The sequence below is a fragment of the Odoribacter sp. genome (assembly GCF_985060555.1).
The window spans coordinates 57672-115342 of record NZ_CFKYFN010000037.1 but is presented as its reverse complement, the minus strand read 5'-3'; the positions used below and the strand labels follow the sequence as shown (position 1 = coordinate 115342).

The window sequence follows — 57671 nt, the reverse complement described above, 5'->3', positions numbered from 1 at the left end:
AGTTGGGGGAATTGATGCCGTTGCTGGGACGGTGGTATGCTGTAGGAGTGGATTTTGAAGAACCGGAATTGAAACGGTTAAAGTTCAGTGGGCGCTTGCAGCGCTATGAGACGGTGGCGGATTTGGTGAAGATGTTGGAATACACGGGGGATGTCGTGTTTGAGGTGAAGAATGACCGGATTTTGGTCCGGAAGAGATAAAAGAAAAAGCAGGCAGTGGATCTGATCAATCCTCTGCCTGCCGGAGTTCAAGATACCTCCGGAAATCCTTGCAAGAAACGGAGGTATTCAATTTTAATTTAAACACAGCAAATTTATGAAAAAAATGCAGGACACAGCATCGCCAGGGCATTTTGTGTGCAGGCGGATGTTAATCTTAAAAACTTTTCTGGTAATCCTGTTGTGGAGTACCTGTCTCGTTTCTGGTTACAGGGGACATGCTCAGGAGAGAGCGATGGTTACGGTGAACATGACGGATGTCACGCTGAATGAGGTGATAACCGAGTTGAAAAAGCAAACGAAGTATGATTTTTTTTACAACAGCGAGCTGGTGAAATCGAAGGGTAGAGTGAGTGTGCGGGCACGTAATTTAGATCTGCGGGAGGTGTTGGAACAGGTATTGACGCCGGTAGGGCTGGAATATGCTATTCAGCAGGATTTGATTACGATTCGTGAGAGACGGGTACAGCAGGAGGTGGCGAAGATAGAGATGATTACGGTGAGTGGCAAGGTGACGGATAAGGATGGTAATCCAGTGGTTGGGGCTACAGTTGTGATTCATGGAACGACACAAGGTGTGGCGACGGATGTCGACGGTAAATATTCTTTGATGACTCGTCCGGACGATGTATTGACGATATCTTTTATCGGTTATAAAACAGAAGTGGTGCCGGTGAAGGAGAATAAACATTTGAACGTGATTTTGAGTCCGGCGTCGGAGGATTTGGAAGAGGTGACGGTGGTGGCTTTCGGACAACAGAAAAAAGAGAGTGTCGTGTCGGCAATTACGACAGTACGTCCGATGGACCTGAAGTCGTCAAACAGTGACTTGACAAGCAGCTTTGCCGGTAAGATCGCCGGTATGGTAGGCTGGCAGACAGGGGGATTGCCGGCGGCTTTAACGGAAGATGAAATGAATACGAAATTTTATATCCGTGGTATTACGTCGTTTCAGACAGGGGCGAATGTGGACCCCTTGATTTTGTTGGATGGCGTAGAATCGTCGAAGCTGGATTTGGCACGTATAGCTCCGGAAGATATCGAAACATTCAGTGTGATGAAGGATGCTTCGGCTACGGCGATGTACGGTGCACGTGGTGCGAACGGAGTGATTTTGGTGACGACGAAAAAAGGACAGGAGGGGAGTGTGTATGCGACAGCACGTTACGAGACGGTGTTTTCAATGCCGACAAAGCGTATCGATGTGGTGGATCCGGTGGATTATATGAAAATGTATAACCGGGCGCTTTTGACCCGGGATCCGTTGGCAACGCCGAAATATAGTGTGGAACGTATCAACCGGACCCGCTCGGGAAAGTATCCGTCTTGGGTTTATCCGGCGAATGACTGGTATAAGATTTTATTCAAAAACTATAATGTGAACCACCATGCGGGTTTGAATATCCGGGGAGGTTCGAAGGTAATTCAGTACTATGCTTCGGTGAATTACAACCGTGATCAGGGGATGTTGAAGACAGATAAGTTGAATGACTTCGATTGTAATATTACGAATAATCAAACGGCTTTTCGTGTGAATTTGACGATTGATTTGAAAGCCGGTATTAAATTATTGATTAATTCGTCGACAACTATAGATAAATACCATGGTCCTTTGACTAGTGTCAATCAGGCGTATGAGTTAGCGTTTAATGCTTCGCCGGTAGATTTTGCCCCTTTATATCCGGGAGATGAGAATTATGGGTGGCCGCATTTGCGTTTCGGTACGACAGAGGCAAATCAGGAGAATCCTTATATGATGATTCAGAAAGGATATCTGGAACGGACTCGCTATTCTACGACCAATCGGGCGGAGTATATCCATAACTTATCGAGCCTGGTAAAGGGGTTGGAGTTGCGGGGGAGTGTGGCAGTGTCACAGGCCGGATATTATACAACTGGTTTTACAACCAATCCTTTCAAATATTCTTTGTTGAATTATGATTTTGAAACAGGCAAACACCGGTTGCAGGATTTGTCTCCTTTTGGTGCCAGTTATGCCTTGTCCATAGACCCCACAGCCAAGGCTTCGACGACAGAGACGCGTGTTACGTATGAGGCACGTGCTTTGCATACGGCAGCATGGAAAGAGCATCAGACCTCACTGACAGGAGTGTTCCAGGCACAAGATTATACGTTTACGCCGGTGTCTAATGTCTTGACAGGTATGCCGCAACGGAACATGATGTTTTCAATGCGTGGAACGTATGGGTTTAAAGACCGTTATTTTGTAGAGGCAAGTTTTGGTTATAACGCATCGGAACGTTTTGCAAAGAGTAACCGTTGGGGGTTATTCCCGGCAGGTGGCCTGGCGTATGTGATATCGAGCGAACCCTTTATGAACGGGACAGCCCATTGGCTGAACTTTTTGAAGCTGCGGGTTTCGTATGGCAAGGTAGGCAACGACGGAGTGATTAAGGTTCCCCGCTTTTTGTTTTTGCAGACGATGGGTACCTTGACGAATGTATTGAATCCGGAACCGGGAGGCAGACCAACGATTTACAGGATTGTACAGGGATATGCGAATCCGAATTTGAAGTGGGAAGTGGCGGAGCAGGTGAATTTCGGTTTGGAGACCAAGTTGTTCAAAGGGGTTGTTGAGTTTAATCTGGATGCTTACCAGGAGATCCGTCACAATATCATTGGCTACCGTGCCTCTGTTCCGGCACATGCGGGTATTGCTCTTCCACAATTGGATAATATGGGTAAGGCCCGGTCGAGGGGTATAGACTTTTCGGGTAAGATCCAGCATGCTTTTAACAAAGATTTGTGGGTGATTCTGAACGGTACTTTGACTTATAATAAGGTTGTGTATAAAGAAATCGAGGAAGCGATGAATAAGCCGGCATGGCAAAGAATGGTGGGGAAAGAGATTTCGCAGAAAATCGGTTATATTTCGGACGGACTCTTCCAGGATCAGGCGGAAATCGAAAATGCTCCGGTACAGGCAGGATCGCCCCAGCCAGGAGATATCCGTTACCGGGATTTGAATAACGACGGAAAGATTGATGTGAATGATGTGACTTATATCGGTTTTCCGGAGACTCCGCGTGTGACCTATGGCTTTTCAGGTTTTGTCAATTACAGTAATTTTGAGTTCAGTTTTGCTTTTCAGGGGTCGGGGAAACGTTCTTTCTTTATGGACCCGAGCGAATTGTCTCCTTTTGTGGATGACCATGCGATGTTGACAGCTATTTATAAGGATCACTGGTCGGAAGATAATATGATCCGGAAACCTTTCTGGCCTCGTTTATCGACCCAAAATTTGATTGAACATTCGCCGGAGGAGGATTGGTATAATAAAAATGCAACAGAGGTTCGCAAGAGTACTTATTTCATGCGGGAATGCCGTTTCCTGAGATGTACTTCGTTGGAGTTGGCGTACAATATGCCAAAGAAATTGATGGAACGTTGGGGACTGCAAAATATGAAGTTTTTTGTGCGGGCGAACAATCCTTTCCTGATTTCCAATTTCAAGCTTTGGGATGTCGAGTTGGGTGAGGATGCGTTTAACTATCCGATACAAAAGACTTATACCGTTGGGTTAAACTTTAGTTTCTAATATAAATATAAGGTGGTTATCTATGAAATATGTAAATATATTATTGATTGGTTTGGTCTTGTTATTTCCGGGGTGTACATTTTTGGATGTTGTACCGGAGGGAAATATTGAAAGTATCGAGAGTAACTTTGAGAAACGGGACCAAACGGAGAATTGGTTCAAGTATTGTCATTTCTGGGTCAGTCCGTTTACCACTTCCGTAATTTCGAATCCGGCTTATATGGGGACGGATGAAGTGGTTGCGGGAACTTATTTGCGGGAGAGCGGTTTTAACTGGAGTGGTTTGTATATCGCGGATGGTCTGCAGCGTACGTTCGATCCATACTGTAATATGTGGCGTCGGGATGCTGTGTATAACAGTATCCGTTATTGTAATACTTTTCTTGAAAAAGTGTGGGGAGTTTATAATATGACGGATGCTGAAAAGAAGTTGTGGGTAGCTGAAATCAAGGCTTTGAAAGCCTATTATTATTTTGAGCTTTTGCGTCATTACGGACCTTTTGTTGTGATGGACGAGAATATCGATCCGGGTGTTCCGGTCGAGGATATGAAAAAGGAAAGAAGTCCGGTAGATGTTTGTGTTGAAGAGATTGTAAGCCTTTTGGATGAAGCGATGAAAGATTTGCCTTTGATGAAAGATAAAGAGAGAAGCCGGTGGGCTTACCATAGCCTGGAGTCGGCTGCAGCCTTGAAGGCGATGACCTTGTTTTATGCAGCTTCGCCTTTGTTCAACGGTAACCCGGCTTATAGCGGTTTTGTGAATAGTAAGGGCGAGAAGTTGTTCAGCCAGCAGAAAGATCCGGAAAAGTGGAGATATGCAGCGGAGGCTGTCGATTCGGCCTTACTTATTTGTAACCGGGGAGGAAAATATCTGATTTCGAGTGAGAGCGACAAGATTACAGACCGGATAAAAGATATTGAAGCATCGGCTATAGCCTTGAATTTTGAAAATGCAGAGGCGATTTATATGTTCCGCTATGAGTCTTTTGTAAATGGAGGCTGGCCGAAATGGACCCGTCCTTATTTCAATAGTACGGATGAGGATTATAATATGGAAATGAAAGGATGTGTGGCTCCGAGTCTGAAAATGGTGGAAATGTATTATACGGAACACGGTTTGCCGATAGAAGAGGATAAGGCGTGGTGGAAGTATGAAGAGCGTTATACGATGGGAACGGAAGACGACAAGAGGTATAAGGATGTGGTGGCTATGGACGAGAAAGTACTGAAATTGCATTTAAAAAGAGAACCGCGGTTTTATGCGCATATTGCTGCCGACCGTTGTTATTACCAGCTCGGTAAAAAGAATGTACTGGTAGAGGCTTACCGTGGTGAGCGTTTTGGTACGCGGGAGGCTTCCATTACAAATTCTGTTCCGCAAAATTTGACCGGCTATTGGATGAAGAAGGGTTCGGATTCCGAAGTTTCTAATGTAGGTTATAATAATGCTTTTACGAATGATTATCCTTGTGTATTGATTCGCTTGGCAGATCTTTATTTGATGAAAGCGGAGGCATGGAATGAATATCTGGCGGTTCCGGATGAAGAACATGTATATGCGCCTTTGAACGAAGTGCGTCGGCGTGCCGGTATTCCGGATGTGAAAGAAGCTTGGGAAACTTATGCCAAGAACCCTGGAAAAGTGGCGACGAAGGAAGGAATGCGTAAGATTATCCACCGGGAGTGGGATATTGAGTTTGCTTTTGAAGGAAGACGTTTTTGGAATCTGCGTCGCTGGTTGACCGCAGTGGATGAATTGAATGAGGAACAATACGGATGGAATATTGTCGGGCAGAATGCCAGAGAGTTTTATAATAACTTTAGAGAACCTGTCAGGGTTTGGGCAAAACGGAAGTTTATCTCGCCACGCGATTATCTGTTTCCGCTTCAGAGCGAAGAGGTGATGATATCCGGTTGTGTACAGAATCCGGGATGGTAATATTAATGATTTAATAGGAATAATTATGAAAAGATTGGTTTATATATGGCTTGTTGCCTGGGTCTTGTGGGGTTGTCAGAAAGAAGAAGCATATTTCGATGTTTTGGTTCCGGCAGATGGCTTGACGTTTTCTCCGGTGGAGGGCGGTGCAGTGATGCACTATCGTTTACCGGCGGATGAGAAGGTGTACAGTATCCGGGTACGCTACCAGGACGGGTTTGGGAAGGATATGATCCGGACCGGTAGTTATGCCTGCGATTCATTGCTTATCACAGGTTTTAATGAGGCGCGGAAAGGGGTGAAGGCTTATGTGACTTTGTGCGATAGGAACGATGTGGAGTCGGAGGCGTTAGAAGTCACCTTTGATACCCGGGATTCCGGACCGGTTGCTTTTATCAACAACTTAGAGGTCGTTCCGGGTTGGGGTAATGGTTTTGTTTTGTCTTATGACTTGGAAGAGGATTTGAAAGGTATGGCTCACCTGTTTTATGTGGGGGAAGATCCGAATACCAAACTGCCGGACACCCTTTTATTTAAAAGTTTTGTGCCGAAAAAAGGTAATACGGTGATACGGGATACTTTCAAACAGCAACGGGACAGTTATGATTTTGTGGTACGCGTAGAGGATTTCCGGGGGAATATGGTAAAAGAAAGGGTATGGAAAGACATTGTGCCTTTGGCGATAGAACAGTTGCCTGTCAGTCTGAATAATCTTTCTGATCCGGAGGAACTTTCCCAGGAAGATCCCACTGCGAAGTTAGGCAAGCAATATTTGTTGGACGGGGATAAAAAAGGAGATCAAAGCTTTGGTATTGAATCGTGGACGAGTTTTTATACCTACTTGGCCGGTCCGATGGCGGTATCTACACCGGAGAAACCCGGGAAAGCCCTGTTTATTATTGATATGATGGAAGAAAAGTTACCGGCAGAGGTCCGCCTGTACGGAATGTTGGCAGTCCGGACCAGTTGGCCCTATGGCCCCGGCCAATATGAAACTTTTCCGAAATGGGGAGATGTGTGGACGTTGTGTTATGCGAGCAAGTTACCGAGCAGTGTGACTCTTTACGCATCCCAAACGAAAGATGACGATGCCTCGTGGGTAGAGATTTCACATTTCGAACAAGACCGGAGAATTGATAATAAGGAACGTTGGTGTGAACGTTGTAACGAGAATGGGGATTATCTCATTGTTTCTCGGGATGCCTTGGATTTGGCTTCACCTTGTTTTATTACCTTGACTTGCCCGGCAGAAGGAGAGAAATACCGCTATCTGAAAGTGGTGGTGAACGAGGTCTTTTTTGCGCCTATAGGTTTTGAGAATGCTTTTATGGGTGGAAATGACCAGAAATATGTGACGGTGCATGAATTGGAAGTTTATACAGCAAAAGATTGATATTATGAAGAAAATATATTTATGGCTCTTGCTCCCTTTGTTGATTTTCGGGGGCTGTGAAAGTTTGGAAGATACGTATAAAGATTATGCAGGTGATGGCCCGATTCGCTATTTGGTGAAATGTGACGACCTGGATGTCAAAGCCGGTTGGAATCGTTTGGTAGTTTCGTGGAAATCTGTGGATGACCCGATTATCGATAAAGTAAAAGTTTCTTGGACGGTAGATGGGATCGGACGGGATACTTTGTTGGAAAGAGGTACGTTTGCGTGCAGCCTGCCTTGTGACGGAAATCTTACTTACCAGGTGTCGGTAGCCAATATGGATAAAAACGGTAATACTTCTTTAGCTGTAACCCAGGTAGGAAGACCTTATTCGCCTGAACATGAGCAAGTATTGATTTTCCCGACTATGGTGAACAAACATTTTTATGTACAAGATCGTTTGGCGCTGGTCCTGGATGAGTGGGGAAATCAGATAGATAGCATTGCCTTCGTATATACTTCTGCCGGACAGGGCAAGAGAACGGTTATGAAAAGCGCACCGGAGAGTCTTTATTATTTACTGAAAGATAAAATTGATGCAGAGACAACATTAACAGTACACAGTTACGGCCACCTGGAAGGATGTGTAGATGCGATTGTAGTATCGACTGAATTGGAACGTGCTAAAGTGTATACAGATGGCTTTAAAGCGCTGATGTTAACAAGATACGGTATTGCTGAGCTGACGGAAGAAGCTGTTGCCGGTTTGGAAACCCTTGAAATTGATTACGACATCGATAGCTTTGAGGATATTATGAATATGCCGGGATTGAAGAAGTTGGTATTGGGCAAGAACCGCTATTTGAGTGAGGAAGTATTGGGAGAGGAGGTTAGTGCCAGTAAAATCACTGACCTTGAAATAAGTAAATTTGCGATGGAAGTGATGGCGGAACTTGTTTCTGACTTTAAGGTAGAACGCTACAATAAGCATTATTTCCCGGAAACTTATGATTTTGTTGAAGAAAAAGGAAATCCGGTACTGCCTGATTTGACTTATCTGAATAACGAGACATGGACTTATGAGTGTGTTGTAACTCCGAAAGAAGGGGATTATTATTCCAAAGGCTATGAGAAATTGTTTGACTTAAATGCGACAGCCTGGGCAACATTTAATCATTATGATTTTTTAAAATATGAAATAACAGTTGATATGCAAGAGACAAAGCGGGTAAATGGTTTTGCAATAGAACAAGTTGCCTCTGATATTGCAACTTCTCCAAGAAAACGGGCTTTTATGGCACGAAAAGTACAGGTCCAGTTTTCTGTCGATGGAAGTGTCTGGACTGAGGCAATAGATTATACGTTGGGTACAACCCTTGGAGAAATCGACCTTTTGTCAATAGCTGCTCCTACAAATGCACGGTATTTGAAATTCGTGTTGACCGACCAAAATTACAGAAACGTATATTCAATTTCACTACAAAAAATCAGAATTTTCTAACTGGGATACCCTAAAAAGGGATTGTTTGATAAGTTCTATTCAGTTTTTTGTTATTGGAGATAAGGCTTTCTTTCTGATTATCAGATTGAAAGCCTTTGTTTTATCCGGCTTGCTTTCGTACGGTCAATGATTTTCGTGGCATGCATTTTATAACTATTTGCGTGTCTAAGAAATGTTTCTATCTGCATTTACTATTAACATTTCGCGTTTTTCAAATTATCATCAAAAAAATCTGTTACGAATGGAATCATTCCAAATAATAGAATACAGAAAAAAATCTGTATAAAATATGTCATATTTGATTTTAAATTCTATAAATTTGACATGCTAGATCGAATTAGTTTAATTTTAAACAAAACCATATACTTATGAAGAAGCTTATTTCAGTGGAAGAGGCAGTAGCAAAGGTAAAAGATGGGATGACGGTTATGATTGGCGGGTTTCTTTCTAACGGGACACCTAACGCAATCGTTAACGCTTTGGCTCAATCGGAAGTGAAAAATCTGATTCTCATCGTGAACGACACCGCCTATCCGGATAAAGGATGCGGACAGTTGATCGCTAACAAGCAGGTGAAGAAAGTGATCGTGTCGCATATCGGTACGAATCCATGTACGAGTGAACAAATGAACAGTGGTGAACTGGAGATCGAATTCAGTCCGCAGGGTACTTTAGCCGAACGGATCCGTTCCGGTGGTGCCGGTTTGGGGGGAGTATTGACTCCGACAGGTATCGGAACCCTGGTAGCAGAAGGTAAACAAGTACTGAATATCGACGGTAAAGATTATTTGCTGGAAAAACCGTTGCGGGCGGATGTGGCTTTGATCGGTGCTAGTGTAGGGGATGAGTCCGGAAATTTAGTCTATAAAGGTACGACTCAGAATTTCAATCCACTGATGGCGACGGCTGCCGATTTGGTTATTGCGGAAGTGCAGGAGTTGGTAGAAACCGGAGATTTGTATCCCGAGCTGATAAAGACTCCCGGAATATTCGTGGATTTTTTAGTGAAAGGGTAGGGGGATAAGCTAAAGGCGAAGAGGCAAAAAGCGGGGAAGGTAAAAGGTAAAAAGGAGGTGTAATCGAAAGGGATGGGTGTAGATCTGTTCCGGTTAATTTAAAAATATGGAAAAATCAATGATAAGACTTCGGATGAGCGCTAAAGATGCTCATTATGGCGGAAATTTGGTGGATGGAGCTCATATGGTGCATTTATTCGGCGATGTTGCGACCGAACTGCTGATTATGCATGACGGAGATGAAGGTCTTTTTGTGGCCTATGACAATGTGGAGTTTTTGGCTCCGGTATATGCCGGCGACTATATCGAAGCTGTCGGTGAAATCGTGAAAGTAGGAAATACTTCCCGCAAAATGGTTTTCGAAGCCCGTAAGGTGGTCGCTGCCCGTCCGGATATTTCAGCTTCGGCTGCGGATGTCCTGGCTGAACCGATTGTGGTTTGCCGGGCCAGTGGAACCTGTGTGGTGAAAAAAGAGGATCAGCGGAAAGGATAATGTAAGTTAATAGTCTTGATAATTATGGAAAAATTGATTATAACAGCTGCGATCTGCGGGGCAGAGGTAACGAAAGAACAAAATCCCGCCGTTCCTTATACTGTAGAAGAAATCGTCAGAGAAGCAAAATCTGCTGTAGATGCAGGTGCTGCTATCGTTCATCTTCACGTACGTGAAGACGACGGTACGCCGACTCAGAGCAAAGCACGTTTCAAAACGTGTATAGACGCTATATATGAAGTATGCCCGGATGTGATTCTGATCCCTTCGACCGGAGGGGCTGTAGGAATGACAGCGGAAGAACGTCTGCAGCCGACCGAACTTTTCCCGGAAATGGCTACCCTGGATTGTGGCACCTGTAATTTCGGAGATGAGGTATTTGAAAATACCATGCCTATGATGAGGGATTTCGGTAAAAGAATGCTGGAAAACCGGATCAAACCGGAATACGAATGTTTCGAGATGGGACATCTCGAAACCGTATTGAATATGGCAAAGAAAGGTCAGGTACCGGGAGCTCCCATGCAGTTTAATTTTGTACTCGGTGTCCCCGGGTGTACGCCTGCAACAGTTCCTAATCTTTGCTGGCTTGTAAATGCTATTCCGGCAGGTTCTACCTGGACTGCAACCGGTATCGGACGCCATGCCTTTACTTTGGCTGCTCCTGCTATCGCTATGGGAGGAAATGTCAGAGTGGGGTTCGAAGATAATCTGTATCTCGAAAAAGGGGTGTTGGCAAAATCCAATGGCGAGTTGGTAGCTAAGGTCGTTCGTATCGCTAAGGAATTGGGACGCGAAATCGCTACCTCGGCCGAAGCACGGAAGATATTGAATTTGAAAGCTAAAGGCTGAAAAGCTATAGGCTATAAGTCGAAAGGTATAAAGTGAAAAAATTAAAGTAAATATTAAAAAATAAAACGTTATGAAAAAAGGAAATAAATACGGAACGCATAGAGTAATTTCACCGAAAGGAGTATTACCACAACCGGCTGACAAACTGGATAACAATATGGACGAAATCTATGATAACGAGATTTTGATCGATGTGCAAACTCTGAATATCGATTCGGCTAGTTTTACTCAGATTGAAGAACAAGCCGGAGGGGATAAAGCTAAAATTGCCGGGATCATGCTGGGAATTGTAGAGAAACAAGGAAAACACCGTAATCCGGTGACCGGTTCCGGTGGTATGTTACTGGGAACGGTGGAAAAAATCGGAGATGCTTTAGTTGGAAAGACCGATCTGAAAGTGGGAGATAAAATCGCAACTTTGGTGTCTTTGTCGCTGACTCCGCTTCGTATCGATAAAATTAAAGAAATCCGGGCAGATGTCGACCAGGTAGATATCGATGGTAAAGCTATTTTGTTTGAAAGTGGTATTTATGCGAAAATTCCGTCAGATCTGCCGGAAAAGTTGGCTTTGTCGGCTCTCGATGTAGCCGGAGCTCCGGCTCAGACTGCTAAATTGGTGAAACCGGGAGATACGGTATTGATTATCGGTGCCGGTGGTAAATCGGGTATGTTGTGTTGCTATGAAGCAAAGAAACGTGCTGGTGTTACCGGTAAAGTAATCGGTTTGTGCCATAGCCAGAGAAGTACCGAACGGCTTCAGAAATTAGGCTTCTGTGATTATGTATTCTCGGCCGATGCAACTCAGCCGGTTCCGGTTATGGAGAAAATTGCCGAACTGACGAATGGTGAAATGTGTGATATTACGATCAATAATGTGAATATTACGGATACTGAGATGACCAGCATCTTGTGTACTAAAAATGACGGATTGGTCTATTTCTTCTCTATGGCGACCAGTTTTACGAAGGCTGCTTTGGGAGCGGAAGGTGTCGGCAGCGATGTGACTATGATCGTTGGAAATGGGTATACCAAAGGACATGCTGAGATTACACTGCAGGAACTTCGTGAAAGCGAGGCATTACGGAAGATATTTACAGAGTTGTATGCCTGAATGGTCGGGATTTTATAATCCCGACGAATTAAAAATATGTTTTTATGGCTAGCAGAAGAAAAGAGTTTTTCCCTGAAGTGACCGATGAACAATGGAACGATTGGCATTGGCAGGTGAAGAACAGGATTGAAACTTTGGATCAGCTGAAGAAATACATCCGGCTGACACCAGATGAGGAAGAGGGTATCCGTGAGTCGCTGAAGACATTACGGATGGCGATCACACCTTATTATCTGAGTCTGATCGATCCCGATAATCCTTATTGTCCGATCCGTAAACAATCGGTGCCGACCATTGAAGAATTACACCGGTCACCGGCTGATCTGGAAGATCCCTTGCATGAAGACGGTGATTCACCCGTACCGGGACTGACCCACCGTTATCCTGACCGGGTGTTGTTCCTGATCACCGATATGTGTTCGATGTATTGCCGGCATTGTACCCGGCGCCGCTTTGCCGGACATCACGATTGTGCCACTCCATTGGAAAGAATCGATAAATGTATCGAATATATCGCTAATACCCCCCAGGTGAGAGATGTCCTCCTATCGGGAGGGGATGCCTTATTGGTCAGTGACGAACGATTGGAATATATCATCAAACGGCTGCGTGGAATCCCTCATGTCGAGATTATCCGTATCGGGTCGAGAACACCGGTGGTGTTACCCCAGCGCATTACGCCGGAATTGGTAAATATGCTTCGGAAATATCATCCGATTTGGCTGAATACTCATTTCAACCATCCGAACGAAATTACCGAAGAGTCGGCGGCTGCTTGTGCCCGGCTGGCCGATGCGGGTATACCTCTGGGAAATCAGTCTGTCCTGCTCCGCGGGATCAACGATTGTACACATGTCATGAAAAAATTGGTGCACGAGTTGGTCAAGATCCGGGTACGTCCCTATTACATCTATATCTGTGATCTTTCTGTGGGTATCGGTCATTTCCGTACCCCTGTATCGAAGGGAATCGAGATTATCGAGAACCTGCGGGGACATACTTCCGGTTATGCCGTGCCTACTTTCGTCGTGGATGCTCCCGGTGGAGGCGGAAAAATTCCGGTGATGCCGACCTATCTGATTTCTCAGGGCCCCAATCGGGTGGTGTTGCGTAATTTTGAAGGCGTGGTGACTACGTATACCGAACCGACGGATTACAGAGACGAATGCCACTGTGAAGAGTGTGAGAAGCGCCGTAAAACAGAAGGAGTGGCTGAGTTGCTGAGCGGAGAACGCTTGTCTCTCGAACCGGCGAATCTGGATCGTAAGACACGTAATCTATTGGCGAAAGGATAAATTATTTGTGATTTTGGATTTACCGTTTCATTCGATTGAAAGGATAAATCCGGAATCATAAATGAAAATGCTGAACAGATGGGTTTTGTTGATGACATATCCGATTACAGGAGTCTGGCAATTGTCGGATTGGAGAAAAATACAGGGAAAACAGAATGCCTGAATTACATCCTTCGCAGGATAAAAGATTCGGCAGATCGGTTCGCTCTGACTTCGATCGGAATTGACGGAGAAAACCGGGATCAGGTATGTCAAACCCCGAAACCCGAGATTATCGTGCCGGAAGGAATGATATTCGTTACTTCGGAGAAACATTACCGGGAGAGGAGGTTGGTGGCTGAAATCATGGAAATCGATGATCATCGGACTGCTTTGGGACGGTTGGTTATCGCCAGGGCTAAAACTTCGGGAAAAGTATTGCTTTCAGGGCCTGCGGATACTGCCGGGTTGAAAAGTCTGATCCGGCATATGAAAGATTTCGGGGTACGAACGACCTTGGTCGACGGGGCTTTGTCCCGTTTAAGCCTGGCGTCTCCCATCGTTACGGAGGCGATGGTCTTAGCGACGGGGGCTGCTGTTTCCGGGAATATTCGGGAATTGGTGAGACGTACCCGTTATGTTTGTGATTTGATCGATCTGGAAGAGGTGGACGAAGTTTTACAAGAGAGGTTGGATGCCATTCAACAAGGTGTATGGGCGGTCGGGCCGGAGGGAGAATGTATCGATCTGAAATTGCCTTCTGTGTTTATGCTGGAGAAAAGTGGAACCGATCTGCTGCAATATGGGCATCGGATCTTTATTGCCGGTGCTGTGAGTGATAAAGTATTTCAGTTTTTACGCGTACAGAAACAGACCGTAGAATTGATCGTCCGTGATTTTACCCGTGTTTTTGCCGCACCTGAGTCTTTTTATGCCTTTTTACGTAAGGGCGGAAGAGTACAGGTGCTTCATCGTAGCCGGCTTTTGGCCGTTACGATCAATCCTCAGTCTCCGGGAGGATTATTTTTGGATTCGTTGCGTTTGCAGCAAGCATTGGAAGAAAGCTTGCAAATTCCGGTGTATGATGTGAAAAAAATAGAAAAAGTCGGTAAAAACCGTTGAGGATATGATTTTAAGGGAAGCGATAAGACAAGTCAGGGGATTCCGTTATATGATCGAACAATTGGATATCTGTTCGGCTGTAGGCCGGAGGGTATTGTATGATCTGCCCTGGCTCGATTCGAAATCTCGGTTGGAGGCCGAATTTGAACGTATTCAAAAGATCATGGTACTTTTTGAACAACCTGAAAATGAATCCCGGCTGGAACGTTTGACTGGTAAGCTGATGCAGGTGAGAGATATCCGGGGGACGATCGGGCGGATGGCGATGGAGCAAGTGTTGGATGATCTTGAATTGTTCGAATTGAAAACTTTTGCTTTGTGCTCGGAAGAAATCAGGGGACTTGTCGAAGAATGGCGGATTGTTTTACTCCCGGAACTGGAGCCGGTTGTACGTTTGTTGGATCCGGAAGGGAATCGGATTCCTCATTTTTATATTTATGATACTTATTCGGCTGAGCTGGCCGGGCTGAGAGCTGAAATAAAACAAAAGAGCCTTCAAGGGGCAGAAGAACGGGAATTAGAAGCGTTGTATGTACAAAGTGTGGTTTTGGAAGACAAGGTACGCGAAGAGTTGTCTGTGCAGTTGAGACCTTATCACGACGATTTGAAACAGGCTTTGGAAGCGGTCGGATTGCTGGATGTCGTATTGGCAAAAGCCAGACAAGCAATAAGAGGACAATTGACTTTGCCGCAAATTCCGGAAGAGGGGGAAATGGTGTTCGAAGGTCTTTTCCATCCTCAGATCCGGGAGATTTTAGAACAGGAAGGAAGAGCGTTTCAGGCTGTAGATTTGAAATTGGAAAAGGGAACGACGGTGATTACCGGAGCCAATATGGCCGGAAAGACAGTGTTGTTGAAAAGTGTGCAATTGGCGCAATACCTGATGCAGTTCGGTTTTTATGTACCTGCCCGGCGGGCGGGTATGCCGCTCGTGGAACAAGTCTTGACCAGTATCGGGGATGATCAGGATGAATTGAACGGTCTCTCTTCTTATGCGGCTGAGATGTTGCGGGTGGATGAAATGATCCGGCAAGTCAGGCAGCGAAGTAAAATTTTGGTGCTGATAGACGAATTGGCCCGGACGACCAATCCCGTCGAGGGACGGGCAATTGTGAATGGGGTAGTGGATTTTTTGACTACTCACCGGGTGATGGCTATGGTTACTACCCATTATAGCGGAATAACGGCCGAATGCCGTAAATTGAGAGTGCGGGGATTTGTAGAGAATCGGGTTGAAGGGAATATGACCCTGAAAAATATCAATGAGTTTATCGATTATTCACTCGAAGAAGACAGCGGAGAAGAAGTTCCCCAGGAGGCGATGCGTATTGCCTGGATGCTGGGGATCGACCGTGGAGTGTTGGAACGGGTGGAAAATTATTTGCAGGAAGAAAATCCTGATTGGAAAAAGACAGTACAGTAGAAAGAAAATATATATGAAAAGTAAATTAGGAATAGATTTTGATAAAGTCGGACATGCCCGTGAAATGGCCCGTAAGATTGCTGACCAGGTGCAGGATTTTGTGGATGGCTATACGACAGTGGCTGTCGAAAGGACATTGTGTCGTTTGCTGGGTATCGACGGAGTGGATGTTCATGCTGTCCCTCTGCCGAACATTTTGGTAGACGAGCTGAAAGAAAAGAACGTGTTGGGAGAAGGAATTTTATTCTTTCTGGGTAATGTAATGGTGGAAACCGGAATGACTCCGCAGGAAATAGCCGAACAAGTGGCTGCCGGGAAAGTAGATGTCACCCGGGTACCGGTATGTACTCCCGGCCAGCGGGAAAAAGCGTTGCAACCCTATATCGAGGCCAGTATCCGTCGGATTTCCGACAACCGGAAACGGCGTGAGAATTATATCGCAACGATCGGAGAGGGAGCAAAGCCTTATCTTTATGTCATTGTCGCTACCGGTAATATTTACGAAGACGTGGTACAGGCACAGGCGGCTGCCCGGCAAGGGGCGGATGTCATTGCTGTGATCCGTACAACGGGGCAAAGTTTGTTGGACTATGTACCCTATGGGGCTACGACAGAAGGATTCGGCGGAACTTTTGCCACCCAGGAAAATTTTCGGATTATGCGGAAAGCTTTGGATGAGGTAGGAGAAGAAGTCGGTCGTTATATTCGGCTGTGTAATTATTGTTCCGGTTTATGTATGCCGGAGATTGCTGTGATGGGAGCTTTGGAAGGGCTGGATGTGATGTTGAACGATGCGTTGTATGGGATTTTATTCCGGGATATCAATATGCAGCGGACGTTGGTCGACCAGTTTATGTCGCGGGTGATCAACGGCTTTGCCGGAGTGATAATCAACACAGGCGAAGATAACTACCTGACTACTGCCGACGCTGTCGAAGAAGCACATACTGTTTTGGCTTCCGATCTGATCAATGAACAATTGGCTTTATTGGCCGGGCTGCCGGAAGAACAAATGGGCCTGGGACATGCTTTTGAAATGGATCCCATGCTGGAAAACGGCTTTTTGTACGAATTGGCTCAGGCCCAGATGACCCGGGAAATTTTTCCGAAGGCTACTTTGAAATATATGCCTCCGACGAAATTTATGACCGGAAATATTTTCCGCGGACATATTCAGGATGCTCTTTTCAATATGATCGGAATCTGGACTTCACAAGGTATTCAACTGTTGGGAATGCCGACCGAAGCCATACATACTCCATTTATGTCGGATCGTTATCTGTCGATCGAGAATGCCCGTTATATTTTTAATAATATGAAAAATATCGGAGATGAAGTGGTCTTTAAAGAAAACGGGATTATACAAAACAGGGCGAAAGAAGTGTTGGATAAAGCTACCGTTCTCTTGGAAAAGATTGAACGGGAAGGACTTTTTACAGCCTTGGAAAAAGGAATTTTTGCCGATATCAAGCGTCCCAAAAACGGAGGAAAAGGCTTGGACGGCGTTTGTGCCAAGGGAAAGAACTATAGCAATCCTTTTGTAGAGATTATGATGAACAGATAACAAAAATCGTAAATCAAATAAAGATTATGAGCGGAGGTTTATATTCAACAGAAGGGAGAGATTTCGATCAAACCCTCGATCTGAAAAAGATAAAACCCTACGGGGATACGATGAACGACGGAAAGACACAGCTGAGTTTCACTTTACCTGTACCTGCCGGAGATGAAGCGATAGAGGCTGCTAAACAGTTGATGAAAAAAATGGGATTTGAAAATCCTCAGGTGGTGTTTCATCAGGAACTGACGAAAGGATATACTTTTTTTAATTGTTATGGAAATTGTGTACACACGGTAGATTATAGCCATATCTATGTGCCGAAAGTGGAATCGACCAAGTGGGATATGGGAGAGACCGATCAGTTTGTCCGGGAACATATCGGTCGGAAAATTGTGGTGATCGGAGCTAGTACCGGAACAGATGCCCATACGGTGGGAATCGACGCTATTATGAATATGAAAGGTTTTGCCGGACATTATGGTTTGGAGCGGTATGAAATGTTCGAAGCCTTGAATATGGGTAGCCAGGTGACCAACGAGGAATTTATCGCTAAGGCTATCGAGTTGAAAGCCGATGCTTTATTGGTTTCGCAGACCGTGACTCAGAAAGATATTCATATTAAAAATCTGACGGAACTCGTGGAGATGTTAGAAGCCGAAGGATTACGGGACAAAGTGATCCTGGCTTGTGGTGGTCCCCGGATTTCACATGAGTTGGCGAAAGAATTGGGGTACGATGCCGGCTTCGGGATGAATACCTATGCCGACGATGTCGCCTCGTTTATTGCGCAGGAATTGGATCGAAGAATGAATCATTGAAAATATACAAGCTATGGAAAAAGAACAAATCAGGGAAGTGATTGCCAGGAGAGTGGCAATGGAACTCCACGATGGAGACGTGGTGAATCTGGGTATCGGTTTGCCGACTTTAGTGCCGAATTATCTGCCTGAAGGTGTCGAGGTCATTTTACAAACGGAGAATGGATTGATCGGTATGGGGCCGACTCCTGCTCCGGGAGAAGAAGATCCGGACTTGATCAATGCCGGCGGTGGAGCGATAACGGCTCTGCCCGGAGCGGCCAGCTTCGATAGTGCTACTTCGTTCGGTATTATCCGGGGCGGACACGTAGATGTCAGTATCCTGGGGGCCTTGCAAGTAGATGAGAAAGGAGATTTAGCCAACTGGATGATACCGGGGAAAAAAACACCGGGAATGGGTGGAGCGATGGACCTGCTGATGGGAGCCGGTAAGGTGATCCTGGCCATGGAACATACGGCAAAAGGAAATCCGAAAATCCTGAAAAAATGTACTTTACCTTTGACAGCCAAGGGGCAGGTGAATATGATCGTTACAGAAATGGGAGTTATGGAGATCACACCCGGGGGAATTGTACTGAAAGAGATACATCCTGAGTTTACGGTAGAACAGGTGCAGGCAGCTACAGAAGCAACTCTGATCGTTGCCCCGGATTTAAAAAAGATGTGCTGAACGACGAAAGCGTATTGAAGGAAATCACGATGGAGGATGGATGGTGGATACCTCTAGCCCGAATCGTAAACTATAAATTAAAAAAGGTATGGATTTTTCATTATCAAAAAAAGAGATATTGTTTCAGCAGATGATCAGAGCATTTGCTGAGAAAGAAGTAAAACCGCTGGCGGCAGAAGTGGACGAAGAAGAGAGATTCCCTGTCGAAACGGTAGAAAAAATGGCGAAACTGGGGATTATGGGTATCCCTTTCCCGGTGGAATATGGCGGAGCCGGTGGTGATAACGTATTGTATTCTATGGCTGTAGAGGAATTGTCCCGGGTATGTGCAACGACCGGGGTTATTGTTTCTGCCCATACCTCTTTGTGTGCTTCTCCGATCTATGAATTCGGAAATGAAGAACAACGGAAAAAATATTTACCCAAATTATGTTCGGGAGAATGGATCGGAGCTTTTGGTCTGACCGAACCGAATGCAGGTACCGATGCCTCTGCCCAGCAGACGATGGCTGTTGCTGAAGAGGATCATTATGTGCTCAACGGGTCCAAAATATTTATTACGAATGCAGCTTATGCACACGTTTACATTGTTATGGCGATGACCGATAAGTCGCAGGGTACACGAGGAATCTCTGCTTTTATCGTTGAACGGGATTTTCCGGGATTTTCCATCGGTAAAAAAGAGAAAAAGATGGGGATCCGGGGATCCGCAACCTGTGAGTTGATTTTTGAAAATTGTATTGTGCCTAAAGGAAATATGCTGGGTAAACCGGGTGAAGGATTTAAAATTGCGATGAAGACGCTCGATGGCGGACGTATGGGAATTGCTTCACAGGCCTTGGGAATTGCTCAGGGAGCCATGGATGAGACAATAAAATATGTGAAAGAACGGAAACAGTTCGGACGCTCTATCGGACAATTTCAGAATACCCAATTTCAGTTGGCCGATTTAAATGCCAAGATCGAAGCTGCCCGTTTGTTGGTGCGGACGGCTGCCTGGAAGAAAGACAGGAAAATCCCTTACTCTGTCGATTCGGCACGGGCTAAGTTATTTGCTGCTGAAACAGCGATGGAAGTGACGACAAAAGCCGTACAGTTCCACGGAGGGTATGGATATACCCGTGAGTATCCGGTCGAACGGATGATGAGAGATGCCAAGATTACGGAGATTTATGAGGGAACCTCTGAAGTACAGCGGATGGTGATTGCTGCTGCTCTATTGAAATAATAATGTTTTCCGCATTGAACTTATAAAAAGAGAATACATGAAAATAGTAGTTTGTATAAAACAAGTACCTGATACGACAGAGATCAAACTCGATCCGGTAACAGGAACAATGATACGGGATGGTGTACCTAGCATTATGAATCCCGACGATAAAGGAGGATTGGAAATGGCTTTGGCCTTGAAAGATAAATATGGTGCGCAGGTAACCGTTATTACGATGGGACCGCCTCAGGCCGACGATATTTTGCGTGAAGCTTTTGCCATGGGAGCCGACCGGGCGATTCATTTGAGCGACCGTAAGTTTGCCGGTGCAGATACATTGGCTACGTCGAATGCTATTGCCGGTGCTTTACGGATGCTGGATTTCGACCTGGTCATTACCGGCCGGCAGGCGATCGATGGAGATACGGCGCAGGTAGGACCTCAGATTGCCGAGCATCTCGATTTGCCACAAGTGACGTATGTCGAGAATTTGGAATTCGATGGTGACAAGTTGTTTACGATCCGTAAATCTACCGAAGAAGGATATCAAACCGTACAGGTGGAATCTCCCTGTGTCGTTACTGTTCTGGCTACGGCAAACAAAGCGCGCTATATGTCTGTGCGGGGAATCGTAGAGGCATACGATCGGGAAGTGGAAATCTGGAATTTTAATAATATCAGTGTGGATGAAGCTAAATTGGGATTGAACGGTTCGCCGACGCGGGTATGGAAGTCTTTTACCAAAGGAGCTAAAGCAGCCGGAAAAGTTTTCGAAGTGGAACCGGCCGAAGCTGTAGATGTTATTATTGAAAAATTGAAAGAGAAATTTATTATTTAATACATGATTTTAGAGGAAAACCGGGAATAATCCGGTGAAATCTAAAGTTTAAAATCTGATGAAGATGGATAAATCTCAATATAAAGACGTTTATGTATTCGTAGAGCAACGGGAAGGAGTTATTCAGAAAGTTGCCATCGAATTATTGGGGAAAGCCCGGGAGTTGGCCGATAGCCTGAATGAAAAAGTGGTAGCGATGTTGTTGGGTTATGAAGTGGAGGGTCAGGCACAGGAATTGATCGCTTATGGGGCCGATGTCGTATTGTGTGCTGACGAACGGGAGTTGGTACAATATAATACCGAGCCTTATGCTCAGGCGATTACACAGATTGTACGTGAGCGTAAACCCAGTATCGTACTGATTGGAGCGACGACGATCGGCCGGGATTTGGGCCCTCGTTTATCCGCCCGTTTAGAGACCGGGTTGACAGCCGATTGTACGGGCCTCGCTATCTCGGATGAACGGGATTTGCTGATGACCCGTCCTGCATTCGGAGGAAATCTGATGGCGACGATTATTTGTAAAGAACACCGGCCGCAAATGTCGACCGTACGTCCGGGAGTGATGCGCACGAAACCGAAAGATGAACAACGTGCCGGAACGGTAGAGAAGGTGAATATTCATTTCGATAAGTCGAAATTTAAAGTGCGGATTCTCGAGACGGTGAAAGAACAAAAGAACCGTATCGATATAACAGAAGCGAAGATTCTCGTATCCGGAGGCCGTGGTGTAGGTAATACGGAGGGATTTGAGATGCTCGGAAAATTAGCGGAAACGCTGAATGCCGAGGTTTCTTCTTCACGTGCCATGGTGGATGCCGGGGTTATGCCTCATGACCGTCAGGTTGGCCAAACCGGGAAAACCGTTCGTCCCGATCTGTATTTCGCTATGGGTATTTCCGGAGCTATTCAGCATTTGGCCGGAATGGAGGAATCGGAATTTATCGTTGCCGTGAACAAGGATAAATATGCTCCGATTTTTAACGTTGCCGACCTGGGAATTGTCGGGGATGTGAAACAGATCGTTCCGTTGCTGACCGAGAGGTTGGCAAACATCCGGAAAACTGACAAATAAAAGCCCGGACATGGAGTATCAAAAATTAATGCTGGAAAAACAAGATCGTGTTTGTCTGGTAAAGATCAATCATCCGGAGGCATTGAATGCCTTGAATACGGTGATTTTACAGGAATTGGACCGGGCATTCGATGAAATTGCAGCCGATCCGGAAACCGATGTGGTTATTCTGACAGGCGAAGGACGTTCGTTTGTTGCGGGAGCCGATATTGCTGAAATGAGTGTGATGAAGGCCGAAGAAGGCCGGCGTTTCGGTGAGTTAGGGGCTGCTGTTTTCCGGAAAATCGAACTGATGGCTAAGCCGGTTATTGCTGCCGTGAATGGATTTGCTTTAGGGGGAGGATGTGAACTGGCGATGGCTTGTGATATCCGTATCGCCTCGGCTAAGGCGAAGTTCGGTCAGCCGGAAGTGGGACTTGGGATCACGCCGGGATTTTCCGGTACCCAGCGTTTACCGCGTTTAGTCGGATTAGGTAAAGCCAAAGAGTTGATTTATACGGCTGCGGTTATCCATGCCGAGGAAGCTTGCCGGATCGGACTGGTGAACAAAGTGGTGGAACCGGAAGAATTGATGAATGAGTGTATGGCTATGGCAAAGACTATTGCTGCTAAAGCGCCATTGGCGGTCCGTTATGCCAAAGAAGCCATCAACCGGGGAGTGGAAACGGATATGGATACCGGTATCGTCATCGAAAACGGTTTGTTCGGGTTGTGTTTCGCAACGACCGACCAGAAGGAAGGCATGGAAGCTTTTTTATGGAAACGTAAACCCGAATTTAAAGGGAATTAAAATCTTTGTAATTTAAATTTATCGATTATGAAAATATGCATTGTTGGAACAGGGACTATGGGACATGGTATTGCCCAGGTATTTGCCCAGGCCGGACATGAGGTATTGTTAAAAGGCCGTTCTGAAGCTTCTTTGGCAAAAGCCCACAAAGCTATGGATAAAAATCTTTCCAGAATGGTGGAAAAAGGTAAATTGGAAGCCGGGGTTAAAGATCAGGTATTGGCCAGGATTAAAGATACGATGAAATATGAGGATTGTGCCGATGCTGATTTGGTGATCGAGGCGATAGCTGAAGATATGGCTACCAAGCATGAGATATTCAAATTGTTGGACGGAATTTGTAAACCGGAAGCGATATTGGCAACCAATACTTCTTCGCTTTCTATAACGGAAGTGGCCGCTGTGACTAACCGTCCGGAAAAGGTGATCGGTATGCATTTCTTCAATCCTGTTCCGGCTATGAAACTGGTGGAAGTGATCAAAGGCCGGCTGACTTCGGCAGAGGTGCATGATCAGGTATTTGCTTTATCGCAGGAAATCGGGAAAGTGCCCGTCAGTGTCGAGGAAGCTCCTGGATTTATAGTCAACCGGATTCTGATCCCTCTGGTGAACGAAGGCATCGGTATATTAGCTGACGGAGTGGCGAAAAAAGAGGAAATCGATGCCGCGATGAAATTAGGGGCTAACCATCCTATGGGACCATTGGAACTGGGTGATTTGATCGGATTGGATGTTTGTCTGGCTATTATGGAAGTGTTGTACCGGGAATTCGGTGACTCTAAATACCGGCCTCATCCTTTGTTGCGGAAAATGGTTCGCGCTAACTTATTGGGACGGAAGACCGGAGTCGGGTTTTATGACTATCGGAAATAATGAGGAGAGTCTTCTTTACCGGGATACGATGCTGGGGAATATTTCCCCAGCATTTTTACTTTTTCCCCACTTTCTACAAGCTGCGATTCTTAATCTGTTGTATGTAATATATTGATAATTAGTATATTTTGTTGATTTTGTGCTTGTGGCATCGGATTTGTCCTGTTTAAGGACAGAATCTAACTCTAAAAAATAATAGTATGAAAAAGATCGTCATTTTAGGAATCGGAGCTTCTATGTTCTTCTTGGGTAGTTGCGTAGAGAGTTCTCAGAAATATAAGTCTTTACAAGCCCGTCTGGATTCTTTGAGTACAGTACATATTATGCAGAATTCCGAAATGGAGAGTATGCTGGCCGATTTGAACGATATTTCTGCCGGAATGCAATCGTTGCGGGATGCCGAACGTTTATTGACTTTGGAAACAATTAATGAAAATAAAGCCAATAGTAAATCCAAACAGCAATTGAATCAGCTGAAAAAAGACGTACAGGCTATTACCGAGGCGATCGCTTCTTATAAAGAACAGATTTCCAAACTCGAAGGTAAGAATAAAAGCCAGTCGGCCGAGTTTAAAAGATTGATTGCCGGCTTAAATGCGGAATTGGATCAACGTACACAGAAACTGAATGAAATTACTAAACAATTGGCTGAGAAGAATCAGCAATTGGCAGTGAAGACCGAGGAAGTCGCTAATCTGACCGAGAATGTGGAAGCTTTGGATAAAGCCAATAAAAGTCAGCAAATGACGATCAATGAACAGGATATGGCGATTCATCAGGGACACTATTTGATTGGAAACCGCAAAGAGCTGAAAGAAGCTGAGGTAATTTCCAGACAAGGGATTTTCTGTCCGCCGATCGTATCGTCACAAGCACAAAAAGCCAACTTTACCGATTTGGATATCCGTGAGATGAAGGTGATCCCGTTGAATAGTAAAAAAGCGAAATTACTTTCTGTCCATCCGGCTGATTCCTATACTTTGGAGACCGGTGAAGATGGTAATATGACCCTGAAAATCAATGACGAAAATAATTTCTGGAAACAAACAAAATACTTGGTTGTGATGATTGGATAAAAGCGGGAATAATTTTAACTGAGAGAGGCATACCCAAAAAGTATGTCTCTTTTCTTTTTTCACAACGATTATTCTTGTCGAGAGAGAAAATAAAGAAGTTTTTTTTGATTTAAAGACAGTTCGTTTAGAAAACTAGCCGAAGATCATCAGGATTTTTAAAAGTGTATCCGATGAGAAAATCGCTTTCAATTTGTCGATGCTTTTGTATTTCAGTGTTTTAACACTGTTTACTGAGATGTTCATTTCCTGTGCTATTTGCTGATTGTCGAGGCCTTGAAAAGCGAGCTGCATGACTTGTTTACTACGGGGAGGTAATTTTTCGATTTCCTTGATGATCTGTAAAGCGACATCTGTTTCGACTATAACATTGAAAATGTTCACTTCTTTGAGCGAACGGCTATTCACGAATTTTTCCTGTAATTTCAGTTTTCTTAACCATTCGAGAGAGAGGTTATGTACCAACATATACATATAATTATCGATGCTTTCGATTTCCTTCTCTTTGGACACTAATTCCCAAAGCCGTGCAAAAGCTTCCTGGACAATGTCCTCTGATGCCGATTTATCGTTCAGAAACCGGTTGGCTGCAAAACATAAAGGAGCATACAACCGATTCATTGTACTGGCAAATTCATTTGGAGAAGAATTTTTAATCCCTTGTTTTGCTGTTGATTTCATCTTTATTTAACCTGAAAGTCGAAAACAAAGGTAAAAAATTGTAAGAATCATTCATCTTTTTGGAAGACTTATTAGTCTTTAATATAAAGTGTAATTCGATATAAAACAAATTATGTGTCTTGTACAAGATCGTCAAAAATTGATTTTGTTGTTGCAAAAAGCTTATTTCGGGCAACTCTCTGAAGAAGAAGCCGGGCTGTTGGCTGAGTGGCGTAGTCGGTCTTCGGAACATGAGGCATTGTATCGGCGGATCATGAGCGGAGAAAGCCTGGCCGAACTGCTTGAGTGGCAAAATCATTTCGATCCGGAACAAGCGAATCGGTCGATTTTGCATCGGGTTGAAAAACGTAGATCTATTCGGATGAGGAAAATAGGTTTGCGGGTAGCTGCTATAGTTCTCCTGTTGCTGGGAATAGGAACGATATGGATTATAAATCGTCAGGGCGATTATAGACGGCAACAGGAATTGGCTTTTACATTGATTCACCCAGGAACTCCCCAAGCTATTCTTACTTTGGCGGATGGAAGGCAAGTGGTATTGGATAAGAAACCGGTAACCTTGAAATTAAATGAAAAACAATTTTTGACCGGAGATAGTGCTATATTGAATTATGCGGTTAATCTACCGAATGGTTTGGAAAATAATGAACAGCAAACATTAATGCATAAGGTGGAAGTTCCGGTTGGTGGTGAATATCGGTTAGTGCTTGCCGATGGTACTAAAGTCTGGATCAATGCTGAAAGTTCTTTGCAATATCCGGTAGAGTTTACTGCTGAACAGCGAACAGTAATTTTACAAGGTGAAGCCTATTTCGAAGTCGTTTCGGATACGCTGAAACCTTTTACGGTGAAAACGCCTGCCGGTTTGGAAGTGAAAGTTACCGGTACGCATTTCAATGTAGAGGCATATGCCGATCGTAGAACATGGAAAACCACTTTAGTAGAAGGAGGGGTGGAAGTCCGGCTTGGAAAATATCAAACCTATCTGCGACCGAATGAACAATTTAGTTTTGATCAGGAAACCAATCAGGGAAGCTTGAAAAAAGTAAATGTCAGGGAGGTCATCGCCTGGAAAAATGGCTGGTTCGTTTTTGATAATACTCCTTTGGAAGAAATCATGGAGACAATACGACGATGGTATAATATCGAAGTAGAATATCGGGATGCTGAGACGAAACAATTGTGTTTTACGGGTGACCTTAGTAAATATGATTCTTTTGAATCTGTGATTCGTATGTTCGAAGATACACAGAAAGTTAAGTTAAAAGTTCGGGCCAATCGGCTGATCGTAGAAAGACATTAATTCATAGAAATAGATGATAGAATATACCTAAAAATGGGGATTTCTCTTAAATAGAGCTCCCATTATCTTTGGACCTGCTAAAATGGTCGATTCATTTTGCGGATTTCCGCGAAAACAATGGACAGGTGGTGATTGAAAATAGGTAATTATTAATTAAAACAGTAAACATGAAAGTAATGTGTTATTTCAAACAAGGAACAATATCCCGGATGTTATTCAGAGGGATGTTGTTTGCATTGTTGGCTGTATGTTACCCGGAATATTCCCGGGCTGTTATTGCTGAGGATTATCAGGCGAATCGGTTGATTACGCTTTCTATGAAGAATATCTCTGTGGCTGACATTATCGGGCAAATCCGGAAAACGACAGATTATCGTTTCTTATTTCAGGTCGATGACCTGAAGGGAGTCCGGAAAGAGGTTTTCGAGGTTTCTGAAGCGACTATCCGGGAAGCGATGGATAAATTGGTGGCAGGAACATCACTGACTTATACTTTGCGGCAGGACGGAGTAGTCGTTTTATCTCAAACACAACCTCAATCCAGGGAATTTACCGTTTCAGGGTTTGTACTCGAGGCTGAAACCCGGAAACCGATACCCTATGCCACTGTTTTTATACCGGATTTACTGATCGGTACTTCTGCCCGGGAAGACGGGGCATTCACACTTAATCATGTACGTCCCGGAAAATTGAAACTTGAAGTTCGTTTTATGGGACGGATCAGTCTGGATACGGTTATTCAGGTGAATGCGAATGTGACGAATCTCCGTTTTTATTTGCAGGAAGAAAATTTCAGGTTGAATGAAGTACATATTACGGCCGAGAACAGCAAAGCCGGACAAGCTACTTCCTCCAAGATTTCCCGTTTGGCCATGGATCATATGCAGGCAACCAGCCTGGGAGATGTGATGCAGTTATTGCCGGGTGGGTTAGCAACCAATCCGAATCTGGGATACGCCTCCCAATTGAATCTCCGTATGATTTCCGAGAATGCTTCCGGCATACCGGGGGTGACGGATGGAGAAGAGGAAGCTGCCAATATGAATAGTTTAGGGACTCTGATTATCCGGGATGGGGCTCCCGTTTCCAATAATGCCAATCTGCAGACTGTAAGTCCTGCTATCACAGGTGCCGGGACTGCTTTGGGCGGAACATCTTCACCGGCCGGAGGTGTCGATGTCCGGGCTATCTCGACAGACAATATCGAGTCCATCGAAGTGATTCGGGGAATACCTTCTGTCGAATACGGAGATTTGACTTCAGGGGCTGTCATTATCAATTCGAAAGCAGGCCGGGAACCGTTCCGCTTACGTTTTAAAACCAACGAAAACATTTATCAGGTATCGGCTGGTAAAGGATTTAATCTGGGAGGGAAGAAAGGAAGCCTGAATATCAGTGGGGATTACGCTTATAATGTGACGGATCCTATGCAATCTTATGTATACTATCAACGGGCTGCTGCAAAAGTGATGTATTCGAATATATTCTTACATGATGTTCTCCGTTCCAATACTTCGGTAGAGGTGATATATGGGGATAATAAACGGAAACAAAATCCGGATGATGAACGGCTCCAACTGAAGAGCAACGGACGGGATCTCGGTATTGCGTTTAATACGAACGGAATTTTTGACCTGGATTACGGCTGGCTGAAAAATCTCCGTTATACGTTGGCAGTAAATTATATGAATAAGAAGAGTTATGAACAAAGATTATTGACAAATGCAACATATCAATATTCGATGACGACGACCGACGGTGCAATTCTGAGTAATCGGCCCGGTGTCGATTTGTATGACGATCAGGGAAATAAGCTGACCAATATTCCTGCCGGCGAAGAGACACTTTATGCCAATATGTTACCCAACGATTATCTTACCCGTTATGATATCGAAGGAAAAGAGCTGAATGTGTTTGCTAAAGTGATGGCTAATTTTGTCAAGCAAGGCAACCGGATCAATAACCGGATTTTAGTCGGGGCGGATTTTAAAAGCGATGGAAACAATGGAGATGGAAAGACTTTCGATCCGGCGACGCCTCCATACCGGGTAAATACCAGTCTGTATTCTTCTTTCCGCCCGCGGAAATACAGTGATATTCCGTTTGTAAACCAACTGGGAGTATATGCGGAGGAAAATTTCAGCCTGAATTTTGCCAGACGGAACCTGAATTTACAGCTCGGTATACGGTATGATAAATTGTTCGGACACCAGGATATCTGGACGCCCCGTTTGAATGCTTCTTTAGATGTATTGCCAAAAACATTTACGTTGAGAGGGGGATACGGGGAAACGGCTAAAATGCCCACAGTCCTTTATTTGCATCCGGAGAAGGCTTATTTCGAGATGGTCAACTTTGTGAGTCTGACAGATGATAAGATTCCCGAAGCTCAACGGTTGATGATGACGACGACCCGGGTTTTCGATACGGAAAACAAAGACCTGGAAATTGCTAAAAACCGGAAAGCAGAAGTCGGGTTCGATTTGAATATCAAAGGAGTGAGGCTGGCAGTCACCGCTTTTCAGGAACGCATGAATAACGGTTATTCGATGGCTTACTTGCCGACTACTTTTAAATCCGTCGAAAACAAACAATACAAAAGCGGGGAATTACCTGCCGATGGAGTGACTGCTCCTGCGCTGACCGAAAAGGGGACTTACCGGGTATTGATGAAATATATGACTCCTCAGAATAACATTACAATCAATACGCGGGGACTGGAATTCGATCTGAATCTCGGACGGTTCGATGCGATTCGTACCGCTTTTTCGGTCAATGGCGCCTGGTTACGGACAGAACGGTTCAATAACGGTTATACCTATTATGAAAAAGGCTCCGAAGATCCGGCCAAAGCTCCTCATGTGGGGATTTATGAAGCCGCTATGCGGAAAAATTATTCAGAAAGAATGGCGACGACTTTCCGGGTGACCCACAATATTCCCGATATCGGGTTTGTGGTGACATTGTCTGCTCAGGTGTTGTGGAAAGAGGCCAACTGGAGCCGTTTCGGAAATGATTCGATCCCAGTTAGTTATATCTCGAAAGAAGACGGGCAGGTATATCCTTTCGATCCGGCTAAAAAAGAGGATGCTGAGTTTACCGCTATCATGCGGACAGTCAACCAGAAAGACCGAATCCGGGAATCCATGCCTCCGACACTCTGTATGAATTTGTATCTGACGAAGGAAATTAAAGACTACCTAAGGGTATCGTTTTTTGCGAACAACATGTTCAGCAGTCGTCCGCTATACAAACAAAAACGGACTATCGGTTCCTATGAAAGAAGAAATATTCCGTTATTCTTCGGGTTGGAACTGTCGGCCATTATCAATTAGTTTGTTAGAATGAATCATGTTATATCAGTAAGCATATGAAATACAAAAATACATATACAATAGCTTTTTTCTTATGGATGGCAGCGGTTACGGGATCGTGTACCGATCAATTCGACAATGCCGATCAGGCCGATAAGATAGAAAAAATGACGATCATTGTGCAGGCCGACGTGAATGTGTCCGGTTTGCCTGCTCCCGAATATTTAAAGGTACAATTGAATAATTATTCGGAAAATCTGACGTTGGATGCTGAAATGGATGCCAGTGGAAAAGCTGAAATTTCCGGCGTTATCCCCGGGTTATATAGCATCAGTATCGATGGAAAAACTTCTTCGGAGGATGGTTCGGACTATTATCTGAACGGGAATGCCGTGAATTATCCGATCGTTAGCAGCGATAAACCGCTGGATATTTCAGTGCGTGCTCTCGTGGCTGGAAAGTTGATTTTTAAGGAAATCTACTATTCCGGTTCACGCCCTGCGACAGGAGGGGTTTACTTCAGGGATCAGTTTTATGAGATTTACAACAATACGGAGAATGTGATTTATCTGGATAAGTTATATATGGGACACTTACATCCGACGACAGCGACCACCAAATTACCGGTTTGGCCCGAGGAAGACGGAGATGACTATGTCTATGCCCAAACCCTTTGGCAATTTCCGGGGAATGGAACGGATTATCCTTTAAAACCGGGCGAATCCTGTATATTGGCCCAGGCTGCCCTGAACCATCAGCAGGAGTTGTTCAATCCCAATAGCCCTGTAGATTGTTCCAGTGCGGAATTCGAGTTTTACAATGGCTTTGCCCTGACTCCCGATCAGTCTGCCGTCAATATGAATATTGTTTACAATGACGGGACAAATGAGTTGTCTATTCCTTTTTATCTGACTTCTGTGTTTGGGGGCGCTTATGTACTTTTTCAGGTGCCGGAAGATGTCGATTATCGCCCTTGGATAGGGAATAAATGGCAGACCGTGGATTTATCCAGCTCGAGCAATACGTTATATGCCAGAGTACCTGTTGATTATATTCTCGATGTGGTAGAGTGCGGTACAAAACAAAGTGATCTGTCCGGGAAACGTGTCCCGGGATTTCTGGATGCCGGGATGACCTGGGTCGGAGGTTCTTATGTCGGGAAGAGCGTGGCTCGTAAGATGATCGGCACCCGACCCGACGGTTCGCCTATATTCCAGGATACGAATAACAGTACACAGGATTTCGAAATTCAGGATACTCCCCAGCTGAGGCGTTATGGGGTAAAGATGCCTGCCTGGAATCATCTGTTAGTGACCGGAGAATAGATCGTTAATGTTTAAAATTAGAATATTATGGTAAAGAATATATACTGCACGATAAAATATACCTGCTGTTCTTTGATGATGAGTATGGCGGTGACGGTCGGGGTCGCTCAGGAAAAAATCGCTGATCGCTTGAATACACCCGCTGCATTGGAAAATATGAAAATGCGGGGATTGTGGTCTCAGAGTAAGAATGCGGCCGGAGCTTTATTGGATTATTCATTCCGTTATGCCAGCGCAGACCTGGAATATCGGTTTTATGACGGAAATTTTCGTCGTCCTCAGCAGGGAGAAAGTGGGAATAATGTGGTTTTCGACACCGAAGGAGGAGGAAAGGTAAAGGATTTCTTTGCTTGGGGAAGTTTCAATTATTCGCGGGACAAGGTGAAAGAGGCGAATTTTAATTCTTCGATCATCGATCCGTATCGGGGAATGCCTTATTATACGGCCGATACCAACGTCAGTAACTGGAATAACCAGCATTATAGATTGAAAATGCGGGTAGCTACTCCTCAATTCTGGAACTTCCTTTCTTTCGGTCTGGATGGATACTATCAGAATTCCGTCGGGGCGAAACAACGCGATATGCGTACTAAATCGGTTTTCTATACGATTATTGTCCGGCCGGGAGTCGTTTTGTCTGCCGGGAAAAATCATCGTTTCGGTTTGGATTTTGAGTACGCCAGTGTACGGGAAGATTTGGAGATGAAAGCCGTCAATAGTTATGTCGAGCAGACTTATTACCTGCTTTCCGGTTTGGGAATGGCTACGGAAACTTCGGGTATACAACGCTTTTTGACCTACAACGGGAATCAGGTAGGCGGAGGTTTGCAATACAATTATGCCGGACGGATGAATATTTTACTGGATCTGGGTTATTCCAAGAAAGTAGAGGATGCGATTACCACTCCGACTTCTCCGCGTTATCTCGGGACGACGAAAGATGGATTATGGAGCGGTAAGTTGATGGCTTATATTCCCGATGCGAAGAAGAACACCCATTTTGTGGAGATGAACTGGCAGGAGCGGAAAATCGATGGGATCGAATATTTGCAAAAATGGGAAACGGATGGAGAAGAAGGAGAATATAAAGTGTATTACAAAAGTATCCGCTCTACCTACAAAACTCAAACGATGAGTTTGGACTATCGCTATGTGATCAACCGTGGAATGGAATATTCCTGGAAATTAGGTGCCGGTGTGAAATACTGGAAACAGGAGGAACGCTATCTGATCCCTGTTTCGACCCGGGATATAGAGAATACCAGGTTCGAAGTGAATGTGAAAAAGAATTTCTTTCTTTCAGACAATAATTTAAGACGATTATTGGTCGGTGTGAATTTGGGATACAATAAGAATAACAAAGCAGACTATGTATATGGGGGAAACTATCCGGACTATCGGGTGGTGACCGATTTGATGGGTGGAGATACCCGCTATTTGGGGGCTGATTATGGGGATCTTCATCTTTCGGCTGTTTATTCTCAGCTGGTGAATACCCGGACGACAGCTAATTTGTTTGCTAAAGTAGATTGGCAGTATTTGAAGACTCATAGTTATGACTTCGATCATCGGATGGTGATGAGTGTGAGCGTGGGGTGTCATTTTTAAATAGAGCGGTATGAATTATTTAAGCTCATTCAGTCTGGTTTGGATAGGTATGTTACTGATCGTTGCTTGTCAGGGAGAGAAAGATTTTTCTCTTCCTTATGAGAAATTTGTTTTGGATAACGGACTACAGGTCGTATTGCATGAGGATAAATCCGATCCTATCGTGTCCGTGGCGATTCAGTATCATGTGGGATCGGCGCGGGAGAAGCCTGGAAAAACCGGATTCGCTCATCTTTTTGAGCACATGTTGTTTCAGCGCTCCGAACATTTGGGCCGAAACGAATTCTTTAAAAAAATCGGCGAACTGGGGGGAAGTTTTAATGGGGCGACCGGACCCGACGGGACGGTTTATTATGAGACTGTACCTCGTGATGCGCTGGAGAAAGTGCTGTGGATGGAGTCCGACCGGATGGGATTTTTCATTAATACGGTGACCCGGAAAGGTTTAGAGAGGGAGATCGATGTCGTTTCGAACGAAAAACGGCAAAATGAAAACCGCCCCTTTGGGCAGAGTAACGGGATGATGTTAAAGCAATTTTATCCCGAAGGACATCCTTACCGTTGGCCGGTGATCGGTTCTATCGCCGATCTGCACGGAGCTACGGTAGACGATATAAAACAGTTCTATCGGAAATATTATGCTCCTAACAATGCGACCTTAGTGGTGGCAGGGGATTTTGACCGGAGGGAGGTGGAGGCGATGATCCGGAAATATTTCGGAGAAATTCCCGCCCGGGAGGAAGTAGAACCTGTCCGGCCGATACCTGTACAATTGGAAAAAACGTCGAAGTATGTCCTGGAAGATCGTTTTGCCAATGCACCCGGACTGGAAATGAATTTTTCCGGAGCAGAACAATTCCATCCGGATGCTTATCCTCTGCGCATACTGGCTTTATTGCTTTCTTACGGTAAGAATGCCCCTTTTTATAAAGTGTTGGTGGAAGATAATAAGTTGGCATCTTATGTGAATGTGGCGAGTAGTTCCCTGGAATTGAGCGGACAGGTATCGGTTTCTGTAAAAGCATATAAAGAAACCGATCTGAACACGGTATATCGGGGGATTCAGGAGGCTTTCGAAAGATTTGAGCAAGAGGGGATCCGGGATAACGATCTGGAACGTATGAAGATTATGCAGGAAACGATGCTGTATAATGTGATGATGTCTCTTGAAAGCAAAACACAGGCCTTAGCCCGGAACAACGTTTTTGCGGGGCGTCCCGATCAGATGGTGATCGATTTGGCACATTATCAGGCTGTGACGAAGGAAGAGGTGATGAGGGTGTATCGGAAATATGTAAGGGGAAAACATTTTGTGGCTTTGAGTACTGTCCCTCAGGGGCAAACGAGCTTAGCTCTGACTGGTTCTGTTGTTGTCCGACCCGATGAAGATAGTCCGGTCGGACAGAAATTAGTGGCAGATGAAGGGGCGGTTACGGATGACGATCCCTATGAGTATACGCCGTCCGTTTTCGACCGTTCGGTGGAACCTCCTTTGTTGGCAAATACGCCGGAATCGGCGATGCCACCCGTATGGACCGGTGAAATGAGTAATGGTATGAAGGTAAAAGGAATGGCCTATACCGAATTACCTGTTGTACAGTTTGCTGTCTACCTGAATTCGGGCATGCTTTGCGAGCCGAAAGGGAAATCAGGCCTGGCACGTTTGACGGCGGCGGTATTGAATTGTGGGACCCGGACCAAAACACCGGAAGAGCTCGAGGTTGCTTTGGGATTATTGGGTGCAAGGGTATCCTTCGGTGTTTCGACAGAACGAATGCAACTGTCCGGTAGTTGTTTGAAAAAGAATTTTCCTCAGGTCCTCCGTTTGGTAGAAGAGATGTTGTTGGAGCCTCGTTGGGATGAAACGGCTTTGGAATTAGCCCGTAAGCGCATGATCGGGAATATCCGGCAAAGTTCTACCGAACCCAAGGTTTTGGCCCGGCATGTCTTCCGGCAAATGATGTACGGGCCGGAGAACGTTTTGTCGAATTCGGCTTTAGCTTCCGAGAAAGAGGTTGCCGCCATTACCATGGAGGATATTAAAACTTTTTATAAAACCCATATCGTTCCCGGACAGGCGACGTTTGATTTTGTCGGGGGGTATGAGAAAAAAGAGGTGATGAAATTTTTACAGCCTTTAGCTCGGACCTGGACTACCGGAGGTGCTTCGCAGGAGAGATTGAACCTGAATTTTATGGCTCCTCAGGCAAAAGTATATTTTGTAGATTATCCGGGAGCTAAGCAGTCGTATATTCTTCTCGGATGTCCGGCTATGCCTAAAGCCTCGAATGATTATTATCCGGCAAAAATGGTGAATCAGCTGTTGGGGGCTTCTTCCAATGCTTTATTGTTCGATGTGTTGCGTTTGCAACACGGTTATACTTACGGGGCGTATTCATTTTTCGATTGCGGGAAATATGCGAATGAGTTCCGGGCTACTTCGAGTGTACAGGCGGCTTATACGCTCGAAGCAATGCAACTGTTTAAAAGTTGTATTTCGACCTATGGAGAGCAGTTTACAGAACAAAGTCTGGTCAAAACCAAAGATGCGATGTTCAAGGAAAATGCTGCCGCTTTCGAAATGCCCGATGCCCGGTTGGACCTGTTGTCGGAAATGACGGTCGATGGTTTGCCTGTGGATGATTTGAAACGGCAGGAACAGCTTCTGAAACGGATGACGCTCCCGGAGGCGAAAGCGTGTATCCGTAACTGGTTGGATTATGACCGGATGTTTTTTGTTGTCGTGGGAGATGCGGCATCCCAGTTAGACCGGATTCGAAAAAGTGGATTGGGTGAAGTGAAGGTCGTTGACCTTCAGGAATTACGTTAAGGTTTTGCAATTATTAATCGAGACCTGAAAAGCCGGGATAGTATGGTTTTATACTTCCTGCTGGAAGGTCGATAAAAGGTGAAGTATGAATTTAATGAAGTGTATGTTTGCAGGGATAGCTTTGCTGGCTGTTTCTTTTGCCTGGGGGCAAACGATCGTTGCTCCTCAGCAACGGCCGGAAAAGACTTCTTTTGCTATCGTAACCGATCAGGTGACCTGGGAAAAGTGCAGGCCTGAGATCGAAAATTACCGGGCGGTGCTTGAACAGGAACAATTGCCTGCTTATATACTGGCCGGTCAATGGAAAAATCCGGAACAAATAAAGGAGTTGTTGATGCGTCTCTACCGGGAGAGCCGTTTGGAAGGTGCTGTATTTATCGGTGATATACCGATTCCGATGATCCGGAAGGCACAGCATATGACTTCTGCTTTTAAGATGGATGAGGAGAAGTCGCCGAGGCTGGATTCTTCCGTACCTTCCGACCGGTTTTATGATGATTTTGACTTGAAGTTCGATTATTTAGGTCAGGATACGACTTCTGCTTTGTTTTTTTATTATAATCTGGCTGCCGATTCGCCCCAGGCTTTGTGCTGTGACATATATACCGGAAGGATCAAACCGCTGGAAGATGGGACTGACCGCTACCAGCAGATCAGGGATTACCTGAACAAAGCAGTGGCTGCTCATCAGGAAAATAATATCCTGGATCAATTTGTTTCTTATACCGGAGAGGGTTCTTATTCCAATTCCCTGACAGCCTGGCGGATGGAACAGATGATCTTGCGGGAACAACTGCCAGGAGTCTTCGACCGGGAAAATAATGCCCGTTTTATGCGGTATAGCATGTGGGACTACCCAAAAGAAGAAGTCATCGCTGCCTTACAACGGGAGGACTTGGATATGCTGATTTTTCATGAGCATGGAATGCCCTACCGTCAATATATTTCGGCTACTCCCAGGACTCATGATCCGGAAGAATATACCGAATTTCTGAAACGGGAATTCCGTTCGAAATTACGAACTGTTGCGGATAGGCAGGGAGATGTCGCCGGTCAGATGAAGAAGTGGTGCGGAGAATATCACCTGGATACTTCCTGGTTTAGCGGTGCTTTCGACCCCGAATGGATTCGTAAAGATTCTATAGCGGATGCGCAGTTGGGTATTGTATTGGAAGATATACCGTCGATTGCTCCCAATGCCCGTTTCGTTATTTTCGATGCCTGTTATAACGGGGATTTCCGTGAGAAGGATTATATTGCCGGACGTTATATCTTTTCGAAAGGGAAATGTGTCGTGGCATTTGCTAATTCGGTCAATGTCCTGCAGGATAAGTCGGCGAATGATTTGTTCGGCTGGTTGGGTTTCGGAACCCGGATCGGATTGTGGGCCCGTTATACCAATATTCTCGAATCGCATATTATCGGAGATCCGACTTTTTGTTTCTCTTCCGGACGGGAAGGGATGGATTGTAATACCTGGCTGACGACTTCCGAATCGCCTGCCTTCTGGTTGGAAATGCTGAGAGATTCTCCTTATGCCGATTTGCAAAATATGGCTTTGTTGAAATTATTTCAGCAAGAATATCCCGGGATATCGGACACGCTGCGTATGCGTTTTGAAACTTCGCCCTATGCAGTTGTCCGCTATACCTGTATGTCGCTGTTGGAAGAATTGAATGATCAGAATTTCCGGGAAGTGTTGAAACTGGCCGTGACTGACCCGTATGAATTTATCCGCCGGATAGCGATCCACCGGATGGGACGGATCGGTGCTCCGGAGTTCTTGCCTTTTATTATCGATACTTATCTGAACGATTATTTGTCGGAACGGGTGAATTTCAATGTCCTGACTGCTTTGGAAGCTTATCGGTGGCAGGAAGTCGATGCTGTACTTGAAAAAGAACTGGCGCAATCGACTTTACGGAATAAAGACGACTTTCGGACAAAATTACAAAGCAGATTGAGTAATGAGCGGATGTGGAAAGTAACTGACGATATGCCCGATCCGGAAAAACCTGAAAAAGATAAAATCTTTTATATCCGTTATCTGAAAAATCTGAACTATCATCCCGGAGTGCCTGTTTATCTCGAGCTGGTGAAAGATACATCGGCCTCTCCCGCGCTTCGGAAGTCGTTGATAGAATCTTTGGCTTGGTTCAACTTGTCCGAATATAAGAAAGATATCATCACCACTTGCGAAGGACTCTTGCAAGATCAGACAAATACACCTGATTTCCGGCAAGAAGTGTTGAGGACTTACCATCGTCTGAAAGGTGATCTGAAAAACGGGAAATAAAAAAATACGACCTATGAAAAATTGGATTTTTATCTTCATGATATCGATGATCACTCTACCGGGATATGGTAAAGTGAAGGTGCAGAAACCGAAAATGAAACACCCGACTGCTTTTGCCATCCTGGTAGATGAGGTGACTTATGAGAAAATTCCGGGGGCGATAGAAGCTTATCGGGATGCGATCGAAAAAGACGGTTTGTCGGCTTATATTGTCAGCGGAAACTGGGAATCTCCGGATCAGGTAAGAAAGGAGATTGTCGCCCTGTCGCGGCGTAAACCCGTTTTGGAAGGGATCGTTCTGGTCGGGGATATTCCGGTGGCGATGATCCGGAATGCACAACATCTGACGACAGCCTTTAAAATGGATGAAGAAGCCTTCCCTTTTATCGAATCGTCGGTCCCTTCCGACCGGTTTTATGACGACCTGCATCTGACTTTTGATTTTATTCGCAGGGATTCGGTACACCCGGATTATTTCTATTACAAATTACGGGAAGACAGTCCCCAGCAATTACAGCCGGCTCTCTATTCCGGGCGGATCAAATATCCGGAGGCGAAGGGGGAAGATAAATATAAAGCGATAGCTGAGTACCTCTATAAGGTCGTACGTGAAAAACAGGAAACGAACGAATTGGACTGTTTTACTTCTTTTACGGGAAATGCTTACAATTCCGAATGTTTGTTGGCATGGATGGATGAGCGGCTGGCATTGGAAGAAAATTTTCCTTTAGCATGGAAAAATAGCCGGACCGCCAAGTTCCTGAATTTCCGGATGGCCGATTATATGAAGTTTCATTTATTCGATGAATTGCAGCGGGATGAATTGGATGTGATGTTGTTTCATGAACATGGGGCTCCGGATCAGCAGTATATTTGTGAAGGGCCTGCCCCGGTGGGAATGAACGGTTATGTGAAGGGGATTAAAGCGGCTATTTATAACGAGGTGAGGAAAGAAGTCAGGAAAGGAAAAGGCACGCCGGAAGAAATTCAGGATTACTTTATTCAGGAATACGATTTAGAAAAACATTTCTTCGACGATCTCTATCATCCTGAGTTGTTGAAAGCAGACTCCATCGCAAATGCCAATACCGGGATCGTATTGGAAGATCTGAAGCAAATGAACACTTATCCCCGTTTTGTGATGTTCGATGCTTGTTATAACGGTTCGTTCCATTTACCGGGCTATGTGGCCGGATATTATATTTTTAACGACGGGAAAACGATTGTCGCCCAGGGAAATAGCCGGAATGTACTACAAGACAGATGGACCATCGAGATGATCGGTCTTTTGTCTCAAGGTATACGGGTGGGGCAATGGAATCGGTTGATTGCAACGCTCGAGGGACATATCATCGGTGATCCGACTTTCCGTTTTTCAGTGGCTGTACCTCATACTCTGGCCCTGGATATTGTGAAAAATCCGGCAGACCGGCAATTATGGGAAAAATACAGCCGGTCTGCAATACCGGATGTACAATCCCTGGCATGGCGGATGTTGGCCGATCAGGATGAACGACACGAACTATCTCCCCGTTTGTTGAAATTATTCCGGGAATCACCCTGCAATAGTGTGAGGATGGAAGCCTTGAAGTTATTGAGTCGTTATGCAAACGACGATTTTGTAGAAGCTATACGCCTGGGATTGTACGATGCTTATGAGTTGATTCGCCGGAATGCAGCTGCTTATGCCGGAAAATGTGGCGATCCCCGCCTGATCGGAGATGTCGTTCGTGTATGGTTGAATACTCCCGAATCAGAACGGGTAAATGATGTGCTGCAGTCGGCCTTGTATCTCTTCCCGGTGGAAAAGGTAACGGAGGAATTAAAGACTTTGCAGAAGTCTGCAACAACGGTGACTCCTTTTGCGTTGAGACAACGGCAAATCGGGGAGATGATCGGAAAGCTCACAGATAAAAAGCAAAATCGCTGGTTGGATTATGCAGAAATTCCAAAGGCTACTCTGTCCTTGAAAAAACAGATTTCAATGATCCGGTATATCCGTAATAATCCGTTTCACTTTAATGTAGAAGCTTATTTGAAGCTTCTCGGTAATGAAGCATACGATAAGGAAGTCCGGATCCACATGGCGGAAGCGTTGGGATGGTTTAACTATTCCTACCGAAGGGATGAAATTCGTACAGCTATGGAAAAGATGCTTGAAAAAGGGGGATTGCCCGAAACTGTACAAAGAGAAGTATGTCAAACGATTAACCGATTGAAATAAATGATGAAAGCTTTACTGTTACTTTTATGGTTACTCCCTTTGTGGAGTTGGGCAAAACCGGAGATGATCCGGCCGAAAGTGAAAACTTCCACCGCTTTTGCTATTGTCGTCGACCGTCAAAGTTACGACAAAGTGAGAACAGCTGTAGAGGCCTATCGGGATGCGATCGAAAAGGATGGACTGGCGACCTGGATCCTGATCGATGATTGGGAAAGCCCCGCAGAAATCCGGGCCTTGCTGAAAGAATTGTATGAGGATCGCCGGATGCCTTTAGAAGGGACGGTTTTTGTCGGGGATATACCGGTTCCGATGATCCGGGATGCCCAGTTTTTGTCTTCTGCCTTCAAAATGGACCAGAAACGTCCCTGGGATCAGTCGAGTATTCCTTCCGACCGTTATTATGACGATTTCGGTTTGCAGTTCGATTTCCTGAAACAGGATTCCATTCAGCCGTTGTATTTTTATTATAGCTTGAATCCGAATTCGGCGATGCAAATCCGGTCGGATATCTATTCTGGACGGATCAAGCCGATGGCCCGGGAAGGAAAAGATAAATATGCGATTTTGGAACGTTACCTATGGAAAGTGGTACGTTTGAAGGCAGAAAAGAATCCTTTGAACGATCTCACCGTGGCCCGTGGGCATGGGTATAATTCCGAAGCCCGGGAAGCCTGGTCGGGTGAGCAGTTGGCGTTGCGTGAACAGTTGCCGGATTTATTCCGGCCGGGGAGTTATGTCCGGTTTTATGATTACGGCATGCAATACCCCGCCAAATTTCCTTATCTCTCCGCTACCCAGCGGGAAACGGCCGATGTCATTTTATTTCATCACCATGGAGCCGACGATACCCAATATCTGAACGGCTATCCGGAAGGTAGTGGGGTGAATCTTTCTATTGATAATGTGAAACGCTATCTGCGGAGTAAGATCGTGACGGCTTATGAGCGTAAAAAAGATGTCGAAAAGACGAAGCAGGATTATAGTCGATCCCTGGGGGTTCCTGTTGCCTGGATGGAGGATGCGCTCGATCCGGAGGTTATGGCACAGGATTCCCTTTTCAATGCCCGGATGGATATTCATTTGAGCGATATTCATGCCCTTCGGCCCAATGCCCGTTTCGTGATGTTCGATGCCTGTTTCAACGGTTCTTTTCATTTGGAGGATTGCATTGCCGATGCTTATATTTTCGGTGAGGGAAATACAGTGGTTACTCAAGGGAATACGGTGAATACCATTCAGGACAAATGGCCCGACGAATATTTGGGGGTACTGGCCTGTGGCGTGAGAATCGGTCAATGGGCGCGACATGTGCATTTTCTGGAAACACATATTATCGGTGACCCTACTTATCGTTTTGCAAATACCGGGGATTCCCGGTTGGACTTGAATAAGATTCTCGTCAAAGAAAAGAAAAACGTGGCGTTGTGGCATCGCATGCTGAAACATCCGCTTCCCGATGTGCAGGCAATGGCCTTGCGGAAACTCTTTGAAAATCAGGACAAGGGGCTGGATCTTTTGTTGCAGTCTGTTTATCGGTCTTCGCCGTATGGTGTGGTCCGGATGGAATGTTTGAAATTATTGTATGAAATGAACAGCCCGGTACTTTTTGAAATATTACCCTTGGCTGTGGATGACAGTTACGAACTGGTCCGGCGGTTTGCCGTTATTTATGCCGGTAAGACAGGAGCTGACGAAGCTATTCCGGCAGTAGTCCGTTCGTTACTGAATGACCGCTTGTCCGCCCGGGTGAACTATCAGGCCCGGGAAGCTGCGGGACTTCTGAATCCGGATAAAATGCTGGCGGAGATACAGAAACAAACCACGGAGGGGGCGTATTGGGTAGATGAAACCGATTTACTGAAAGCATTGACGACTTTGATTCAACGGGGAGCTGCCTCCTGGGAAAACAATATCGCGGTCGTATTGAATAAGACTTCCAAAGCCAAAGATAAACGGTTTGAAATCGGTAGACACCGCAATCAAAACTATGCCCGGTCGGTAGAACCCCTGATTACCTTTATGCTGGACGCTTCGCAGGATATGGATTTACGGATCAGGACTGTCGAAGCCCTGAGCTGGTATAATCATTCGGTGAAACGGCCGGAAATTATTGCGGCTTGTGAAAAACTGATTGCTGCAAACGAAAATTCCCGTTTGGTCGACGAGGCGGTGAAAACTAAAAATAGGTTGATCGATTAAAATAGGAAAGTAAATGATAAGAATTGTCCCAAAATCGATATATCAAAAATCGATTTTGGGATAATTTTTTATTTAATGCCTTTTCGGTTTCGCTTTCAGTTTTTCGGGACGCATTGAATATTCTTTGACGCCGTATTTGGGCTGATTTTGGAGGAACTCGGGCAGATGTTTCTGAATTTCCGGGTTGGTCCGGATGAAGTGTTCCAGTTGGTTGGCATAATCGAAATGGGTAGTTGCGTCATCCCGGTTAGACATATTGTAAGCCATATACCGCGAATATTCCAGGCATTTTTCTTTCCAGAATTCCGGATAATCTTTATAAGTGGCTGAACGGGTCATAAAGCGAAAATATATACAAAGTTCTTCACGGAAAGCACCGGGATCAGCTACCATTTGGTCGATGAGCCGGGCAGCTTCTTCGTATTTTTCGGCACTAATCAGTCGGTCGGCCTCGTTTTTCCGGGTAAGGAATGTTTTTCCTTCGAAATCAGGTATGGCTGCCAATTCGGCGGCATCCGGGCAGTAGTTACATTCTTTGAATAATTTACTGTCTACTGCCTGGGTTCCGTGAATTTTGTGGTATTTGTCGATATCGGAACAAAGCATTTTAAACAGTTTGTTGTCCCGTCCGTGGATGGATTTCACGAATAAGGCCCATACTTTCGGATTTTCCAGTGAATAACCCGGCTTCGTGATCAGTTGTTCGGCACATTTTTCGCTTTCTGTCCGGTTATAGCGGGAGGCTGCATAATAAGCGTAATCAAGTAGGAATTCCGGTTTGGTATTGCCTGCTTTCTGTTGTTCCATCAGATAGACAGAGGTCTTTTTCGGATCCAGGGCCGAAGCTCCGGTGAAAAGGAAAGTTTCCCGGTCTTGATTACTACCGGAGATATGGATTGCTTTTTCGGTTTTGGGATTTACAAAAACAAAGGTGGGGAAGGAAGCTACTTCGTATTTTTTGGCTAATTCGACTCCTTCGCCTGTTTCTGCATCAATCTTCAGGCATACAAAATGATCGTTGTAAAAATTACCTACACTTCCTAAGGTGAAGATGTTTTCAGCCATATTCAGGCAGGGGCCGCACCATTGGGTATAGAAATCGATAAAAATCGGTTTTTTCTCTTTTTTCGCCATAGCCTTGGCTTCTTCCCAGCTGCAATGCCGGAATCGGATACCTTCTTGGGCAACTGCCTGGAAGGCGATAAAGAGACTGAACAGGAAAATTAATTTTTTCATTTTACTTCAGAGTTACAAAAATTATCGCAGTTAAAGGGGTTACAACGGTTTAGTCGTTCCTTTTAACCGTTGTAACCTTTAAAACTTTTTATCTCTCGTACTGCGGCATTCCCGGATTGTAATTCAAAATCATTTGATTAATCGGGAAGATGTACCGATTGTCGTTCGGTGCAAGGGTAAAGGTCTCACCGTCTGCTGTATGGGTGATGTTTTTTTGGAATTTGTCTTCATAATTGAGACGTTTCAGGTCTATCAGGCGGTGGAAACCCGTGAAGGCAAATTCCCGGCGACGTTCGTCCAATACGATGCGGAGCGCTTCGTCCTTGTCGGTTGCTGTCAGGGCTACGTTGTTTTTGATGCGGTTGTCACGCAGTTTGTTCACATAGCTCATTGCATTGTCTTTGGAGCCGACGCGGGCTTCGCATTCTGCGGCAATCAGCATGTTTTCGACAGTGGAGAAACCTACGTTCTGATAAGCATATAGAATATAGCAAGTCTCCCCGTAAAAATAATCGGTACGTCCCATGTTGACGGTATCGTCGGCATAAAACAAAGCACGGCGCTGGTCTGTCGCTCCTGCAGGCAGGTTACGCTCAAATGTTGCAAGAAAATCCTTGCTGACCGGAATGGTTACACGTCCGCTTTGCAGACGGACAAATACGGCTTCCGGATTGTCATCCTTTTCGAGCATTGGTGTACCATCGGGCAAGACGATACGTCCCCAGGTAGTTTTATCCTTTGTCTGATAAGGGCACAAATCTTGCAATTTGTCGTTCAGTTTCAGTGCCTCTTTTGCTTCGGTGAGAGCATCGTCATAACGTCCCATGTAGAGATACAGGCGGGCATAAAAAGAGTGAAGGCTGCCTAAATAGGGATGGAATAAGTTAATGGGGACTTCTTTCAGGCTTTTAGAAGCTTCTTTTAAGTCATCCTCTATTTGTTTGTATACTTCGGCAACAGTGGCACGGGTGTATGTTTGATCTACAAGATCCTTTGTGATCAAAGGAATGCCATAATCGGTTGCTGCCGTTTCTTTGTGATAATGGCGGGCGTAGATGTTGACCAATGCCAGGTATTCGAAAGCACGCTGGTAGAGCGCTTCGGCGCGCAGGCGATGTTTTTCTGCATCGGTGGCATCGGTAGAGGAAAGCACGTTGTTGATAATAGTGTTGAATGTGTAAATACGCTCATAAGCGGCATTCCACAAGTTGTCATCTGACCCCGGCGTGTAAATCTGTCCGCCTTTGAATGAGTAGAGATTGCGCTCGTGGTCATCTTGGTTTGCATACGCCAGGTCGGCAGCAGAAACGGTATCGTCCAATAAATGCACGTCATCTGTCAGATAAAATGCATCTGTGCTCATGCAGCTATTGAGAGACTGACTGGCCAACAATTTCACATAGTCTTCAAAAGCTTCGGGAATCGCATATCCTTTCGGTTTGTTTCCCAAAAAATGGTCGCATCCTTGACTTACTATCAGTAGGGTGCAGAGTATCGGATAAATGTATTTTCTCATTATTGTTCTCATTTTAGAAATTAACTGATAAACCGAATGTCACATTTGCCGGGAGGTGAGAGCCGCGTGAGGGTGAAAGGCTGCTGCCGTTCCATACTTCGGGGTCTAAGTTGTCCCTATTGGCGGCCCAGTACCAAAGGTTCTGTACCTGTACATTCAGGCGGATACCTTGAATCATGTATTTTTTCAACAAATGTGGGGGAATGGTATAACCAAGAGTCACATCGCGCAATTTGATGTAGTCGCCTTTCTGTACATGTTTGTCGGCTGCACTCCAAAGGTCTTTTGCTTTCATGGCTGCCTGGTTTTGGAAAGCAAAAGCCGGGTTGATGTCCGGATTGTTGTTATCCTCTGCGCTTTTCCAGTAATTCATCAGGTCGCGGTCGGCATTGGAGGTGCGGTAAATAGGATGCTGTGCAATCAACATGCCTGCTTTTACATCGCGCATTACATGACCGCCGGCATAGATAAACATGAAGGAAAGATCAAAACCTTTATAACTTAAACGGTTAGTAAATGATGCATTGAAACGTGGCTCGTAAGTACCCGAGTAAACTAAATCTTCCTTGGTCAAAAGGTCGGCAGATTTTACAATTTCTCCATTCTTGTTATAGGCGGTTGGAATACCGTTTTCATCCAAACCAGCATAACGAACGCTGAACATGGAATTCATGGCATAATTTTTACGGGTGTTCAGTTTGCTATAGTAACTGTAAGCCGATTCATCAGAAGTCTCGACTTCAAGCACTTTATTTTTGTTGTATCCGAATATGAAGTTAGAAGTCCATGAGAATTCATTCGTTTTGATATTCTCACTGTTCAATACGATTTCTACACCTCGGTTGTACAAACTGGCAAAGTTCATCAACATGGAACTCCATCCCAGGGTCGGATCGGTGGAGAAGTCTCCCAAAAGATCACTACTCTTTTTGTTATAGAATTCGACAGAGCCGTTCAAACGGTTTTGGAATAAATTGAAATCTACTGCGATGTTGGTTACTTGGGTCTTTTCCCAACGCAATGACGGGTTTGCCGGACTTTTGATATAGAATGCGCTTTCATTGGTATAGTAGTTGTTCCTGTCTGCTGCGGCAATCAGGTAAGGACCGTTCTTTTTAGAAACGTTACCGTTGATACCGTAAGTGGCACGAAGCACAAGACGATCTAACCAATTGGTTTTGTTTTGAAACAGAACATAGTGGGCACCTACAGACCATAAAGGTTTATACTGATATTTGGGGTCTGTACCGAAAAGGTTTGATTGGTCAATACGGATACTTCCATTCACGGTCAGACGGTTGTCTAAAGTATAGGATGCATTTCCATAAAATGATACATAACGGTTGTCCACATGCGAGAAACCCGGAGTCTTGTTGTTGAATGAGAATGTTCCGTATATACTTTGAGTGCCCCGAAGCATTTGATTCAAGTCAAGCGCGTTGATTTCGCTGTACACCAATGTCTGATCATCGTATCCCAAACGGTAGAAACCGTTTTGAGAGGTAACGACTTTCCGCCGTTCTGCGCCGACAAGCACTTGTAAGTCATGACGCTCGGAAAAGGTGTTGTTATAGTTCACTTGGGCACGCATCGTGTAGGAATTATTGTCCGTATTGGTCTGCACAATCTGTCCTCCGACAGGGATGTTGTATTTTAACGTACCGTTTGGATTTAATACGGCAGCATCGTTAATCATAGTTTTTACATCCAAAGCATTTTTCGTGTCATATTGCTTCGTGAATCCGGTGGTATTTTCCGTCTGGTAACGCAATTCGAGGTTCAGCCCGTCAATAATCTTGAATTTGGCTCCGAAATTCAAGTTCAGGTAACGGCTTTTTGCCGTATAGTGGCGAGATGCCATTTCATTGACCGGAATATAGGTCTCGTCCATCAACCCGATACTTTTCAAACGGTCGATTTCTGCCTGTGATTTGGTATTGTACATCTGGAGCGGATTGCCTTCGTCGTCACGCAACATATAATAGGAAGAGGTACCCGCATTCAACAAGTTCATACCCAACACGCCATTGTCGTAATCTTCGGACTTATTGCTGCCGATGATGCCTGCATCCAAAGTAAACCACTTAAAGAGATTAAACGTATTTTTGATATTAAAACCTATACGTTTCGTTTTCTGTTCTCGTTCGTATGGAGCGGTTCCGGTGTAGTTTATAGAAAAATTGTATTTGTAGATGTCCGAACCACCATTAAATGAAAGGTTGTGTTGGTGCGTGATAGCCCTTTTACGAAGGAATTCATCAATCACTTGGTTGTACCTGTCATGTGTACGGTAGGGTTTCAATTTCGTTTCAAGTTCCGATTCGCTTAATTTGCCGTCTCTCCAATCCAGCAATAACAATTGCACATCGTTTTGGAAACGGTTGGCATCATAACGATTTACATTCGGGAAAGTTTGAATCAACATTTTTTGGAAGTCCACCAATTCCGAACTGGACATTTTGTTTGCATAATCCCTATCGGGGAGGCCTTGCAATTTGATACTTCCGTTATAGTTGACACGCGGTTTGCCTGTTGAACCGCTGCGCGTTGTGATAACAATTACACCGTTGGCGGAACGAGCTCCGTAGATAGAAGCAGCTGTAGCGTCTTTCAATACTGTGATATTCACAACATCCGAAGGGTTAAGCACATCCAATGGCGTAGTTTGGCTGCCCGGTTCTCCTTCAAACGGAATACCATCTACTACATATAACGGTGTCTTGTCGCCATTCAAGGTAGAGACTCCTCGAATCTGAATATTCCCGCGGTTCGAAGTCAATCCGGCCACCTTCCCTTCCAGACGATCCATAACGTTGGTTTGTAATTTCCCTTCCATATCTTTGGGAGAGATGATGGCGAACGAACCGGTTGCCCGTTCTTTAGAGATGGTCTGGTAACCGGTGACGATGACTTCTTCGATCATCTTCGATTCCGGTTTCAGGTCGAAGTTGTAGACTTCCTGGTTAGGCATCACTTTCACTTCGGCATTGCTGTAACCGATGAAGGAGGCCACCAGCAATTGGCCCGCTTCTGTCGTTTTTAGCGTGAATTTCCCATCGACGTCTGTAGCGACACCTACTGTAGTACCTTTAAAGAAAACACTGGCTCCTACAATCGGATCTCCGTTTTCGTCTTTCACAACCCCCCGGATGGTTTGTCCGGCTTTAGCTCCTTTCTGATTGCCGGCTACTGCTGCCGGAGTCGGTTGTTTCCCTGCCGGAGCCAGCATAATCTGATGATTGGAAATGGAGTAAGTGATGTCGGCAATGGCTCCCAATTGTTCCAAAGCTTTGTCTAAAGATACACCATTACATTCCAGATTAACTTTCTGGTTGACATTGATGGTACTCGAGGAATAGATAAACGAGTGCTTACTTTGCTGCTCGATTTCTTTCAATACCTCTTTTAAAGATTGATTTTTAGCATGAATGGTGATTGTAGGTTGCTGCGCCCACACCGCATTCCCTGACATTAGCACACATACCAGCAGGAATAAAAGCCGTTTCAGGTAGTTGCTTTTTCCGGCTGGAATAGCTGATACATCGTTTTTCATATAAATTTGGTTAATTTGTTTAATGTATATAGAATACACATAAAAATGCGAATACCCTAAATCGATATTCGCATTTTTTTTCAAAAAATTGAGTCCTGTAATCTTAATACTTATACAGAACGGCTGTTTTATCCTTTATTTCAAACCGGAGCAAGGCGACGTTATGCATGATTTCCAGTATCTGGGAAATGGATTCCTCGTGAAAACGGGCGGTAAATTTTTGATCCAGAATTTCCGGGTCTTTCACTTCGAAGGTCATGCCATGCCAACGTTCCAGCTTTTTCAGGACTTCCGCTATCGGTGTCTCGTCGAAAATCAACCAACCGTCTTTCCAACCTAGGATGGGTAAAGTCTCGGCCGGGACAGTCAGATTGACTTTTTGCCTCTCTTTTTTCTCTATCCAAATTCTTTCGTTGGGTTTGACTTTGATTTCTTCCTGTTTCGAATGCTTGGTCCGCAAGACGGTGATATTACCGGATAGTAATAGGGCAGAGACATTATCGTCGTTTTTATAGGAGGTCAGATTAAATTTAGTCCCTTTGACGATAACCTGAATTCCGTTTTCCAATTTAACGATCATCGGTTTTTCGGGATTTTTTACTACATCGAAATAACCCTCACCCGAGAAATTGATTTCCCGGCTGTCTCCGGAAAATTGTGCCGGGCATTTCAATTCACTGTCAGAATTTAACCAAACGATACTTCCGTCAGGGAGCGTGACCCGTCCTTTTACTCCTTTATTGGTATGGTATTCCAATTGGGCTAATTGCTGATTTTCCAGAAAATGGATTTCTTGCCGATAGTCATTGAATTGATGGAATATTTGAAAGGAAAGAAGCAGGATCAATGAAGCGGCAATGCCATAACCCAGGATTCGCCGGTTTTGTTTACGGTGGCGGATTTTGCGGGAGTATTGTAGTACGCTCGCTTCCGGAGCTTTGGTCTCGGGTAACTTACTTATGACCCATGTGTTTTTTAATCGATTGAATTTCAGTCGATTGTCAGGATGCTCTTCCAGCCAATTCAGGATCCTTATTTTCTCCCCCTCTGTCGCTTGTCCCGTTATATATTTGAGTAATAACTCTTCATTCATAAGTATTGGGAATCTTTTTGGTAAATATACACTTAAATCTACAACTACCCTAAATAAAATTTTGGATTTTTTTAATTTAAGTGAGTAAAGGGATTAATCCGAAACACAAAAGTATCAGGTAGTCTTTCAGTTTATGCCGCATGTGAGCGAGTGCTTTAGTCATGTGGTATTCGACGGATTTGACCGATAAATCGATTTCCTGTGCGATTTCTTCATAGGTCATTTCCTGGTCCCGGCTCATTTTATAAATTATTCTCGTTTTTTCGGGCAACTCAGAGAGGGCCTGTCCGATCAGTTGTTCCAGTTCCTGCATTTGAACGGTATCGAAAGTTTCGTCGGAAAGAGCCGAATAATTAGCCATGGTTTCCCGGGCTGTCAGGCTATCGCTATATTTTTGTTCTGCGATCTTTTTTCTTAATACATTCAGGCATTTGTGTTTGGCAATGGTTAGAATAAAAGCTTGTACGCTGAGGTCCGGACGGATTTCAGTTCTTTTTTCCCATAATGTAACGAACGTTTCCTGAGCAATTTCGCGGGCTTCTTCCGGATCGGGAAGATATTGCTGTGCAAAAAACAGGGTACGCGTGAAATAATCCCGGTATAATCCTTCGAAGAAGGTCACTTCCGCTGACTTCAGGAATTTATGGATACTATTCCTTAAAGGTTTCATGTTGTTTTTCTCCCGTTTTTATGATAACACCACATTATCATGAATCGACAAAGATAAATAAAAGAGAAAGAGGATTTTACATCGTATTCAAAAAGGTTGTGAAAAAATAATAAGATTCGGGTAGTCAAATAAAAAAAACTGCCCGGTTTTCCGGGCAGTTCCCTCATGGTAAGGTGAGAAAAAGGTTTATAATTGATGAATTGTTTTAAGTTCGGCCATACCGGTTTGTACGGCTTCGATATTCATCGGTATTAAATTGTGGTGACGGGCCGGAAGAGATTTCTTCAACCCTTTCTCCAAATTATCCAGGTTAATGATCGGTTTTACTTTCAGGAATCCTCCCAATATGATCATGTTGAAGATTTTCGGATTACCTCCCTCAGCAGCCAGGCGGGCACCTTCGATCTGATAGATGTTGATGTCTTTCCGGGTAGGATGGTGGGTAATACCGTTCGGATCGTATATCAGGGTTCCTCCTGCTTTTACCAGGGGCTCGAATTTATCCATAGACTGCTGGTTGAGTACAATGGCCGAGTCGAAGGCATTCAATACCGGTGAACTGATCCGTTCGTCACTGATGATCACCGTAACATTGGCTGTACCTCCGCGCATTTCAGGACCGTAGGAAGGCATCCAGGATACTTCCTGATCTTGCATGATGCCGGAATAAGCCAGGATCTTTCCCATAGAAAGTACCCCCTGTCCTCCGAATCCGGCTATAATAATTTCTTCTGTCATAAAAACAATAATTTACATTTTTAGGTCTTTAGTCTCTAGCCTTTTAGCTTTTAGCTTCCAGCCTTTAGCATTCTAGCCTTTCGCCTTTTGCTTTTTAGCCTTTCGCCTTTTGCTTTTTTGCCTTTTTTTTAGATGTCTTTGATGTCCCCGAGCGGATATTTTTCAAACATATGTTCTTTCATCCACTTATTGGCGTCGACGGGAGTCATCTTCCAGCCGGAGTTACAAGTACCTACAACTTCTACGAAAGAGAGGCCTTTTTGTAAACGGGTATTCTGGAATGCTTTTTTCAGTGCATTTTTTGTTTTCCGTACAGCAGCAGGTGTCTCTGCACTTTGACGGGTAACATAACAGGTTCCGTCGAGTTGTGCCAGTAATTCGGTGATTTTCATCGGGAAACCATTCAGCTTGGCATCACGTCCGTAGGGTGTGGTCGAGGTCACCTGTCCCAACAAAGTGGTAGGAGCCATCTGGCCTCCGGTCATACCGTAAATAGCGTTGTTAATAAAAACCACTACGATATTTTCTCCCCGGTTACAAGCATGCATGATTTCTGCACATCCGATAGATGCCAGGTCACCGTCTCCCTGATAAGTAAATACATATTTTTCGGGGTGCAGGCGGCTGATGGCGGTAGCTACAGCAGGTGCACGGCCGTGAGCGGCTTCAGCCCAGTCGATATCGATATAATTGTAAGCGAATACGCTACATCCTACCGGAGAAACACCGATGGTCTGATCCTGGATGTTCAGCTCTTCGATCACCTCCGCGATCAATTTATGAACTACGCCGTGAGTACAACCCGGACAGTAGTGCATAACGTTGTCAGTGAGGAGTTTGCTCTTTTGGAGTACGAGGTTTTCCTCTTTTATAATGTCTGTTAGTTCCATCTTATCGTTCCTCTTAAATCTTAAATTTATTTTTCAGTGCTTCCACGATCTCTTCCGGAGTAGGTACAACACCACCCATACGGCCGTAGAAATCTACTTTCACTCTTCCGTTGACAGCCAACCGTACGTCTTCAACCATTTGTCCGGCACTCATTTCTATTGAAAGGAAACCTTTGGTTTTAGCGCATAGATCCGAAATGGCTTGTGTCGGGAAAGGATAGAGGGTGATCGGACGTAACAGTCCTACTTTGATACCTTCCTGGCGGGCTAATTGGATGGATTTTTGGCAAATACGTGCACAAGAACCGTAAGCTACGAAAATGTAGTCGGCATCCTCACAATTGAGTGCTTCGTAGCGGACTTCGTTGGCTTCGATTTCGCGGTATTTCCGTTGAAGTTTTTCGTTGAATACTTCCTGACGGTGTGCTTCCAGTTCCAAAGAAGTGATGATATGATGATTCCGGTTTTTCTTTTTACCGGTCAGTGCCCAATCGCCCGATATTTTTTCGATTTCTTCATCTGTCCATCTCGGCGTATAGTCCGGAAGGACTACTTTTTCCATCATCTGACCGATCACGCCATCGGCCAATACCATAGCCGGATTACGATATTTAAAAGCCAGCTCGAAACCCAATACGACAAAATCACTCATTTCCTGAACCGATGCGGGGGCAAGAACGATCAGGTGATAATCACCGTGTCCACCACCTTTGGTCGCCTGAAAGTAGTCACTTTGTGAAGGTTGAATCGTACCTAAGCCAGGGCCTCCACGCATAACGTCGACTACCAAGCAAGGTAATTCCGCTCCGGCGATATAAGTGATACCTTCTTGTTTTAAGCTGATACCCGGACTAGAGGAAGAGGTCATTACTTTTTTACCACAAGATGCACCGCCATATACCATATTGATCGCGGCCAGTTCGCTTTCTGCCTGCAATACCACCATGCCTGTCTCTTCCCATGGTTTACGCAGCATGAGGGTTTCCATGACTTCAGATTGCGGGGTAATCGGGTAACCAAAATAACCATCGCATCCGCAACGAATGGCGGCTTCTGCGATTACTTCATTACCCTTCATTAATTTTACTTCTGCCATTTTTTCGGTAGTTTTATATTATTCTACATTTTTTTTATAGACAGTGATTACAGAGTCGGGACATACCAGACCACAGCTCGCACAGCCGATACAAGCTTCGGGATTTTTCATATAAGCATAGTGATAACCCTTTCCGTTTACATCCGGATTCAGCTCGATCACTTTAGTCGGACATGCTACGACACACAGACTACATCCTTTGCAATGTTCGGTGTCTACAACAATTGCTCCTCTGAATTTTGCCATAATCTTAATAAATTATAATTTGTCGAATATTGATGTAATATTATTACGCTTTGTTATTTAATTCGGGTATAAAATTACATTTTAAAATCAAATCCGCAAAAAAAGATCAAATTATTTTCATTTTAAGCTGAAAACTGCACATCTCCCCGAAGAGTGAGAAAATATTTAGCTTTTTTTTGCACAATCTGTTTGTAAAGTGTGAATCTACAAGGATTTAAAATCATCACTCCCTATGATTCGATTGGGGTATGATCTTTGGCAAACCGTTCGATCCGGTCTTTCAATGTGTCCATTTGGTCCAGTCCGACTTGGGATACACAAGCTCTTAATCCTTCCCGGGTACTTCCGCATCCTTTTAATGTGATGGAAGAAATTCCATAATAAAGAAGTTCTTTAGCTAATTCTGCTCCTGTCATTCCCGGATAATAGATGGTAAAATAGAAACCGTCCGCTACGTCTTCATGTCCGTCTTTATCGTACACGACTTTGAAACCGGCGTTTTTGTAAAGGGTCTTCATGATTTCAGCCCGTTTGCCGTATTCCCTGACATCTGTCAATATATTGATCCTTCCCTCGTTGGCGGCTTTCAATACGGCTGCTACGGCATATTGAGGGGAATGAGCGGTACCTGATGTTTGGGTATATATCAATTTATAGGTAATGGTATATCCCAGCTTGTCGGCTTTATAGCGTTCTTTCAAATGTTCGTATTTCTTATGGAATAAAGCATCGGAAATACAGAGCAGCCCCAGGCGCTGGCCGGCATAGCTGAATAATTTCGAACTGGATATCATAAAAATATAATTATCCGTATATTTCGCTACAGTCGGTTGGAAAGGAGCCTTACCCGGATGAGACAGATCCTTGCGGAAATCCATGGCAAAATAAGCCAGGTCCTCGAGAATAATGGTATCGTATTCGGTTGCCAGTTTGCCGATGACTTGTAATTCGAAATCCGTCAGGCATACCCAGGATGGGTTGTTCGGATTACTATAAACGATGCCGGCGATATTCCCCCGGTCCAGGTATTCCCGTAGTTTAGCTTCCAGTTTTTCTTCCCGGTATTCATAGATATCGAAGGTTTGATAAGGCTTGCCGATGACTTCGAGTTGGGTTTTCTGTACCGGAAATCCCGGATCTATAAATAAAATCGTGTCTTTCCCCTTATGGCATTCGGTCAATGCCATGAAAGCGACATAAGATGCCTGCATGGCACCTACTGTCGGGATGATTCCTTCTGGCCGGATATCGACATCCATGAAATTTTTTACAAAACGGGAAGCTTCTTCAGAAAGTACCGGATAACCTTCCAGCATCGGATAAAATTGGGCTACTCCGTGTTTTAATGCTTCGATTTCGGCTTCTGTTCCGATACGGGAAGGAGCCAGACCCGGAACACCCATTTCCATTCGGATGAATTTTTCGCCGGTGGCTTTTTCCAGTAGATTAGCTATTTTTACCGTGTCGCGGATAGAAGCATCGTCTAAATTACTTACTCCGCATTGAGCCATCGTGGTGTCAACCAGCTGTTTATCAATCAGATTATTTTGCATGATATGATTTAGTTTGTTGCTTTCATTTTGAAACAATAATACAAAAATTAATTGAAAAAATACAATGATATGGTGATTTTAACTTATAATTAATCAAATTTGTATCGTTTGCAGATTAAATCTAGGTTTGATTTTTCCCCTTTCTATTCCGATTCCGGTTTTTATACCGTCAGACCGGTTCGTTAAGGCTTTCCTTCATTGACCGGCGGAAGCGACCGGGTCTCCGAACGCGATCACCGAAGACGAATAAGTACAACAATAATGCTACCTTTTAAAGTAGTTTCGACGTGTTTTAAAGTTGAGCTTAATCAATTTTGATTGCTGTCGTTTTATTTTGGGGGAATCCGTTGTTTGGCAAATAAACCGATCCTTAAATAAATGAATAAACAATTTTTTCCCTTAAATTTGTCGGGTTAACTAATTGGTGACGGAGTGAATCTTGAATTATTCATAGCAAGAAGATTATTGAAGGGAAAACAAAACGGAGCGGTATCTGTGCCGATTGTAAAAATTGCGTTAGCCGGTATTGCGCTAGGAGTTTGTGTGATGCTGCTTTCGATCCTGATTATTACCGGTTTTAAAAATGAGATAACCACTAAATTGTCGGGATTTATGGCTCATTTGAGCATTACGGCTTATGATCATGAAGATGCTTATTCGGGAAGTGAGATCGAGCTGAACGATTCTTTGTTGGAAGTGGTCCGGAGAGTGTCCGATTTAAAGCAGATGTATGCTTATGTGACAAAACCGGCGATCTTGAAGAGTAAGGAAGAAATTCACGGTATAATTTTGAAAGGTATGGATTCCTCTTACGATGCTTCTTTCTACCGGAAGCATCTTCGGGAGGGCGAATACCCTGATTTTTTTCAGGCCGAACCTTCTCGTGAGGTGTTGATCTCAGTTGCTGTGGCGGCTATATTGAATGTCAGTCCCGGTGATAAAATTACGGCACATTTTGTACAAGATCCGCCGAGAGCACGGGTGTTTACGGTGAAGGGAATTTACGATACCGGTTTTAAGGAGTATGACGAAATGCTGGCGGTGTGTGACATCAGGCATTTACAGAAATTGAACAATTGGGCGCCCCGGGAGGTTTCCGGTATTGCTGTGGAACTGAACGATATGAAACGCATATTAGAGGTGGAGGCGGAGTTGGACGACACCTTGCCCATGAATCAGGATGACGATTTTTATAAAATCACTACTTTGCGGGAAACGGCTCCTCAGGTCTTCGATTGGTTGAATCTGTTGAATATGAATGTTTGGATCATCCTGACGCTGATTGTTGTGGTTGCCGGTTTTAATATGGTGTCGGGTTTGTTGATCCTGATTTTGGATAAGACCTCCTTTATCGGGATTTTGAAAGCTTTGGGATATCGGAATATACGTCTGAGGAGATTGTTTTTATATATAGCTGCCGGATTGATTGGCAAAGGGATGGTGGTAGGTAATATTTTGGCTCTTACCTTAGGTGGTTTGCAGGCTCTGTTTCGGATTGTCAGATTAGATTCGGCTACTTATTATATGGATACGGTGCCGATTTATTTCGATTGGGTCTATATTATTTTATTGAATGTCGGAGTGTTGGTAGTTTCGGTGTTGATGTTGGTCGTGCCGACGATGTTGATTTCCAGGATAAAACCGATTAAAGCGATTCGTTTCGAGTAACGTGAAGTAATGAAGATGAATTTTAAAGCATATATAGAAAAATGGATTATTCCGCATCGGCGCGGGATTATGGGTACCGTGATTTTTCACTTGGTCCTGGCTATTTTTTTATTGAGTATGGAAATTTCCCGGATTCAGGTTCATACGGAGATGGAAATCGTTATGGATACCCCGACTCCGGAGGAGAGGCAGAAAAAAGAGGAAGAGCAGCAACGAAAAGAGGAAATTCGTCAAAAGACTTCTCAGGAAGAGGTCGAACGCATGTTGCGTTCCATTGCTGTCAATGAGAATGCCGTACAGCCGGAAAAGAGAGCGGATGCCAGTGTACAGCAATATGTGGACGAGATTTTGAAGGAGTTGGAAGAAGAAGGAAATAGCGGACGTTATAAAGCCCAACGCGATAAAAATTACCAAAAAGACAGTTTGCAAAATGATCGCGATAAACGGGAACAGGAACTGGATTCTTTGAAATCTACTTTTTATGCCGGTGAAAGTAGTGTCAGTTATAATCTGAAAGACCGGTATGCCCGTTTTCTGCCGATTCCGGTATTTAAATGTGAATATGGAGGTAAAGTTGTAGTCGAGATACTGGTTAATCCGAAAGGTGTGGTCCAGAAAGCTAAAATTTTGGAAGATCAGTCTCAGTCGGACGACTGTTTGTGGCGGGTGGCTGCCGATGCTGCTAAACGTTCGCGTTTTAATGAAAAACCGGACGCCCCTGCGCTGCAGAAAGGTACGATCACTTATAATTTTGTAAAGCAGTAAAATAGGTTTTTTGTTTTTTTTACATTAACTTTGCTATCTGATGTGTGATAGTGTCTGATCTGTTAATTATTGTAGT

42 protein-coding genes (1 of these 42 only partly in view) are annotated in these 57671 nt (G+C 44.6%); 31 read left to right on the top strand and 11 right to left on the bottom strand.

Annotation, left to right across the window (positions count from 1 at the left end):
- From AC5RDS_RS05325 to AC5RDS_RS05225, 21 genes are all read left to right on the top strand, one after another.
- Positions 1-200, top strand: the end of a protein-coding gene (locus AC5RDS_RS05325) for a FecR family protein (protein WP_494222242.1). The gene continues 946 nt to the left of window position 1, outside the view; the window shows 200 of its 1146 coding nt (coding positions 947-1146); its start codon lies off the left edge, out of view; the stop codon is at positions 198-200.
- A gap of 115 nt (positions 201-315) precedes the next feature.
- Positions 316-3777: a TonB-dependent receptor gene (locus AC5RDS_RS05320; protein WP_494222241.1), complete on the top strand. Its 3462-nt coding sequence runs from the start codon at positions 316-318 to the stop codon at positions 3775-3777.
- 22 nt (positions 3778-3799) lie between these two features.
- Positions 3800-5716, top strand: coding sequence for a RagB/SusD family nutrient uptake outer membrane protein (locus tag AC5RDS_RS05315; protein WP_022161178.1), 1917 nt, complete (start codon positions 3800-3802; stop codon positions 5714-5716).
- A gap of 25 nt (positions 5717-5741) precedes the next feature.
- The gene (locus tag AC5RDS_RS05310) at positions 5742-7109 is read left to right on the top strand and encodes a DUF4959 domain-containing protein (protein ID WP_022161177.1); all 1368 of its coding nucleotides are present in this window, start codon (positions 5742-5744) and stop codon (positions 7107-7109) included.
- A 4-nt stretch (positions 7110-7113) separates the two neighbouring features.
- On the top strand, positions 7114-8592 hold the full coding sequence (locus AC5RDS_RS05305) for a DUF4998 domain-containing protein (protein WP_181574375.1): 1479 nt from the start codon (positions 7114-7116) through the stop codon (positions 8590-8592).
- 368 nt (positions 8593-8960) lie between these two features.
- Positions 8961-9608, top strand: a complete 648-nt coding sequence (locus AC5RDS_RS05300; protein ID WP_013613316.1) for a CoA transferase subunit A — start codon at positions 8961-8963, stop codon at positions 9606-9608.
- Between the two features lie 106 nt (positions 9609-9714).
- Positions 9715-10101, top strand: a complete 387-nt coding sequence (gene kal / locus AC5RDS_RS05295; RefSeq protein ID WP_041556993.1) for a 3-aminobutyryl-CoA ammonia lyase — start codon at positions 9715-9717, stop codon at positions 10099-10101.
- 24 nt (positions 10102-10125) lie between these two features.
- Entirely contained in the window at positions 10126-10953 is an 828-nt protein-coding gene (gene kce, locus AC5RDS_RS05290; protein ID WP_013613318.1) for a 3-keto-5-aminohexanoate cleavage enzyme, read from the top strand.
- Positions 10954-11023: 70 nt separating this feature from the next.
- Positions 11024-12064, top strand: a complete 1041-nt coding sequence (gene kdd / locus AC5RDS_RS05285; RefSeq protein WP_217777979.1) for an L-erythro-3,5-diaminohexanoate dehydrogenase — start codon at positions 11024-11026, stop codon at positions 12062-12064.
- 44 nt (positions 12065-12108) lie between these two features.
- Positions 12109-13359, top strand: a complete 1251-nt coding sequence (gene kamA, locus AC5RDS_RS05280; protein WP_013613320.1) for a lysine 2,3-aminomutase — start codon at positions 12109-12111, stop codon at positions 13357-13359.
- A gap of 78 nt (positions 13360-13437) precedes the next feature.
- Entirely contained in the window at positions 13438-14460 is a 1023-nt protein-coding gene (kamB, locus tag AC5RDS_RS05275; RefSeq protein ID WP_118102661.1) for a lysine 5,6-aminomutase reactivase subunit KamB, read from the top strand.
- Between the two features lie 4 nt (positions 14461-14464).
- Positions 14465-15883: a lysine 5,6-aminomutase reactivase ATPase KamC gene (kamC, locus tag AC5RDS_RS05270; protein WP_118107361.1), complete on the top strand. Its 1419-nt coding sequence runs from the start codon at positions 14465-14467 to the stop codon at positions 15881-15883.
- A gap of 13 nt (positions 15884-15896) precedes the next feature.
- Positions 15897-17447, top strand: coding sequence for a lysine 5,6-aminomutase subunit alpha (gene kamD, locus AC5RDS_RS05265; RefSeq protein WP_013613323.1), 1551 nt, complete (start codon positions 15897-15899; stop codon positions 17445-17447).
- Positions 17448-17473: 26 nt separating this feature from the next.
- Positions 17474-18262, top strand: coding sequence for a lysine 5,6-aminomutase subunit beta (gene kamE / locus AC5RDS_RS05260; RefSeq protein ID WP_013613324.1), 789 nt, complete (start codon positions 17474-17476; stop codon positions 18260-18262).
- Positions 18263-18275: 13 nt separating this feature from the next.
- Positions 18276-18932 (top strand): 3-oxoacid CoA-transferase subunit B, encoded by a 657-nt coding sequence (locus AC5RDS_RS05255; RefSeq protein WP_013613325.1) that lies wholly within the window; start codon positions 18276-18278, stop codon positions 18930-18932.
- Positions 18933-19020: 88 nt separating this feature from the next.
- Positions 19021-20160, top strand: a complete 1140-nt coding sequence (locus AC5RDS_RS05250; RefSeq protein WP_013613326.1) for an acyl-CoA dehydrogenase — start codon at positions 19021-19023, stop codon at positions 20158-20160.
- A 37-nt stretch (positions 20161-20197) separates the two neighbouring features.
- Positions 20198-20980 carry an electron transfer flavoprotein subunit beta/FixA family protein gene (locus tag AC5RDS_RS05245; protein ID WP_013613327.1) on the top strand — a complete coding sequence of 261 codons (783 nt, stop codon included), beginning with the start codon at positions 20198-20200 and terminating at the stop codon, positions 20978-20980.
- A gap of 64 nt (positions 20981-21044) precedes the next feature.
- Entirely contained in the window at positions 21045-22055 is a 1011-nt protein-coding gene (locus AC5RDS_RS05240) for an electron transfer flavoprotein subunit alpha/FixB family protein (RefSeq protein WP_013613328.1), read from the top strand.
- 10 nt (positions 22056-22065) lie between these two features.
- Positions 22066-22845 carry a short-chain-enoyl-CoA hydratase gene (locus tag AC5RDS_RS05235; protein ID WP_013613329.1) on the top strand — a complete coding sequence of 260 codons (780 nt, stop codon included), beginning with the start codon at positions 22066-22068 and terminating at the stop codon, positions 22843-22845.
- A 27-nt stretch (positions 22846-22872) separates the two neighbouring features.
- The gene (locus tag AC5RDS_RS05230) at positions 22873-23718 is read left to right on the top strand and encodes a 3-hydroxybutyryl-CoA dehydrogenase (RefSeq protein ID WP_013613330.1); all 846 of its coding nucleotides are present in this window, start codon (positions 22873-22875) and stop codon (positions 23716-23718) included.
- Between the two features lie 200 nt (positions 23719-23918).
- Positions 23919-24794 carry a Cbp1 family collagen-binding glycoprotein adhesin gene (locus tag AC5RDS_RS05225; RefSeq protein WP_022161161.1) on the top strand — a complete coding sequence of 292 codons (876 nt, stop codon included), beginning with the start codon at positions 23919-23921 and terminating at the stop codon, positions 24792-24794.
- A gap of 132 nt (positions 24795-24926) precedes the next feature.
- Here AC5RDS_RS05225 and AC5RDS_RS05220 read toward each other — a convergent pair whose 3' ends face one another.
- Positions 24927-25472 (bottom strand): sigma-70 family RNA polymerase sigma factor, encoded by a 546-nt coding sequence (locus AC5RDS_RS05220; RefSeq protein ID WP_022161160.1) that lies wholly within the window; start codon positions 25470-25472, stop codon positions 24927-24929.
- Positions 25473-25584: 112 nt separating this feature from the next.
- On the opposite strand from AC5RDS_RS05220, the gene AC5RDS_RS05215 reads away from it, so the two are divergent.
- The 8 genes from AC5RDS_RS05215 (at position 25585) to AC5RDS_RS05180 (ending at position 42571) form a co-directional block, all read left to right on the top strand.
- On the top strand, positions 25585-26775 hold the full coding sequence (locus AC5RDS_RS05215; protein WP_022161159.1) for a FecR family protein: 1191 nt from the start codon (positions 25585-25587) through the stop codon (positions 26773-26775).
- A gap of 167 nt (positions 26776-26942) precedes the next feature.
- Positions 26943-30110: a TonB-dependent receptor gene (locus AC5RDS_RS05210; protein WP_087381159.1), complete on the top strand. Its 3168-nt coding sequence runs from the start codon at positions 26943-26945 to the stop codon at positions 30108-30110.
- Positions 30111-30145: 35 nt separating this feature from the next.
- Entirely contained in the window at positions 30146-31414 is a 1269-nt protein-coding gene (locus tag AC5RDS_RS05205; protein WP_022161157.1) for a DUF4876 domain-containing protein, read from the top strand.
- 27 nt (positions 31415-31441) lie between these two features.
- On the top strand, positions 31442-33022 hold the full coding sequence (locus AC5RDS_RS05200) for a DUF6850 family outer membrane beta-barrel protein (protein ID WP_046403094.1): 1581 nt from the start codon (positions 31442-31444) through the stop codon (positions 33020-33022).
- 10 nt (positions 33023-33032) lie between these two features.
- A complete protein-coding gene (locus AC5RDS_RS05195) occupies positions 33033-35852 on the top strand; it encodes a M16 family metallopeptidase (protein ID WP_022161155.1) in 2820 nt (939 codons plus the stop codon).
- 85 nt (positions 35853-35937) lie between these two features.
- Positions 35938-38148, top strand: coding sequence for a HEAT repeat domain-containing protein (locus AC5RDS_RS05190; protein ID WP_236252345.1), 2211 nt, complete (start codon positions 35938-35940; stop codon positions 38146-38148).
- Positions 38149-38161: 13 nt separating this feature from the next.
- The gene (locus AC5RDS_RS05185; RefSeq protein WP_022161153.1) at positions 38162-40372 is read left to right on the top strand and encodes a HEAT repeat domain-containing protein; all 2211 of its coding nucleotides are present in this window, start codon (positions 38162-38164) and stop codon (positions 40370-40372) included.
- Positions 40373-42571 (top strand): HEAT repeat domain-containing protein, encoded by a 2199-nt coding sequence (locus tag AC5RDS_RS05180; RefSeq protein ID WP_046403093.1) that lies wholly within the window; start codon positions 40373-40375, stop codon positions 42569-42571. It begins immediately after the preceding gene.
- A gap of 72 nt (positions 42572-42643) precedes the next feature.
- On the opposite strand, the gene AC5RDS_RS05175 is transcribed toward AC5RDS_RS05180, so the two are convergent.
- From AC5RDS_RS05175 to AC5RDS_RS05130, 10 genes are all read right to left on the bottom strand, one after another.
- Positions 42644-43807 carry a thioredoxin family protein gene (locus AC5RDS_RS05175; RefSeq protein ID WP_494222240.1) on the bottom strand — a complete coding sequence of 388 codons (1164 nt, stop codon included), beginning with the start codon at positions 43805-43807 and terminating at the stop codon, positions 42644-42646.
- A gap of 88 nt (positions 43808-43895) precedes the next feature.
- Positions 43896-45323 (bottom strand): RagB/SusD family nutrient uptake outer membrane protein, encoded by a 1428-nt coding sequence (locus tag AC5RDS_RS05170; RefSeq protein ID WP_046403089.1) that lies wholly within the window; start codon positions 45321-45323, stop codon positions 43896-43898.
- Positions 45324-45336: 13 nt separating this feature from the next.
- Positions 45337-48876: a SusC/RagA family TonB-linked outer membrane protein gene (locus tag AC5RDS_RS05165; protein ID WP_022161149.1), complete on the bottom strand. Its 3540-nt coding sequence runs from the start codon at positions 48874-48876 to the stop codon at positions 45337-45339.
- Positions 48877-48979: 103 nt separating this feature from the next.
- Positions 48980-49969 carry a FecR domain-containing protein gene (locus AC5RDS_RS05160; protein WP_022161148.1) on the bottom strand — a complete coding sequence of 330 codons (990 nt, stop codon included), beginning with the start codon at positions 49967-49969 and terminating at the stop codon, positions 48980-48982.
- 76 nt (positions 49970-50045) lie between these two features.
- Positions 50046-50639: an RNA polymerase sigma-70 factor gene (locus AC5RDS_RS05155; protein WP_022161147.1), complete on the bottom strand. Its 594-nt coding sequence runs from the start codon at positions 50637-50639 to the stop codon at positions 50046-50048.
- Between the two features lie 186 nt (positions 50640-50825).
- On the bottom strand, positions 50826-51377 hold the full coding sequence (locus tag AC5RDS_RS05150) for a 2-oxoacid:ferredoxin oxidoreductase subunit gamma family protein (protein ID WP_013613346.1): 552 nt from the start codon (positions 51375-51377) through the stop codon (positions 50826-50828).
- Positions 51378-51505: 128 nt separating this feature from the next.
- On the bottom strand, positions 51506-52267 hold the full coding sequence (locus AC5RDS_RS05145) for a thiamine pyrophosphate-dependent enzyme (protein WP_013613347.1): 762 nt from the start codon (positions 52265-52267) through the stop codon (positions 51506-51508).
- Between the two features lie 13 nt (positions 52268-52280).
- Complete coding sequence (locus tag AC5RDS_RS05140; RefSeq protein WP_013613348.1) at positions 52281-53363, bottom strand: 3-methyl-2-oxobutanoate dehydrogenase subunit VorB; 1083 nt, start codon at positions 53361-53363, stop codon at positions 52281-52283.
- 18 nt (positions 53364-53381) lie between these two features.
- On the bottom strand, positions 53382-53609 hold the full coding sequence (locus tag AC5RDS_RS05135) for a 4Fe-4S dicluster domain-containing protein (protein ID WP_013613349.1): 228 nt from the start codon (positions 53607-53609) through the stop codon (positions 53382-53384).
- 230 nt (positions 53610-53839) lie between these two features.
- Positions 53840-55162 carry an aminotransferase class I/II-fold pyridoxal phosphate-dependent enzyme gene (locus tag AC5RDS_RS05130; protein WP_041556999.1) on the bottom strand — a complete coding sequence of 441 codons (1323 nt, stop codon included), beginning with the start codon at positions 55160-55162 and terminating at the stop codon, positions 53840-53842.
- Between the two features lie 432 nt (positions 55163-55594).
- On the opposite strand from AC5RDS_RS05130, the gene AC5RDS_RS05125 reads away from it, so the two are divergent.
- The gene (locus AC5RDS_RS05125; protein WP_013613351.1) at positions 55595-56830 is read left to right on the top strand and encodes an ABC transporter permease; all 1236 of its coding nucleotides are present in this window, start codon (positions 55595-55597) and stop codon (positions 56828-56830) included.
- Positions 56831-56845: 15 nt separating this feature from the next.
- Entirely contained in the window at positions 56846-57595 is a 750-nt protein-coding gene (locus tag AC5RDS_RS05120; RefSeq protein WP_118102861.1) for an energy transducer TonB, read from the top strand.
- The last annotated feature ends 76 nt before the right edge of the window (positions 57596-57671 follow it).

What these genes read in the sequence shown, in the direction of transcription:
- AC5RDS_RS05320 (WP_494222241.1), top strand. Translation starts at nt 316, where the DNA reads ATGAAAAAAATGCAGGACACAGCATCGCCAGGGCATTTTGTGTGCAGG.
- AC5RDS_RS05315 (WP_022161178.1), top strand. Translation starts at nt 3,800, where the DNA reads ATGAAATATGTAAATATATTATTGATTGGTTTGGTCTTGTTATTTCCG.
- AC5RDS_RS05310 (WP_022161177.1), top strand. Translation starts at nt 5,742, where the DNA reads ATGAAAAGATTGGTTTATATATGGCTTGTTGCCTGGGTCTTGTGGGGT.
- AC5RDS_RS05305 (WP_181574375.1), top strand. Translation starts at nt 7,114, where the DNA reads ATGAAGAAAATATATTTATGGCTCTTGCTCCCTTTGTTGATTTTCGGG.
- AC5RDS_RS05300 (WP_013613316.1), top strand. Translation starts at nt 8,961, where the DNA reads ATGAAGAAGCTTATTTCAGTGGAAGAGGCAGTAGCAAAGGTAAAAGAT.
- kal (WP_041556993.1), top strand. Translation starts at nt 9,715, where the DNA reads ATGGAAAAATCAATGATAAGACTTCGGATGAGCGCTAAAGATGCTCAT.
- kce (WP_013613318.1), top strand. Translation starts at nt 10,126, where the DNA reads ATGGAAAAATTGATTATAACAGCTGCGATCTGCGGGGCAGAGGTAACG.
- kdd (WP_217777979.1), top strand. Translation starts at nt 11,024, where the DNA reads ATGAAAAAAGGAAATAAATACGGAACGCATAGAGTAATTTCACCGAAA.
- kamA (WP_013613320.1), top strand. Translation starts at nt 12,109, where the DNA reads ATGGCTAGCAGAAGAAAAGAGTTTTTCCCTGAAGTGACCGATGAACAA.
- kamB (WP_118102661.1), top strand. Translation starts at nt 13,438, where the DNA reads ATGGGTTTTGTTGATGACATATCCGATTACAGGAGTCTGGCAATTGTC.
- kamC (WP_118107361.1), top strand. Translation starts at nt 14,465, where the DNA reads ATGATTTTAAGGGAAGCGATAAGACAAGTCAGGGGATTCCGTTATATG.
- kamD (WP_013613323.1), top strand. Translation starts at nt 15,897, where the DNA reads ATGAAAAGTAAATTAGGAATAGATTTTGATAAAGTCGGACATGCCCGT.
- kamE (WP_013613324.1), top strand. Translation starts at nt 17,474, where the DNA reads ATGAGCGGAGGTTTATATTCAACAGAAGGGAGAGATTTCGATCAAACC.
- AC5RDS_RS05255 (WP_013613325.1), top strand. Translation starts at nt 18,276, where the DNA reads ATGGAAAAAGAACAAATCAGGGAAGTGATTGCCAGGAGAGTGGCAATG.
- AC5RDS_RS05250 (WP_013613326.1), top strand. Translation starts at nt 19,021, where the DNA reads ATGGATTTTTCATTATCAAAAAAAGAGATATTGTTTCAGCAGATGATC.
- AC5RDS_RS05245 (WP_013613327.1), top strand. Translation starts at nt 20,198, where the DNA reads ATGAAAATAGTAGTTTGTATAAAACAAGTACCTGATACGACAGAGATC.
- AC5RDS_RS05240 (WP_013613328.1), top strand. Translation starts at nt 21,045, where the DNA reads ATGGATAAATCTCAATATAAAGACGTTTATGTATTCGTAGAGCAACGG.
- AC5RDS_RS05235 (WP_013613329.1), top strand. Translation starts at nt 22,066, where the DNA reads ATGGAGTATCAAAAATTAATGCTGGAAAAACAAGATCGTGTTTGTCTG.
- AC5RDS_RS05230 (WP_013613330.1), top strand. Translation starts at nt 22,873, where the DNA reads ATGAAAATATGCATTGTTGGAACAGGGACTATGGGACATGGTATTGCC.
- AC5RDS_RS05225 (WP_022161161.1), top strand. Translation starts at nt 23,919, where the DNA reads ATGAAAAAGATCGTCATTTTAGGAATCGGAGCTTCTATGTTCTTCTTG.
- AC5RDS_RS05220 (WP_022161160.1), bottom strand. Translation starts at nt 25,472, where the DNA reads ATGAAATCAACAGCAAAACAAGGGATTAAAAATTCTTCTCCAAATGAA.
- AC5RDS_RS05215 (WP_022161159.1), top strand. Translation starts at nt 25,585, where the DNA reads ATGTGTCTTGTACAAGATCGTCAAAAATTGATTTTGTTGTTGCAAAAA.
- AC5RDS_RS05210 (WP_087381159.1), top strand. Translation starts at nt 26,943, where the DNA reads ATGAAAGTAATGTGTTATTTCAAACAAGGAACAATATCCCGGATGTTA.
- AC5RDS_RS05205 (WP_022161157.1), top strand. Translation starts at nt 30,146, where the DNA reads ATGAAATACAAAAATACATATACAATAGCTTTTTTCTTATGGATGGCA.
- AC5RDS_RS05200 (WP_046403094.1), top strand. Translation starts at nt 31,442, where the DNA reads ATGGTAAAGAATATATACTGCACGATAAAATATACCTGCTGTTCTTTG.
- AC5RDS_RS05195 (WP_022161155.1), top strand. Translation starts at nt 33,033, where the DNA reads ATGAATTATTTAAGCTCATTCAGTCTGGTTTGGATAGGTATGTTACTG.
- AC5RDS_RS05190 (WP_236252345.1), top strand. Translation starts at nt 35,938, where the DNA reads ATGAATTTAATGAAGTGTATGTTTGCAGGGATAGCTTTGCTGGCTGTT.
- AC5RDS_RS05185 (WP_022161153.1), top strand. Translation starts at nt 38,162, where the DNA reads ATGAAAAATTGGATTTTTATCTTCATGATATCGATGATCACTCTACCG.
- AC5RDS_RS05180 (WP_046403093.1), top strand. Translation starts at nt 40,373, where the DNA reads ATGATGAAAGCTTTACTGTTACTTTTATGGTTACTCCCTTTGTGGAGT.
- AC5RDS_RS05175 (WP_494222240.1), bottom strand. Translation starts at nt 43,807, where the DNA reads ATGAAAAAATTAATTTTCCTGTTCAGTCTCTTTATCGCCTTCCAGGCA.
- AC5RDS_RS05170 (WP_046403089.1), bottom strand. Translation starts at nt 45,323, where the DNA reads ATGAGAAAATACATTTATCCGATACTCTGCACCCTACTGATAGTAAGT.
- AC5RDS_RS05165 (WP_022161149.1), bottom strand. Translation starts at nt 48,876, where the DNA reads ATGAAAAACGATGTATCAGCTATTCCAGCCGGAAAAAGCAACTACCTG.
- AC5RDS_RS05160 (WP_022161148.1), bottom strand. Translation starts at nt 49,969, where the DNA reads ATGAATGAAGAGTTATTACTCAAATATATAACGGGACAAGCGACAGAG.
- AC5RDS_RS05155 (WP_022161147.1), bottom strand. Translation starts at nt 50,639, where the DNA reads ATGAAACCTTTAAGGAATAGTATCCATAAATTCCTGAAGTCAGCGGAA.
- AC5RDS_RS05150 (WP_013613346.1), bottom strand. Translation starts at nt 51,377, where the DNA reads ATGACAGAAGAAATTATTATAGCCGGATTCGGAGGACAGGGGGTACTT.
- AC5RDS_RS05145 (WP_013613347.1), bottom strand. Translation starts at nt 52,267, where the DNA reads ATGGAACTAACAGACATTATAAAAGAGGAAAACCTCGTACTCCAAAAG.
- AC5RDS_RS05140 (WP_013613348.1), bottom strand. Translation starts at nt 53,363, where the DNA reads ATGGCAGAAGTAAAATTAATGAAGGGTAATGAAGTAATCGCAGAAGCC.
- AC5RDS_RS05135 (WP_013613349.1), bottom strand. Translation starts at nt 53,609, where the DNA reads ATGGCAAAATTCAGAGGAGCAATTGTTGTAGACACCGAACATTGCAAA.
- AC5RDS_RS05130 (WP_041556999.1), bottom strand. Translation starts at nt 55,162, where the DNA reads ATGCAAAATAATCTGATTGATAAACAGCTGGTTGACACCACGATGGCT.
- AC5RDS_RS05120 (WP_118102861.1), top strand. Translation starts at nt 56,846, where the DNA reads ATGAATTTTAAAGCATATATAGAAAAATGGATTATTCCGCATCGGCGC.